Origin of the sequence: Candidatus Nanohalobium constans, assembly GCF_009617975.1 — an archaeon.
GTDB lineage: Archaea > Nanohalarchaeota > Nanosalinia > Nanosalinales > Nanosalinaceae > Nanohalobium > Nanohalobium constans.
In genome coordinates this window covers 273,924-329,907 of the sequence record NZ_CP040089.1, presented here as the reverse complement: position 1 = coordinate 329,907, position 55,984 = coordinate 273,924, and the positions used below count along the sequence as shown (strand labels likewise).

Below are 55,984 nucleotides of genomic sequence, written 5' to 3'. Positions count from 1 at the left end.
AAGCCTGAGACAGACCAAACCCCGAAAACATCAGAAAAACCAACACAAAAAAACACAATCTCCGACTCATCCAAACCACAATTAGTAACGACACAATAAAAAATGAACAGACACCCAGGAAAACCTAGCTTCCGATTTATAATAAATTAATCAAACAATAACAAAACATGAAGCCCGAAATAAAGAAAAAAGATACATACTTCTTCGACCTAGACAAGACCATCTGGAACTGGGACAAAACAATAATCGGAGCAGAAGACCTTATCGACACACTCAGAGAAAAAGATAAAAAGATTAGATTCCACACCGATAACAACATACTCTCAAGAAAAGGCTACGCCCAGAAACTCTCCTCGATGAATATCCCTGTCGAAAAAGACGACATAATTACCTCAGGATATGTAGCAGCCCAGGTACTGGCAGATGAAAATGTTAAACAGGTTTACGCAATAGGCGAAAAAGGATTAATCGACGAACTAGAAGAGGAAGACATAGAAATCTCACAGAACGCAGATATAGTAGTAGCAGGACTTGACAGACAGTTCAACTACGAAAAACTCAGAAAAGCCATGAAAATACTTCAAGAAGACGGAGAACTCTACATCTGTAGCACAGAAAAAGTATTCAGAAAGACTAACAGCAAGCAACCACACCAAGAACCATTCAACAAAGCACTCCGAACCTACGCAGACAATGTAAGACTGGTCGGCAAGCCTAGCGAAGAGTTCAGAGACGAATTCAGAAACTACTTCACCTATGTTCCAACCGGTTCACTATTCATCGGCGACAGACTAGCAGACATCAAAACAGGCAACGAACTAGGCATGAAAACCGGAGCAGTCATGAGCGGCGACATCACAAGGCAAAAAATAGCCAAAGCAGAAGAAAAAAAGCAGCCAGACTTCGGCCTATCAAATCTGAACAGACTCAAAAGAAAACTAATTTAGAGAAAAACTTCTTTTATCCTGCCGATCCGAACACTATCTGAAATTTAAAAGATTCTCAACCAGAAAATTGGACAGGTGAACTCGAAAATTACATCAGCTAACTCCAACAGAAAGGTTACGGTTACCTCAGCACTCCCATATGTACAAGGAATGCCACACCTAGGAAACATGGCAGGAAGCGTACTACCAGCAGAACTATACCACAGATTCCTAGATATTAAAGGAGTACGAAACGAGTTCATCTGCGGCGGAGACGTACACGGAACACCGCTCGAACTAGAAGCACTGGAAAGAGGAGTCAATCCAAGAAATATTAAAGATGAACAGACCAGAAAAGTCAAGGAAGCATACGAAAGCCTGAATGTAGATTTCTCAATCTTCTCAGATACTCACAGCGAACACAATAAGAAACAGACCCACGACATGTTCGAAGAGATATACTGCAAAGGATTGATCAACGAAAAAACACAGAACATGGCCTACTGCCATAACGATGAGAGATTCTTACCAGACAGATACATCGAAGGAGACTGTCCACACTGCGGAGGACTAGCAAGAGGAGACCAATGCGATGAATGTGGAAAACTGATAGAACCGAAAGAAATAGAGAACCCGGAATGCCAGATCTGTGGAAACAATGATATAGAATTCAGAGAGACTGACCACCTATTCCTAGACCTCACCGAATACAAAGAAGACTTGAAAGAATGGATCAAACAGGAGAAACCGGTTCCGGAAAGCATGGAGAAACAGATACTACACGACCTGGAAGAAGCCGAGGACCGGTCCATTACAAGAGACCAAGACTGGGGATTCCAGATACCAGTAGAAAGAGTAAACCAGAGGATCGAAGAAGAAAATCTGAACGTGGAAAAGCTGGATGAAGACAAGTACGAAGACAAGGTTCTTTATGTCTGGTTTGACGCACCGATAGGTTACATAGGATTTACAAGAGAGCTCTTCAACGATTCAGGCGAATGGAGAGACTACTGGAATGAAAAGTCAGAGATCATCCATTCAATCGGCAAGGACAACGCCATCTTCCACGCAGTGATCTTCCCTACAATGCTGCTCGGTGCCTCAAACGAGGAAATGAGCTATGGTTTACCAGATTACGAGTTCATTCAGCAGTACCTGATGTGGAACGACGGAGCATTCTCCACCTCCCGGAATAGAGGAATTTTCATCAACGAAGCTGCGGAGTACTACAGAGCCGACTACTGGAGATTCTACCTAGCCAGAAGACTTCCAACCTCGGAAGACACAAACTTCGACTGGGAAGACTTCGAACATGAAATCAACGGAGTGCTAAACAACACGGTCGGCAACTTCGTCAACAGGACTTTGAGTCTAGCAGAAGACTGGTTCGACAACAAAGTACCAGAACCAGAACTCGAAGAAAAGGATGAAAAAGCACTGGAGAAAACAGAAAACCTGCTAGAAGAATACGATAAAGAATTTGAGGATAAAGAGTTGAAGGAAGCACTAGACACCGCCCTAGAAATCGCCAGGCACGGAGACAAATACCTCAGCAAAGAACAGCCATGGAACCACGAAGAGAGAAGAGAAGAAACAATCTATGTCGCAGTACAAATAATCAACGCCCTAAGCAAAGCAATTTACCCCTTCATACCCGAATCCAGCAAAAGCATCGCAGACCAACTCAACACAGAAATCGATGTAAACGAAGAAAAGAACGAATTAGAGGGTACAGTAGGAGCGCTGGAACCAGGACACGAACTCGGAGAAAGAGAGATCCTATTCGAGAAAATCGACACATCACAACACCAAGAACAACTAGAGGACGAAAACATGGAACAAGAAGACGAGAACTCGGAAGAACAGGTTTTTAACGAGGACACAGTCAGCTTCGACGACTTCATGGACATGGACATCAGAACAGGACAAGTAGAAGAAGTCGAAGAACATCCAAACGCAGACAAACTCTACAAAGTACAGGTAAATGTAGGCAAAGCAACGCTACAGACCTGCGCCGGACTCAAAAACCACTACACCAAAGAAGAACTAAAAGGCAAAAATGTGATCGTCCTAGCCAACCTGGAACCCACCGAGCTGCGTGGAGAGAAAAGTGAGTGCATGATGCTGGCAGCAGAAAACGAAGAAGGAAAAGTCACAATGCTGACAACAGAAGAAGAGATAGATATAGGGAGTGAAGTGAATTAAAACCCTCTTTCTCTCTTACTTGGTGCTCTATTTGCTCCTTGACGAAGTGCTTCAGATGGATCACCGAATGTAGCACCATCCTCAGATGGCTGTAAGATTTCTCCTGTGTTCATAGTACTTCCCTGTTCTAGTGCCTCATTATGAAATCCTGTGTGTGACTCTTGGATATAGACTGCTACTTCCTCTTCATCTCCCATATCTGTCCACTGAATTTCCACTGAATACTGGTGTGTACCATCACTAAGAATATATCTCTCACTTTCCGGGTCCTCTACTATATCATAGTCATTCATAGTCTGGATAATTTTCCCTATATCAGTCCTAGCTACATCTGCCTCAACTGCATCATCAGAATAATTGCCAACCCCACGCAAATCATCAGCTAGATCTGACTTCATTGCAAAGCACCTCCAACAGGTGACTCACCTTCAAGTCTTCGATCAGTAGAGCCCCAAGATTCGGAAGTTTTTTTCTCTGCATTTTCATGAATGTATGACTCCATATCTTCATAATTGCTAGTAACTTCCTCAAGACCAGACTCCGCAACTGTTTTACTTGCTACAATTTCTCCATCCTTCCTAATTCTAGTGTTATCAATCTCTTCACCACCTACTGCATAAGTTACTCTTTCTATAGAATACGAATCCCCATCAATACTATATTCTGAGGATACCGAAGACTTTGGCTTAATATCCTTCACAGCCAATCACCTGGTCTCGATTTCTCTGGTTTTTAACTGGGTTTGAGTGTTAGGAGTTTCTTCCCTTAGCTCCTCAAGGGACTTTTCCGCGATTGAACTGTATTCGTTTTGGCTCATTGAGATCATATGTTATACTTGGGTTGCGACACTTATAAATGTTGTTGTTATGGAGTAACACAATACTTGTTTTGTTGGTTTTTCTATTCATATATAGTTGCCATCTGATAAGGCTTTAAGTACATAAGCAGAAAGCTCTTCATCAGTTTCTGGAAGTCTAGGGTGTCCTGCATCTGACCTATATGCTAATGACACAGTACCATCTTCATTATATGCTATCGAGGGCGTTGATTCGATTTCCTGTACATCATATGCTTCGGAGTTTTCTACATCTACTCCCACTGTTCCCGACCAGAGGTTGGATTCTAAATACAAATCAAGCCTCTTACCCTCTAAAATTGCTTCACCTATCAGTATTCCCTCTTCTCTGTCGGCAGTCAAAATTTCAGCCTCAAGATTCGCCCCCATATTTTACCTACTGACGACAAACAATATTATTGAATTGATTCTTACAAAAGAATCATCAGAAAAATAGTAAACATATGAAACTCAAGTTCTTGGGGACTGGCGGAGGAAGATATGTTACTGGTTATCAGAATAGGCAGACTGGTGGCATAGTGGTTCAAACAGGTGATACTCAGATTCATGTAGATCCCGGTCCCGGTGCCCTGTATCATTGTCATGAGGAGTTGGATAATCCTCTGGATACTGAGGCTGTCTTGGTTTCTCATGCTCATCCCGATCATTCGAATGATGTCGAGCCGTTGATTGGGATGATGACTCAGGCATCGGATAAGCCAGGCGCAGTCTTCGGTTCTGAATCAGTTATCCATGGCTACGGAGAAGTGGAGAAAGCGGTCAGCAACTACCATAAAGACCTCTGCATGGAAGTAAAAGTCCTTGAGGAAGATTCAAAACACGAATTCAAAGATTTGAAGATCGAGAGCCAGGAAATGTTCCACGGCGACCCAAAAACACAGGGATTCACACTGGAGACAGAGGAAAAGAAGATAGGTTTCTGGACAGACACACAGTACTCAGACGAACTCACAGAACTCTACAAAGGATGCGACACACTAGTAATTTACTGCTCACGCCCAAGAAACGAAGGAATCAAAGGACACACCTCACTAGACGAAGTACCGAAAATAGTAGAACAGACAGAAGTAGAAAACATCATAATAACACACTTTGGACAAAAATTCCTCAACTCAGACCTAGAAAAACAGGAAGAATGGCTGAAAGAACAAGTAGATGCCAAGGTAACATTCGCTGAAGACGGTATGCAGTATCCTGGTAACAGGAGCCTAGGCGACTTCTAAGAATACTTCGAAATCCCTTCCTCAGTATCCAAAACCCAAACAGTATTCAAACCAGTATTCAAACATTCCGTTTCTCCAATTTTCTCTCTGCCCTCTGCTTCATGCATATGACCCGCAATACTGTACTCAGGACCAAACTCTTCAACTAGCTCCTTGACAATAACAGAACCATAATGCCTTCCATCAACCGGAGAATCCGGATTATCAATCTCATCAAGCGAAGTTCCCTGAGGCACATTATGAGATAAGAAGACGGTATTATCCTCAGTAAAGACCTCTTTCAAACAATTCTTCTTTTCTTCATACTCTGCCCTGATCTCTTCCATTTCTTCATCAGATCCAGGCTTGTCATCCTCATACTGCGGAACCTCAGGACCCGAACAAGGACCATAACCCACAAAATTCCAGCCATTGACTTCCTCCCTACAAAAATTCAAGTTATAGATGTTTTCAAATTCCTTGAGCATCTCGGGATAACCTTTTCCGTCCAGAAACTCCCAGTCAGAGTTCTCACCTGTCCAGTCCCAATTACCAGGAACGACAAAAATCGGAACACCTAGAGAATCTAACTTGGAAAGAATTTCTTTCCCCTTCTTAATAGAGCTTCTTACGACCTCTTCAGCCCTCTCTTCACCAAATACTTCATACCATTCTTCCTCACTTCCTCGAGCCTCAAACATCGCAGAACGCATCTCATCCGTTCCCCCGCAGATATCACCTACAGCCAGAACCAGGTCAAAATCAGCTTTTTCAGGGAGTTCAGGCATCTCGCCATGACAATCTCCGATAATTAATGCTTTCATGCTTCTACGCTCTACTTACGAAGCTAATAAAAGAATCGGCTGAGAAATCAGAACTGATTACTATGACCCTATCAACTACAGGTGACCGTTTTGTACGGCACAAGACGAACTCGAAGCCAGATGGCTTCTGCGACCTTGAATCTCAATGAGATTCAGGATTATCAAAATCTTCTAAACAGTCCCAACTCTAGCTTAAATCTCTGTTCGGCTGGTTTTCGCTGCCTGAAAAATGGATTTAAAGCTACTCGAGAAGCTGTTTCTATGAGGTTTAAACAATAATGGAAGGCGAATACAGTCCGGAAGCAGTTGAAGAGAAATGGCAGGAAAAATGGGTTGAAAACCAGACATACAAGTACAGCGGAAGCAGCGACAACGAAGAAGTATTCTCAATAGACACGCCACCACCAACTGTATCCGGAAGCCTTCACATGGGGCATCTTTACGGTCAGACACTGCAGGACTTCCAGGCAAGGTTCCAGAGAATGCGTGGAAAGAAAGTCTTCCAGCCATTCGGCTACGACGACAACGGAATCGCCTCAGAAAGACTTACAGAATCAGAACTAGGAATAAGACATCAGGATTTCACAAGGCGAGAGTTCCAAGAAAAATGTCGGGAAGTCTGCCAGGAATACGAAGAGAAGTTCACGAACAACATGCAGAGCCTTGGAATCAGCCATGACTGGACAAATACATACAAGACAATCGAACCAAGAGTCCAGAGAATCTCCCAGCTCTCATTCATAGACCTCTACGAAAAAGACCGAGAATACAGAAAGAAGGCACCGGCAATCTGGTGTCCAGAATGTGAAACTGCGATTTCTCAGGTTGAGACAGAGGACGCAGAGCGAGACTCTCACTTCAACGATATCGAGTTTGAATTAGCAACCGGAAACGGTTCAATCATTATTTCAACAACAAGACCAGAGTTAATCCCTGCTTGTGTCGCGATTTTTGTCCACCCTGAGGACGAGACAAATGATAATTTAGTCGGAGAGAAGGCAGAAGTTCCATTGTTTGGACACGAAGTACCGATTATTGAAGATGAACGGGTTGACATGGAGAAAGGCTCAGGCGTAGTAATGTGTTGTACATTCGGAGATCAGACCGACATCGAATGGTATCAGGCACACGACCTCGACCTGAAAGTCGCCATCGATGAATCCGGTACGATGACAGAGCTTGCTGGAAAGTATGAGGGGATGAGCACTCATGAAGCTCGTGAAGCAATCGTTGAGGACCTAGATGATGAAGGTCTTCTCTTGGATCGTGAGGCAATTACTCATGATGTCCAGGTTCATGAGCGATGTGATGAAGATATCGAGTTCCGGGTCACCGAGCAGTGGTACATCAAGCTGCTTGACAGGAAAGAAAAGTACCTGGATGCCGGAGAACAGATGGACTGGTTCCCTGAGAAGATGCATACTCGTTATGAGCATTGGATCGAAGGACTGGAGTGGGACTGGTGCATCAGCAGACAGAGAGACAGTGGAATCCCCTTCCCAGTCTGGTACTGCAAAGACTGTGGAGAGGAGATAGTTGCAGAAAAAGAGAATCTCCCAGTTGATCCAATAGAAGACGAACCACCAGTACATGAATGTCCGGAATGTGGTGGAGAAGAGTTCAGAGCTGAGGAAGATGTCTTTGACACCTGGGCAACATCCAGCTTGACTCCATTAATCAACGCTCACTGGGACTGGGACGAACAGGATGAAGAGTTCGAAATGGGAAGGGAAGAACTTTACCCATTCAACCTGCGTCCAGAAGGCCACGACATCATCAGTTTCTGGCTGTTCCACACAGTCGTCAAGTGCTACGAACATACAGGAGAGGTTCCATTCCAGTCAACGATGAACCACGGACATGTCCTTGACGAACACAGGGAGAAAATGTCCAAGTCGAAAGGAAATGTCGTCGCACCAGCAGAAGTCCTCGAAGAGTTCCCAGTCGATGCAGCACGGTACTGGGCAGCAGGCTCAAAGGTCGGCAACGACTTCCCATTCAAAGAGAAAGAACTGGAGTCTGGAGAGAAGCTGATGCGGAAGATCTGGAACGCATCGAAACTAGTCGATCAGCTGACAGAAGAAAACCCAAAGAAGCCAGAAAACCTTGAGGAAATCGACGCCTGGATGCTAGCAGAACAGGACGAACTAATCGAAGACCTGACAGAGCAAATGGAGAACTACGAATTCTCCAAAGCACGAGACGAACTCAGAAGCTTCTTCTGGGACACATTCTGCGGAGACTACCTAGAAATCACCAAACAGAGACTCGACGCAGAAGAAAGCCAATCAGCCCAGTACACACTACGGACAGCACATAGGAAGTTCATAAAGCTGTTTGCACCGCTCCTAAGCCACATCACAGAAGAAATCTGGAACGAAATGTACTCAGGCAACAGCATCCACACATCAAGCTGGCCAGAAACTTCGGGCGAAGATGCAGATCTGGAAGCAGGAGAAAACGCAATGCAGGTTATTTCTGCACTGCGTAAGTACAAGTCCAGCAACCAGATGAGTCTCAACGAAGAAATAGAACATGTCCAGATCTTCGGAAACATCTCAGGCATGGACGAGGCAATCAAGGAAGTAATGCATGTCCAAGAGCTTGAGAATCTAGAGGAGGAGCCTGAGACCGAGAAGAAAGTAGTTGAGATCTCCCTTGACTACTCCAAAGCTGGACCAAAGTACGGCGACAAAGTGGGAGAAATAGAAGAAGCACTGGAGAACGAGGAATGGATGCTGGATGGAGCAAGGCTGGAAGTAGCTGGAGAACACCTGAAAGCAGAAGAATTCGAGGTCAGAGAAGAAGTGACCTACACGGGAGAAGGAGAGATGCTGGAGACTGATGGCTGTATAATCATCATCCAGTAAACTCTACTTTCTTTCTCCATCTTATTTCGTGCATGAATAAAAAGAGTTTACTAACAACTGTTTTTCTATGACAGATGATGAAAATCAGGTAGGAATGAATAAGTACCAGTTGAAGAAGCTGTTGAAAGAGCTTGAGGATATTAGGGGTAGAAATACTGAACTTGTTTCGCTTTATATTCCTGCTGGATACGACATGTCGAAGATCTCAGAGTTCATTACTTCCGAGCAGTCTGAAGCTGAGAACATTAAGTCGAAGCATACAAGGACCAATGTTCAGGATGCTCTTGGTAAGATAGGTAGAAAGGTTTCAGAGGAGCACGAACCACCGGAAAACGGCGTCGCCTTCTTCGCAGGAAATGTCTCGGAAACAGAAGGACGCCCAGACATCAAGATCTGGGAAGTAGTCCCACCACAGCCAATCGAGTCCAGACACTACAGATGTGACAAAGAATTCGTACTAGAGCCGTTACAGGAAATGATTGTAGACGACCGTGTCTACGGATTGATTGTAGCCGATAAGAACAATGCTGCAATTGGTTACCTTCAGGGCAGCTCAATTAAAACAGTTTACACCCTGGAATCGAATGTTCCGGGAAAAACAAAAGCAGGAGGGCAGTCTGCCCAGAGATTCAGCCGTCTTAGAGACGAAATGCTGAAGACTTTCCTTGATGAGATAGCGGAGAAGTCAAAGAACGCCTTCATGAAGAAAGCTCGTGAAGACAAGTTGTTGGGCTTAATCATAGGAGGTCCAGGATTTGTAAAAGATAAGCTTGTCGATGATGATCATCTTCACCAGGAGCTTCAGGATAAGATCGTGGCAACCAAAAGCCTGGATGTATCAGGAGAAGCAGGGCTCTCCAGACTTGTAGACAAGGCAGAGGAATCAATAGAAGATTCTCAAGTGGTCAAGGAGAGAAACCTGGTCAACGAGTTCTTCGACAACCTGAACAAGGAGAACGGAAAATCCGAGTACGGCTTGGAACAAGTAGAAGAAGCGCTGAAAATGGGTGCTGTGGAAACAGTACTGATCTCAGAAGATGTGAACATCTACAGAGCCAAATATAACTGTCCACAAGGTCACGAGAAAGAAGTATTTGAGGAGAAGCCGGAAATAGCTGATTCTATCGAATGTGATGAGTGCAGTGAGGCGATGCAGCTGGAAGACATCGGAGATATTATCGATGTCTTCGGTGAGAAAGCTGAGGAGATGAGTTCTGAACTGGAGATCATTTCCACTGATCATGAGGAAGGGAAACGCCTGATGAATCTTGGTGGCATAGCAGCGATCATGCGCTACAGGATAAGGTAAAGTTGTTTAAGACCCTATCACAAAAAATGTTGATATGACTGGAGTTCTCAACAGAATAGATTTTGAAGACAACAGTTATACTGTGAAGCAGAAAGCTGTCAGAAACGCTTACAAAGTATATGATTCTGCAGGCAAAGAAGTTCTTAGAACAAAGCAGAAAATGTTCAAAATGAAGGAGGAGTTTCCATTTACTGATCCTGAGGGAAATGAAGTCTTCACTGTTAAAGCAGAGCAGATAATGGATATCGCCGGAGACTACGCCCTCACAGATTCGGAGACCAGGGAGGAAGTGGCTGTGCTTAAGAAGAACTTCAGCTTTCTTGTGCATTCCTGGGAGGTACAGGACCGGAACGGGATGGAGATAGCGACCATTCAAAGCAGAGGAAAGCTTATAGGAATACTAAGAGGACTAAACGAACTGTTCGACATGCTACCACACAAATACACTATAGAAGACCCGCAGGACAACCAGATCGGAACCATAAAACAGAGCTTCACCTTGATCAAGGACAGATATGAGATAGATCTCAACGAAGGAGTAGAAAACAAAGAGGCTATCCTCGCCGCAGCAATAACAATCGATGCACTGGAAGGAAACTAGATCTCAACAACCCCTGCCTTATAGTCAAGAACCAAAACAGCTGCAAAACCTGCCAACGCAGCAGAGGCAAACTCAGGCATAACTGAAACCCAGGTAGCATCAGTATTAGCCAAAACCTTCCCTATTTCAACTATCGGCGCCCTGAGAGCACCTGCAACCAGGCTAACGAGAAAAACCAGAGCCATCTCCCTGTAGTTCTCCAAAGCCCATTTAACCACGTGTGAAACCGTCAGAACTCCAACAACCGCCCCAGAGGAAAATGTAATAACCGGGACCGACGATTCAATTAAAGAATTGCCCGACAGCAGCGAATCGAAAAACTTTGACAAAGCCCCTACCATATACTCATACTGACCTAGAATAATCAGAAGTAGAGAGCCCGAAATACCTGGCAAAACCATTGCACAAATCGCCACCACACCAGCCACAAAAATTACCGGAAGCCCATGACCCATAGAAGTACTTGCATAGCCTGAAGCCATGAAAGAAAGAATAAAACCAGTAACAGCCGCAAGCACAGACTGAAGCTCTGAAACCTCTATCTTCTGGTAAAGCGCAATAACCGAAGCAGCTATCAACCCAAAGAAAAATCCATAAGTCAACACCGCATAGTTAGACAGCAAATAATGTACTAACTGTAAAACAGTGAGAATCGCGGTAAGTATCCCTGCTCCAAGCACCATCAAGAACCTTCCATCAGCCTCCTCAAACTTCTGAACAATTACAGAGAAATCCAAAGTTCTAAACCCATCCAGAACCTCAATTATATCTTCGAACCCTACAGAAGTTATCGCATGAATAAATCTCTCGTATATCCCGGTAATAAGTGCTATTGTACCTCCTGAGACACCAGGCACTGCATCTGCCGCTCCCATCGCCATGCCTTTCAGAAATATGTAGAGCCATTCCAAACAGTTCTCGGAGCTCATTTAATCTATTCTGGGAAGAACAGGTTAAAAAGAGAACTGCTTCAAACCATCGACAATGCCTTGGACAAATTCTCTTAATGAGTTAGCCCAGCTCTCCTCAAACAAGTCCTGATTCCGGAACCCTGAATCCAGAGCATTCAAACCTTTCTCCGTGTAATTCGGAGTCTCCAACTCCTCAATGCTTATCTCCTCTCCCTGCTGCTCAGGAACTTTAGAGGCGGAAAGCACAGAATAATCATAGTTATTAACCCTGTCAAGACATTGATCAAACCTCTCCCTATCATCAAACCTGCAAGGAGTTAAATCAAGATGATTACCATAGTGAGTCCACTTTTCGTTGTTCGAGGTTAATGGCTCCTCTGTTTCAATCTCTCTGTAAAGATCATTCACAGAGTTATTGTTTGAGACATAGTTTCGGACAATGAGTTCGGAGTATGCATACCCAAAACTTCTGACATCGGCTTCTACTTCCGAAGGATTCCATTTCTGCATAAAGGAACGATTCTCCTGGTAATAGTTCCATAAAACATTTCTATTACCGGATGAAGGTTTTTCTATCCTGTAACGAGAGCCATTCCTTTCAGTAAAGTAGACAGTGTCGTCTCCGAAAACTGAGCGAGTCTTCTCAGGTCCAACCAGTTTTTTCCTAACCATTGACTGAGCGTAACCTGCTATCCCTTCATCCAGCCAGGAACTAGAGGTCCTGTCAAAATCCAATGCCTCATCGTTGAATGCATGGACAGTTTCCTCAGCCAAGACCGGCTGAAAATCCTCACCAAGAGCCTTCCTCAAGGTAATGACGCCTCCCGTGTACTCTCCCTGACTCCATGGAGCGACCTCATCTTCGTACCTCTCATCAGGTAGAACAGCTACCGGGATCCTGTCATAGCTCTGTCTCAATCCAGTAGTACCGACAGCCACACGGTAGGCAAGCGAACCATTGTCCTCACCGCCTCCGAAAAACGAGTAGAATCGGGAATCATCCCCCTCACCAAAGTTTAACTTGATACTGCCTGCGCCTTCACCCTCAAAAACCGCAGAATTACTTCCATGAGACCTTGTGAAACCTTCAGAAATCCTGGTCGACTGAAGGTTGTCTACTTCTGCTCTGCCCTGAGTTTCTTCACCTGGAAAGCCAGAAAGCGAAATCTCTCTTGTATAAAGCCCAGGCGCAAGCTCCTCCGCAGATAACTCCACCTCAGTGTTTATCTGTATCTTCTCAGTTGTCCTCCTTGGACCTGTATTAGTCTCAATTCTTATACTGTCTCCTGTACGAGTGTAATCCTCTATCTCACCCTGCGTATCATTTATCCGCAGGATCTCTGCGTTTTCAGGTACTGTCCACTGGAGTGTCCAGCTGTTAACAGGACAGTCAGTTGATCCTTCATCGCAGCTAAGAAGCGCTGTAGTATTTTTATAGACAGATGATTCATCTGATTCAATCTGATAATTGACCTGTGCTGAAACCACTCCAGCTAAAAACAATAGGGCGAAAACCACCAGAAATTTTTTCATACTCTTTTTGGTTCGGGAATGAATAAAAATCTGTGAGCCGGAAAGATTTCCATGGCTATTCTACCCGACAAAGAAATCAAGAGAATTGTCAACGAAAACAACGCAGCCTATGTTGAAGAAGGACCGGAGATAGACGAAGAACTGCAGATCGGACCCTCAAGCATGGACCTGAGACTGGGATACGAATTCGGAGTACTCAACACAAGGAAAGTCGAAATGGTAGACACCAAAGACATGAAAAAATACTCAAACTACATGAAAAAAGAAAAACACAGCGCAGAAGAAGGAGTAATCGTCCACCCCGGAGAATTCATCCTCGGAAGCACACTGGAAACAGTAAACTGTCCCTCAAACCTGGTCGCACGGGTAGAAGGGCGCAGCAGCTATGGCAGACTCGGAATCATAGTCCACGCAACGGCCGGCTACATAGACCCCGGGTTCGAAGGAGACATAACGCTGGAAATCCAGAACCTAGGTAACGCACCGGTAAAACTTTATCCAGAGGAAAGAGTCTGCCAATTAGTGTTTGAAACAATGACAGACGAAGCAGAGAATCCTTACGGCGAGAAAAAAGATACAAAATACATGGGACAGACAGGAGCAACAGGATCACGACTAGACAGGGAGAAAAGACAATGATAGAAATAGAGAAAATAGAAAAAGACCCGGTAAAGGACAACGCAGTCGAAATCGTCGAAAGAAAAGGAATAGGACACCCAGACTCAATATGCGATGGAGTAGCAGAGTCAATCTCTCAGGCACTCTGCCAGGAATACATCAACCGATTCGGAAAAATCCTGCACCACAACACTGACGAAGTACAATTAGTAGCAGGAGACTCCAGCCCAGAGATAGGCGGCGGAGAAATCAATGAAAAAATCTATCTGCTGCTGACAGGTCGCGCCACCAAAGAATTCAAAGGAGAAAAAATACCGGTAGACGAAATAGCAGTAGAAACAGCCAAGAAATACATTGAAGAGAACTTCAAAGAGTTGAGTCCCAAAAACTTCAAGATAGAAAGCAAGATTGGAGAGACTTCTACTGATCTGGAACAAGTCTACGAAGAGCTTTCCTCAAACGATACAAGTTTCGGAGTAGGTCACGCACCGCTCTCAGAAATGGAGAAAACCGTATTAAACATAGCCAACAAACTGCCTGAAGAAGTAGAAGAAGTTGGAGAAGATGTCAAAGTAATGGGAGCCAGAAGAAAAAATGAAAAACAGATCACAGTAGCTGCAGCAGTCATCAGCAATAGAATAAACAGCCTAGAAGAGTATAAACAAGTGATTAGCAGGATCGGAGAGTTTGCTGAAGAGGAATCAGAGTTTGAAGAGGTCGAAGTAAATGTCAATACTGCCGACAACTACGAAGAAGACTCAATCTACATCACAGAGACCGGTACATCAGCGGAAATGGGAGACGACGGATCTGTCGGACGAGGAAACCGCGTTAACGGCTTGATAACACCCAACCGTTCAATGAGCATGGAAGCAGCCTCAGGAAAAAACCCTGTTACCCATGTAGGTAAAATATACAACTTGAAGGCTAAATCAATCTCTGAAAAGATAAGTGACGCGACAGACAGCTTCACACAGGTTAAACTGCTGGCTCAGATAGGTAGCTCCATTAAAAAACCGCAGATAGCCCATATCGAGACCACAGCAGAAAACAAGGAAAAAATAAGAAGCATAGTTGAGGGAGAACTGGAGAATATGGAAGAGATACGTGATAAGGCTGTTGAGGGCAGCCTGACAACCTTCTAGGTGTCTCCCATGAAACCAGTTGACTGTCACTGCCACCTCGAGTTCGATAAGTTTGACAAAGATCGGAACGAAGTAGTCGAAAGAGCCAGGGAAGACCTGGAGTTCGTAGTTTCCGTCGGCTGCAACCTTGAGAGAAACAGGAAAACCTTGGAAATCTCGGAGAAATACGGAGAATTCATAGTACCTAACCTCGGGCTTCATCCTACCTTTACAGACGACTTTGACAAGCTAGAGACAATTAAAGATCAGATACGAGATAATAATCCTGCTGCAGTAGGCGAAGTTGGACTCGATCACCACCATGTTACGGATGAGGAGATGCGTGAAAAGCAGCGAGAAGTGTTCAGAGAGATGCTTGAACTGGCCGAGGAATTGGAGAAGCCGGTTAATGTACATAGTCGGGAAGCTGAGCAGGAAACTATAGATATACTGTCTGAGTACGATCTTCCCGGAGTTTTGATTCATTGTTTTAATGGAACTCCAGAACAGGCATTGGAGGCAGCTGAAAAAGGGTTCAAAATTGGTGTGACAACCCAGGTGCTTTACTCTTCAAGAGTTCAGAACATAGTGAATGCTGTAGAGATTGAGGATATTGTTCTGGAGACAGATTCTCCTTTCCTATATAGAGGAGAGCGAAATGAGCCTGTTAATATTTTAGAGAGTGCGGAGAAGATTGCTGAGATCAAAAAAGTTTCAGAGGAGGAAGTTGTCGATGCTACATCCGTTAATGCAGACAAGTTATTTGGAAGTGAATAGGTCCATAAATGTTCCTCATAAATTATTTGATGTAGAGGTTTGGAATTTTTCATGGTTTTAAAGAGATTCAAAGACAAGGTTAACAGCGAGCCAAATGTCGCAGTTTTTGTCGACGGACCTAACGTTGTCAGAAAAGAGTTTGACCTAGACTTAGACGCTTTAAGAGAGACTATAGAAGACGTAGGAAATATAAAAGTCGGTAAGGTCTTCCTTAACCAGTACGCTTCAGATGGTTTGATTGAAGCTATTGTTTCACAAGGTTTTGAAGCTGAACTTGGTTTAGGAGGAGAGAAAGCTAAGGAAAGCGATGTAGATGTTTACATGGCTGTCAGCGCTATGGAATCAGTCTTCAAAAATGAAATTGATACAGTAGTACTGGTTACACGAGACACAGATTTCCTGCCGGTGATTCAAAAGGCTAAGGAACATGGAAAGGATACAGTGATTATCGGCATGGAGCCTGGTTTTTCGACAGCTCTTAAAAACGCAGCAGATAAGGTCGTGACACTGGACTGAAAATGGCTCGAATAAGCTTTTACGATCCCATGGCCCTGATAGATATCTTATCAGGGCTTTTGGTTCTTTTTACTCAGACACCGATTCCAGACGGCATAACGGAGATTCACGCTGGTTTTCTACTGTTTAAGGGCGTTGCAACGATGCTACCAGGAAATTTCTTGCCAACACCGGTTTTCTACCTAGGCGGGTTCGCAGACCTGATATCAGCAGCAATTCTCTTCACAGGGCAGCCCCCGTTATTAGTTCAGTATAACAAGTATATCGCCGGTTTTCTACTTCTAAAAGGAGTTTGGTCATCTTTCGGTCTGTTGAAACTAACTTAGATACTGTTCAGAGTCTGATTCAGTCTCTTGAGAAGATCTATTATCTGTTCGTTCTGTCTCTTTATTTCTTCTAGTTCTGACTGCTGATCTGAAACTGCTTGCGGATTTGCTGGATCCATACCAGCGTTCTGCATTTTCTTCTTAGTATTGTTGCTTAGTTGCGGTGAGTTGCTTCCTGGCTCCGGTCTTCCGCTTTGAGGGTTAGGTGTCTGTCTATTTGAGCCCTGTGCACCATTATTCCCTCTTCTGTTGTTCTGAGAAGTATTTTGTCCTTGGTTATGTAGATTGTTTGTTTGTCTGCCGCTTTGCGGAGGTTGTTGGTTTCTATGTCCTTTAGGTGATTGTCCCTGATTCAGGTCTTGGGGAGGATTCTGAGAGTTGTTTTGACCTGGGTTTGACATTCTCTGGTCTTTCTGTCCTAGAGGAGTATCATCGTTCGGTGAGTTCTGTGGTCCTGGAGGATTACTGTTGAGAGCGTTGTCTGAGCCTATTCCGGACTCTGAGTCCATTGAGCTTCCTAATGAGTCGTCTAAGCCGCTGTCGAAGCTGCTTGAGTTTTCGTGTCCTCCTCCCATTTTTTCCTTGATGTCGTCGATCACTCCCATTATACTACGAAGTTGGCGACGCCCGTGTTTAAGTTTAAGTGTTATCTAGAGCCGACCCTTTCTTTTACGGTAACCTACCTCACCCAAGAAAACAATTAAAGCAAGTAAAAGCAGGTAAGGCATAAGCGAAATCTCTTTAACGACTTTTCTAGAGGTCTGATCTACCTCTGATGATATTTCTTCAATATTGTTTTGACTGTAGATCATTCCGCCCGTTTCCTGTGCTATATTCTCCAGCTTGTCCATGTCTTGACCTACTTCGTCTACCTCAGGGTTGTAGTTGTAGGCGTATGTCTCACCCTCCCATTTGTGTACTCCAGGTTCTGTGACGTTTATCTTTGATGTGTAGAGATCTTCACTTCTTTTGGTCAGTCCTTTTATCTGGTACGATGCTTTTGCCTCTGGTTTTTCTGGTTTTGCTGAGTCCTCAACACTTTTCCATTGGTCTCTCTTTCTTTGAGGTTTGCCCACAGTCCAGGAAGCTGTTTTTGATACTAGTGTTGGATCTGTGTCAGATATTCTGCCTAGGTTTTGGTTTCCAGCTGAGAATGCTGCTACTCTGCCTAGTCCGTAGCGCCAGGCTGATAGTACTTCTTGTCCTTCTGAGCTTGCCACCAGTTTTTTGCCTGTTCGTTTGGCGTCTACTTTTTCGAAGTCTGTTGCGTCTCCGTTGAGCTCTAATCCACGAGTTATGAAGTGGTTAGGGTTTACGACAGCTATAGGCGTATACTGTGTTTCTCCTCCGCCACTGCCGAATCTAAAGTTAAGTCTTCCGGCTTCTCTGTTTTCAAGGTAGTATCCGTCGGTTGTTTCTGCGATGTCTTGTAGAAGAGGCTTGTTTGGCTCTTCTCCCATTCCTATCGTTATTAGTTTGCCTTCCAGGCTTTCTGCTTGTCTCCTGGTTTTTCCATCTATATCTTGGCGGTTGTATGTTCCTATGTTTCCATCGCTTAGCATTACTACTGTATCGTTTTTCTCTGTAAGTTCTGAGGCTCCTTTTATTCCTAGGTCGTGGAATGAAGGTCCCTGTGGTTTTATCCTGCTTATTTTCTCTTTGATTGATTCTCTGTTGTATGCTAGTGTTTTAGGTTCGGATACTAGGTATGAGTCGCCGCTGTAGGCTACAACACCGACCTTGTTGTTCTTTTTTAGGCTGTCTACGAGAGAGTAAGCTATTTGAATTGATTCTTTTGATATTCCTCCTGATGAGGATCTGTCTATGCAGAATTCTTCGGTACCTCTGACGCATTCTCCTCCTGTTGCCTCCGAGATATCGATTAAGATTATTACTTTGGCTCCTGAATTGCCATCGTCGTTTTCAGATTGTTTTAAAGGCAGGTATGAAGGTATTTTGTCTTTAAGGCTTCCTGTGTACATTAAACCGTTTCCTTGTGCTAGATATGTTTGAAGGTTGTTGTTTTCTACCGGTTTTTTGGCTATAATGGAGTAGTACTTGTCTAGTTCTTCAGGAAGTTGGTCTCTGTTTTCAATGTCGTAGAACTGGTTTAGGTTGTCTTCGAGAGATCCTGGGCTGCCTATGGAAAGTATTTCTGGTTTTTCCCTTACTTTAACGGTTTTGTAGTACTGGTTATTTCTCTGTATGGAGTCCTTTCCTTCTATCTCTGCTTTTATGATATGTTCTCCTTCAGAGCTGAATTTTCTGGTAAATGTGTAGGATTTATTTGTTGGTCCATTGTAGATTTTTTCTCCGTCTAGTGTGATGTTGATGGTTACAGGTTCTTCCCGTGCGGAGCTTGTTTTAACTGTGAAACGGTTTTCTGCTTCCGGCACTGTCGTTGAAGGTCCTTGAATAGTTATAGCTGATTCTTTCTTACCATTTAAGCGGTGTATGGAGATTGAGGCGTTTTTCCTGTTCGCTGCTTTTACTAGGTCTGAGGAAGGTTCTGTTGTTTGACCGTCGGTTACGAGGAGGTTCTGTGAGTCTTGTTCTATGGACTGTGCTGCCTGTGAAAATATGTTAGAGCTGTTTGCTCGTATGAAAACTGTTTTTTCGCCGCCTATATCTAGTTCGGGATTTTCTACCGCATTCATGGATGAGGTGTTGTCGACAAGTATGTTGATTTTTTCCTGTGTATTTGATGAGGCTTCCTGTGTTATTGTTGGAGATGATACAGCGAGTAAAAGCAGGGATACTATTAGTGCTCGGCTTAAACCTATTTTTCTGGAGTAGCCTTGTTTTTTAAGTATTATGTGAAGTGAGTAGAGGATGAGCGGTGTGAGAAGTAGGAATTCCGGGTTTTGAAGCATTTATATTGCACCTCCTTTTGATAGGTAGAGTAGTTCAAGTGTTGCGATTACTGCTAGAAGTGAGCCAAGGTATTTTCCTGCAGGGTCTGTGCCAGGGTTTGAGTCGATACCTGGTCTCTCTGCGATCTGGTTTATTTGAGGTTGTGATTCTGTTGGGTTAAGTAGGTTGGCTGCGAATGTTTTCTGACCGTTGTAGTATCCTGTTTCCTGTACCTTGTGTCGCTTTGGTTTTTCCTGCCCCTGGTGCGAGACAGGTGTTCCAAAGTTTACTTGGCTTTCTGTCTTGATGTTCAGTTCTGGAGCGGTGCTTCTATCTGACATGTTCAGTAAAGTGTTCTTCCAGAAGATAGGGTAGGTGATCTGTTGACCAAAGACTTCGTCCTCGACATTGTAGAGCAACACCTTTCCATCTTTAGACATTACCAATGCTTCTTCAGGTTGTGAGAGCGACCTCCCTTCAATGTCGTAGCCGGTTACAGCAGAGGTGAATCCGCTGGTTATTGATGAGGTTTGGAGTTGGACCTGCCGAGTAGAACTTCTTGAACTGTTAACTACCGGGGCAAAACCAGGTAGTTCAGATCTTTCCTCTAAGATAACTGCTGAACCTTGGTCAAGCTGGTTTTCCAGATTTTTCAGGCGTTGCTGACCCAGTTCAAACCCATCTTCTACAAAGTAGATTTGGGCGCCGTCAAACGAATCTCCAGCAGAGTACTCCGTTTGGTTAATTAGGTTCATAGCCTCTCGGAAGTACCTGCTTTCTTCGCCCAATCTTTTTACGCGGATGCCCTCTCTATCAGGGATTGAGACATACAGTTTGTTGTCTATCGCAAGCTCATCCGAAGGCAGTATAAGCTCGTGCCGCCCCGGTTCTAAATCAAGCTCTACTGTCTGCGTTGAAAGAGCCGGAAGATCAACCTGCTTAACCTGTTGACTGTCTTCTCTTCTTATTTCAACAGTTCTATCCCTGTTCAGAAAGTTTTGAACAGTAATATGTGCCTTTCCATTCTTAAAGCTGAGATCGGTAAATCCGTGAGAGTTTTCATGATCTAGATCCATGGTTTTAACCGCTTTAGATTCAGATATATCGCTTAAACTGCTCTCCAGGCTCCCAGTTTCTGTATGCGCCATGTCGGAAGCTAAAACCATTTTTCCATTATAATTTGATGCTATCTGCACTGCAGATATTAGATCTGTTGAAGATGCCGTATTCCCTTGGCTTCTGATAGCTTTTCTTGCTGCTTCAGGAGAAGCGTCTCTAACCAATACTCTAGGTTCTGATCCTGCTGCAATCACAGTATTTTGACTGCCAAGGTGTTTGAAGGCGAAGTCTTTAGCCTCTTGAGTGTTGTCGTTCATGCTTGCTGAAGTATCAAGGATTATAACTGATTCTCCATCTGTTTCAAGACCTTGAATTAAAGGATTGGCGATAGCTACAGCAGCCAGAACGACGAAAAGTATGTGCAGTATTAGAAGTTTGTTTCTCTTAAGCTTCTGCAGAGCGTTTCTTATGCGACCTTTCTGCTTTTCCTCGGAGAAGAATGTCATTGAAGGCATTACCTCCCTCTCTGGTTTCGGTCTAACCAGGTAGAAAATGATTAAAGGAATCAAACCTAGCAAGGCAGCTAAGCCTACAGGATGCAGAAAGTTTTGCTGAAGAATCTCCGGAATCATCACTAAACAACAATGAGGACTCAGAGGTTTTTAGTTTGATTCCTCTATTCTATCCAAAACTTGTTGATGCATCTGCTGCAGCCTCTCCTTCTTATCCTCCATCTTGATTACATCCGTCGAACCTTGAAGTAGCAGATTATGGCTGAAGGGGGAAGGAATATCAGTCTCACCCATTTCATAAGAAATACTTCCATCCCTCAACCCTTCTATCACATCCTCGGCATGATTGACATCCATAGCATCCTCCATAATCTCACGATAAGTCTCCTTAACCATCGGAAAACTCTCATCATACTTATTCCTAATAGCAGATAACAGGAAGTGACCCTTCATCTGCTGTTGCCCAACCGTCTTGGAGTTACCCTGATAGTTTCTCAGAATCATAAGGCTTCTACCAGCTACATGTCTAAACCTTCTCTTCATAAGTTCAGTCTTCTTTACAGCCTCCTTCAACTCCTTCTCAGGATCACAGTTCATAACCTGCTCCATCAAACGATCTAGGTCAACAGGACGACGAGGAGTAATCAAGATAAAACCATTATCATCGATAACCATCCCAATGTTTGACCCGTACTTCTGCTGCAGTAGATGAGCCATGATACGGGCCAATGCGTCGTGGACTCTTCTGCCGTAAATCGTCTGGAAAATCAGATTCTGTCTATTGTCATCATCGATATACTTCTCAACCTTGATATCTTCATGAGTTGATACCTCACCGGAGAAACGGTACTGCTCAGCAATATAGCCGTAGATGGCTTCAGCTGTTTTCTCATCCAAGTAATAATTATGCATAATCCACTGGATAATATCATCGTCTTCAGCACCCATCTCCAACTGTTTCTTAACCTGAGAACGGAACTCGCCGATCCTGGTACCAAGATCATAGGAAAGAGGAAGTCTCTCAGAGTACCAGGAAGGAACAGTCGGAGAAGCATTAGGTTTAGGATCAACAAACACTTTCATTCCCTTGGCGTAGCTGAACTGGTAGGTTTTACCTCCAAGCGTGAATATATCTCCCTTTGTGAGTCTGTCAAGGAATTCTTCGTCTAACTGACCGACATAGTTTCCTCCCTGCCGAGTCTTCACATCGTAACCTGTTTCATCAGGTATGGTGCCGATGTTTGTCATGTAGATGACTCGTGTCATCTTTCCACTACGACCGAATCGTGAATCCTCATGATCGATCCAAATCTTTCTGTACACATTCTGATCCTCTAACTCTTCGTATTCTCCACCGAGGTACTTCATCACAGCGTCGAAATCTTCACGAGAAAGATTCCTGTAATTATAGCTCTTTCTGATAGTATTGAACGCGTGCTCGATGTTCCAACGCTTGTTACACGCCATTCCAACCATATGCTGGGCAAGTACATCCAGACAGTTTGTAGGCATCTGAATTCTATCCAGTTCATCTTCCTTGGCGCACTTTGTCAGGACAGAGCACTCCATCGCGTCGTCCCTATCCGTTACAATCATCTTTCCTTTAGCCTTTTCCCCAATCTGGTGTCCAGACCTTCCTATCCTCTGAATCCCTTTCGCCACACCTTTAGGAGACCCCAGTTGTAGTACTAAGTCTACTGCTCCAATGTCAACACCGAGTTCAAGGGAAGTTGAGGTTACTCCTACGCGCATCTCTCCCTTCTTCAGCTTCTCTTCAACTTCCAATCTTACTCCACGGCTCATTGAGGAGTGGTGAGCACCGATATTCTCATCATAGAAATCCGGGAACCTGTTCTTCAGATTGTTAACTATTCTCTCTGTCGCGCTTCTAGTATTAGTGAATATTATCGTGGACTCGTGTTCCTGCACATAATTATGGATTTGATCGTACATCGCCTCCTGAACTTCATCTGCAGGAGTATGAATCAAGTCTCGAACAGGTGAAACAGTCTCCAAATCGATTTCCTTGGAAGCAGCCACATCCACAATTGTGCAGCCTCTAGTCTCGAAATCCTCGCTGTCCTTCTCTTCAGCAGCTTCTATATCCTCATACTCTCCCTCCTCCATCGTTATTTCTTCATCGACATCATAGCCTACAAGTGATTTAGCTATTTCTTTGATCGGGGCTTGAGTGGCTGAGAGACCTATACGAGTTGGGTTAGTGTTTGCCATCTCCTCCAGTCTTTCTATTCCTAGATTGAGGTGTACACCTCTTTTGTTTTCTGCTAAACTGTGGATTTCATCAGTTATGACATATTCTACATTTTTCAGTGCTTCTCCAAACTTTGGAGAGTTTAGTATTATTCCTAGGCTTTCTGGAGTGGTGATCAATATGTGTGGCGGGTTTTCCCGCATATTGGCTTTTTCTGCATCTGTTGTATCTCCTGTCCTGACCGCACTTCTTACCTCCGGCACATCGTAGTCTCCTTCTTCTGCCTTCTGCTTTATTCCTTCCAGCGGTTCCTTCAGGTTTCTCTGAATATCGTTGTTTAGAGCTCTGAGCGGCGAAACATAGAGGACATATACTTGGTCTTCCAGTTCGTCTTCCCGTCCTTTTCTGTATAGTTCGTTAATTGTTGAGAGAAATGCGGAGAGGGTTTTTCCTGACCCTGTTGGAGCACATATCAGAGAGTTCTCTTGATTGTGTATGAGATCGAATGAGTATTTTTGTGGCGGGCTGAGTGAGGGGAACTGTTCGTTGAACCAGTCTTTGACATAGGGTTCGAAGTCGTCCGGCAGCGTTTTTGAGGCTTGATCTTCTTCTGCGAATTTTATCTCTGGCATGTTACCTTAGGTAATCTGTGAACTTTAAGTTAGTGACCTACTCTCCGAATTTCAGGAATATTTTGCTGAAAATACCTGTTAGAATCCCTATTAAGGGTTGTAGGCTGTATGTAAGCCCTGTTATTAGCGGTATTATTATGAAGAACTTTTGACCTCCGAACATGTCTTTGAATATTGGTTTGATCCGGTTTGAGAGATCTACTTGTTTCTGGTTGAACTGTTTCTGGGTTTGTTGGTAGATTATTTCTGGTACTTCGGTCCTTGCTTCTTCTAGGGATTCTGCTGTCTCTCTTTGGGGATTGGTTTTGTTGTAGACTTTTTGGATTGTTAGTTCTGTGGCTGCTTTTGCCGTACGGTTTATTGATTGTAGCTGTGTGTTTTTCTGGTTTTCTAGCATGCCTGTTCGTTCTATGGTTTCTTCCGTGATTTTTGATATTTCCGTGGCTGCTGAGTCAACTTTATCCTGTTTAAACTCTGGGTTTGCTGCTCCATACGCAAAAATTGATGTCCCTATTATAAGCCCTGTTATAAGCAGCGGTATTGATGTTGAACCGTAGAAGTCTTTGAACTGGTCGCCTCCGGAGAGCATTGAGACAAGAATGTTCCCTATACTGTAAGGTATGATCAGTAAGGCTGTTATACCGCCAACTACCCCAAATATAGGTGTTATTAATGTGGTTAGCGTGGCTTTGTTGAAGCTTTCTCTGGAAATGTAGGCTGTGTATCCGTAGAGCACAGGCAGGAACAACAGTGTTAGAAGTGTTGAAGGAGTTGAGAAATCTATTAGGTAACTTGCTGATATGCCTAGAACAGCCAGAGATAGCTGTACCCCGTACTCGATATAGTCAGTCTCTAATCCCACAGATACAAAAATGTAGACCGGATTGATTTAAATTCCAGCTACCTCAGAGATTAAAGACTCGGCATGCCCCTCATCCCTAGCCTCGACAATCACCCTGCCAGACCGAAAAAAAGTGATTTCACGCCCCTCATAGCCTATACGGACAAGATAATCGTTCTCAGCTAGTTTTTCCCCAGCTTTTACTGCTTGAGCAATGTTTTCATCCGAAATATTCTTTTCAAATTGATACTTGCCTCGTCCACACAGCTTAGATACCCGGGCAGTTTGATCTAGATGAGGAAAAACTTCTGACTCACATACTTCACACCCAGAATCTTCAACTTTCAAGAAACGGTTTTTATCCACAAGTTCAAGCCTTTCATCAACAGAAGAACCGGTAAGCATTTTAACCGCCTTATAAACTGATTTAGCAGCAGCTACCCGAGCTACCTCCCTCATGACCCCATCTGTCTCACATGTAGCTACTTTCTGAGGTTTCTGCACCATACAGTTGAAGCATTTGTCGATTATAGGCATCGAGTAAGCTTTCTCAGCTATAGCCGCAGTATAAATCCAAGGTATTCCTTGTTTTTTGCTGTAATCATTTATCACCTGCCGAGTCTCAAGATTATCCGTTCCATCCAGTATGATGTCTGCTTCCTCAATCAGATCAGTGTTATCTGGCTTAAAGCTTTCAGAATATGCCTCCACCCCAGTAAACTGTTTCAGATAATCTTCGGCTGCTTTGGCCTTAGGCAAAGCTTTTTCACACTGCTCCGGAGTGTAAAGGCTCGATGAGTAGGCATCTTTTTCCTCCAAATAGTCTCTATCGATTATTATAAGATTGACGCCGTGTCGAGCCAGGTTTTCTGCTATAGCTGACCCAGTCGCTCCAAGTCCTATTATTGCTGCTGTGGAGTTTTCCAGTCTTTCCTGGTCTTCTTCTGAGTGGTTTTGAAGCGTGGTGAATCGGGAGTACATCTGGTTGGGTTTTAGTGGGAAGTTGATTTAAGAAGCAGTGGAAAAACTTGAGACATGACAATCTCTATTCTGGAGAGCCAGCTTGCAAACCTCGGAATCGAAATCCAGATGACAACCCTTCTAACCGGTGCACTAGTTCTGATAGGCGGATGGTTCGCAAACAAGATATCCAACAAACTAGTTGAGCAGGGAATAAACCGTAGAGGAGGCGACAAACACGCAATAATAGCTGCCCAAAAAGTCACAGCCTACATAATCTACCCACTAACATTTGTAGTATTCCTCGGTGTCTTCGGGCTTCCAGCAGCCTCTATTGGCGGAGCAGTTGGCCTAATAGGATTAGGTCTTTCATTCGCATTGAAAGATATGATCGCCAACTTTATCTCCGGCATCCTGATACTTATCGGACAACCATTCAAGGTAGGAGACCAAATCAAGGTCTCGGGAGAAGAAGGGACAGTCCAAGACATCAAAATAAGAGCTACAGACATCAAAACATACGACGGCAGAAAAGTAATCGTACCCAACTCCCAGCTCTACAATGGAACAGTCATCAACAACACAGCATACGACCAGAGACGGTTTGAAGTAATAGTCGGAGTAGGATACGACGACGATATCGACTCAGCAACAGAGCTAGCAATGGAAAGCCTAGAAGAAGCCGAAATGGTGGAAGAAACACCAGAACCACAAGTACTGGTCAACGAACTAGGAGGATCCTCAGTCAACTTGAAACTTCGTGGATGGACCAAGCCATCCAAAGCCAACATGGTTAAAGCAGCCTCCGAAGTAACACAAGGCGTCAAAGAGAAGTACGACGAAAACGAGATCGACATCCCATACCCAATCAGAACCGTCTACATGAACAACGAAGACGAGTGATACATGTCTTTCTTTCAACTTCTTCTTTTTCCATAGAAAAGATTTATCAATATTGGTACACATACACAGAACATGGGTTCCAGGACTATATCCGTAAAAGATGAAGCATATTCCAGACTGAAGGCTCTGAAAGATGACAATAAGAGCTTCTCAGATGTGATACTGGAGCTTACAGAAGACAAGAACCAGAAGTTCGAGAACATTGTAGGAAAAGGAATAGAAACAAGTTTTGAAGAACTGAAAGAAGAAAGAGAAAGAAGTGAAGAAGACGATGACAGAGAAACATTACTTCGCGGACACTAGCTTCCTGATAGACCTCTTCAAAGGCGAAGAAAAAGCAGTAGAAATAATGGAAAAAGCCAGCTCCATAACTACTGGAAGCACAGTACTCTATGAGTTATCTAAAATTTCTGATTTCAACAGAAAAGAACTTGAGCAGAATAAGATCTTTGATTTAACCTCAGAAGACGGGGAAGTGGCTGCAGAAATGTACAGAAAACTCTCCAGAAAAGGAGAGAAAATCGGAGAAATAGACTACCTGATTGCAGCGCAAGCTAAAAACGCGGGTAGAAAACTGGTTACACGAGACACAGACTTCCAAAAACTCGAAATAGACACCATTAACTACAAACTATGACAGAATCAGAAAATCAAGATTTATCCGACTTCTCCAGCTCCTACCCAGAAATAGGAGAAGTAAAAGAACAGTTAATGAAGGAAAGAGAAGAATTCAAGATGAGAGACTACAAAATTGATGCAGAATAAGGGCTTACCTTTTCTTCACCAAGTTTTTCTTAAGCCTGTCCAACTGATCAAAGCATATGCCAACAGAAATAGATTCCGAGAAGATGGAAGAAGTTCAAAACTCTGAAGAATACTGGGTCATCGACTTCTGGGCAGAATGGTGCGGACCATGCAAAAAACTAGCACCAGTATACGAGGAAGTCTCCGAAGAAATAGAAGAAGTAAACTTCGGAAAAGTTGACATGGAAGAACACGACGACCTCGGCACACAGTTAGGTGTCAGAGCACTACCCACACTACTCATAATGAAAAATGGGGAAGAAATAGCAAGGAAAAGCGGAGCAATGCCAAAACAAAAACTGGAAAGTTGGATCCAAGAGAATACTAGATAAGCAAATATTTACCCAGTCATTTTTTTCTCTCTACCATTTCTCTACCAACACCCTCACACAAAAGCAACCACCAAAACAAACAGAAAGAACAAAACCAGGGCAAAAAATAACTAATCTTCTCTAACCATATGAAATATCTACTCGGCGTTTGTCACTATGATACATCTCCAATTGTGTTGGACCCATTATCAGTTGGTGTTGTTGAATTACGGAGACCATCTGCCATCCCGCCATTTGTATTACTTTGGAATGTTACATCAACATTATAACAATTGTAAATACCAACATAGTCGGCATCCACAGTTACTGATTGAGATGTTGACCCATAAATGTTTTCGACTCTTGATGCAACTCCATTGATCGTTATAGTCCCTCCTGATAGAGAGACTGCCTCTAATATTGACCCTATACCAGAAAGCGTCCAATCGGCACTAATGGTAGTACCAGCCCCCCCCATTCCCCCCGTTCCAATGAGAGAGACCCTCACTGATATTGACCTAACCTCACTGTATTCAGCATTTTCAAGGTAGATTACATCACCATCAGATGCATTTGATAGAGCAGCATCGAGACGCGAATCAGGATCAGCCCCATCAAACCCTTCAGCTAAATGCCGTTCAGCACCTATTTCCTCTGCACTGACCGAACCAGCATTCGTAATATCGTTCCCCCCAGCGTCGAGATTGGCATTCTTCAATTCCAACGTTCCAGGTGCACTGGATGACGTGGTGTATTGGAGGGCAATGAAGCCACCGTTATTATCATCAACCTCAAGTTTAGATCCGAACACTCTAAAGAATGTATCTTCTCCCTCAGCGAAGCGAATCCCTGTTGAACCCTCTTCGCTGTTAATATCAGTGCCATAATTGTGGAGATCCAACCGTGCAGTACCAGAACCATCCTCGATACTCTGTCCCGTGGCGAGGCGGAGGTTGGCAGGGGTATCAGAGAAGTCAATTCTTGAGCCTCGTAGGTAGAGTGGAATGTAGTTGTTGTTATTTCTATCGTATGCTGTTACACGTCCATCGTTATTTTGTGTGTATGTTAATTCTAGACCTGCTCCTGATGATGGTGTTCCGTTGTCTTGTGCTACTATTCCGGCGTTCGGTGTTTTCAGCACGCCAGCACTTGTGTCGGTGTCATATTTGACGGCTGTAAAGTCTCCTTCGTTGTCTTGGATTCTTACTGGTTCGTTGCTTCTTGCGTAGATTGCTTGTCCAAAGTTTCCTACTGCTCTAAATGCAAATTTACCATCGTCGTTGTATATATGAGTGCCAAATCCTGCGCTTGGGTCAATTGCTATTCTTTCTGTGCCGTTTCCGTCTTCAATGAACTGTCCTTTGTTGAGGCGGAGGTTTCCGATCGGAATCTCAACGCTGCCGTTTCCTAGGAGGTTTATGGCTTTGGTTCCGTTGTTGTCTTCAATTGACTGTCCTGTGTCAATTTGTAGGGCTGCGTTTTTGACTTTGACTTTTCCGCTAGGGTCGACATCGAAGTATTCTGTTCCGTCTGATGTTACATCGAAGCCGTGACCGCTTTTGACTTTGTATGCTGATGCGGAGGGTAGTAGTGAGGCCGCTCCTAGGCCGATTGCTCCTGCTCCCAGTTTCTTTAAGAATGAGCGTCTTGAAACTTCTTCTGAACTGTTTTCTGTTTTTTCTTTGGACTCTTCTGATTGTTTCAGGTTTTTTACTGTTTTTTGTACTTCTTTTTGGACTTTTTTCTCTATTATTTGCTGTAGTTTGTCTGCTTTTTCTTGGTCGTCTACTATTTCTTGGATTTCGTCTGTCATAGTATCAGTTTTTTAGCATTGGTTGCCTGTGCATATCCGGTTTTGGGTGTTTGTGGTGATGTTTTGGTCTGTCATGTTGATGTTGCCGCCTACTTGGTGTGTCTTATTGTTTCCTATGTATTGGTCGTTGGTTTTGGAGTAGCTTTGTACATAGCTTTGTGTTGCTGCGTCCTGTGGATTGCTTGGGTCTTTCAGATTTGTAATCCTGGAGTTTGTGGCGTTGATTTGCCCTGTTTCTTGGAGTTTAAGTATTGTTCCTGCTCCATCCTGATTGAAGTTTATGCTGTTTGATTTGAATTGTATGCTGTTGTTTATGTTGTTGTTTCCGGTTATTTCTCCGATGTTGTTGATGGAGTTTCCTTTCATGTCGAGGTTTCCGTCTATGCTGTCTCCATTTCTTTGAAGGTACGCGTTGTTGGCGTATCCAAGTGTTACTGAGTCGTTGCTGGTTTTTGGCTGTGCCAGGTTTCTTATACGGTTTTGATCCATATCGATGCTCTGATTGGCTGTGTTTTCTTCTTCGAGCACTTGAGATAGTGATTGTGGTGTTGATGTTACCTGAGTATCGACATAGTTTTTGGTTGCTGGATCTGTCCCGGATGCTGGAGTTGGCAAGTTTAGTATTCTGTTGTTTTGCATGTCGAGGTTGCCGTCTATGCTGTCTCCGTTTCTTTGAAGGTATTTTTCGTTAGCGTATCCAAGGTTTAGCGCGTGTGAGTCTGCCCCAGGGTTTTGAAGGTTTGTTATTTGATTGTTATGCATGTTGAATTGGCTGTAGACATCTATAGGCGTGCTGGATCGGAATTCCATATCTGCAGTAGCAGTGTATACGCATATTATCAGTGCTAAAATCATTATTGCTTTTTTCATTAGCATGTTCCTCCTACACAAAGATTTTGTATTGGTTTAACTTCCGTGACATTAAGTGTTCCATTTAGTGTATTGTTTTGGCTGCTTACATATCCTAGGTCACTGGTCTGAGTTGAGCTGCATAGATCGCCGTAGCAGTTAGCATTTAATGCGTCTGTGTTGAGTGGTCCTTGCATTGAGTCGCCGGAGATATTCAGGTATTGTTCTGAGCCTGTTAATTCTCCTCCTTCAGTGGTCCCGCAGTCGTCTCCGAAGCACATTGTATTGTTTCCTGTCGGCAGAACAGTTTCGCGTGTCTCAATCTCTTCTATAGTGTCTCCAGCAACAAACAGCTTTTCTACTATTATCTGAGGAAGAGTGAATTTGCCTCTGACCGTGAATTTTTGCTCAAGGTTTGGTAAGTTCTGTGTACTGTATGCTAAGGTCATGTCGTATTCTTGGCATTCTCCAGAAGGTTTAACCGAGGTTACTTCGTATTTTTTCTCTTCTCCGACCGGTATTTGCGTGTTTTTTGCTGATTCTTGGCGTCCTTCGAGTTTTACCGAGCGGATTTCAATCAGAGATGACTCAGAATTACGTAAGATAACTGAAAGAGTGTTGCCTTCTTCAAGACCTGATTCTGAGGCAGTTAAAGAGCTGGCGGGTCCTGCTTGAACACTTACCTGGCAGCCTGGCGAGACCGTAGTAAAAACTGCCGATCCCGCTACAGTTAGGACTAGAACCATCCATCCGTAGGTTGTTAAGTACTCTACTGCTGACTGTCCTTTTGAAGACCCCACGGTTACAGTGTGGACTGCCTTAGAATTTAAGTTTTCAGACTATATGAACTCTGTCCAGTCTACACCGCCATAATCACTTTCTTCCCTACTAAGACTGTTTAAAATTTCTTTAATAGTCGATTCAACTGTCTTCCCTGTCGTATCTACTTCAATAACAGTTTCCTGGTTCTGAACTGCTTCAGATAATACAATATCTAGTTTTTCAGCTTCAACATTTTCCTCAATTTTTCTATCCGAGTAATCTCTGCTGGAAAGCCTTTCCTCAAGCATATCGGGTCGGCATCTCAGAACAACACAGGCATCTGACGGGAAGTGATGTGATAGATGACCTTCAATCACAACATCCTCAGGGAACTCCTCAGATTCAAGCGAGTCAACCATCTGACCGATTCTTACCTCTCGCTCACCGGCTTTCTCCTCACCTATATCATTCTCCTCAAAATACCGGGTGAGATGAACTACATCATATCCTCGTTCAGCAAGTTTATCTGAGACAGTTGTTTTCCCTGTTCCAGGCGTCCCCGTAAGCGTTATCTTCACAAATACATTTTGGAGTCGGAGGGCATAAAAGCTTGAAACCAGACTGATTTTTCATGATAGATGTCTGGAACCTAAAACGAGTTTTCTCGTTCCAGAGACCATCAGCTGAGGTGAATCTCAGATGATAGATGTCTGGACGGAAAAACATAGACCGGATACACTGAGCGAAGTTGTCGGACAGGAAAACATTGTAGACAGACTTGAAGCATTCGTGGAAAACGACGAAGTACCACACATGCTGTTCGCAGGCCCAGCGGGAACGGGAAAAACAACATCAGCAATCGCACTCGCCAAAGACTTGTATGGTGATGAATGGAAGCAGAACTTTATGGAGACCAATGCTTCCGATGAGAGAGGTATCGATGTTGTAAGAGAAAAGATCAAGAACTTCGCTCGGACCAAAAGTATCGGAGCTGATTACAAGATAATCTTCCTTGACGAGGCCGATGCTCTTACTTCAGATGCTCAGCAAGCCTTGAGAAGAACTATGGAGCAGTTTTCGGATAACTGCAGATTTATTCTATCCTGTAACTATTCTTCAAAGATTATTGATCCTATTCAGTCCAGATGCGCAGTATTCAGATTCAATCGTTTGGAAGAGAGCGATGTCAAAAACTATATTACAAGGCTTGGTGAAGATGAAGACTTCAAAATCTCCGAAGAAGCCGTTGAAGCAGTTATGCGGGTCGCAGAAGGCGACCTCAGGAGAGTCACAAACATTCTGCAGACTGCTTCGATCAACAATGATGAGATCGAGGAAGATGATATTTACGGTATCGCAGCCAGTCTAAGGCCGGACGAAATCAGAGAAATCCTGGACGACTCTCTCAGCGGCAACTTCATGGACGCCAGAGACACACTAGCCGACCTTATGATTGACAGAGGACTGGATGGACAGGATGTGATAGACTCCGTTCACCGAGAGATTTTCGACCTCGACATCTCAGAAAGAGCCAAACTAGAAATAATCGAAAACCTGGGCGAGTTCGAATTCAGAATCAGCGAAGGCGGAAGTGCAGACATCCAGATAGAAGCTTTCCTCGCCAAAATGGCAGACCTGGAACATAATTAAAATGAAACTTCAAAACCTGAAAGCCGCCGAAGCGTGGCTTATTGCGTGATTGACGAAACTCCTTCTGGAGTTTCTGGGAACGCAGAAAATCAAAGATTTTCGAGTTGAGTATAACACCATGTGGGTACAGAAATATAGGCCGGAAACGCTGGATGAGTACAGAGGAGCATCCAGTGAGAAAAAAGAACTTCAGGAATGGATAGAAGACTGGGAACAGGGAGATAAACCTGTACTGCTTCATGGACAGGCAGGAACCGGTAAGACCTCTCTTGTTGAAGCTCTTGCGAACGATGTAGGTTATGAACTCGTTGAGACGAATGCTTCCGATGTAAGAACCAAGAAAAAATTAAAGGAAGAGTTGAAAGAGGCTACTCTTCAGCAATCTTTCTACGGCGGCAAAAAACTGATACTGATCGACGAAGTTGACGGCATGTCTGGCAACTCGGATAGAGGTGGCGTCAAGGAAATTGGAAACATAGTAGATAATTCACGCTTCCCGGTAATCATGACAGCAAACGATGCGTATGATCAAAGTATCCGATCTTTGAGGAACCGAGCAAAGGAAATTAAACTGGATTCCGTACATACTAACAGTATTGCTGCTCATCTCCGTGAAATACTAGACAACGAAGGTATTGATTATGAGGATGGTGCTCCGAAGAGGATTGCCAGGAGTGCTGGCGGACAGATGCGGTCAGCGATTAACGACTTACAAGCATTGGCGCTTGGAAGGGAGAAGTTGACTGTTGAGGATGTTAAGCAGCAGGCTTCTCGTGACGATCGGCAGGATATCTTTGATGCTTTGAAAATCGTGTTTAAGACTTCTACTGCGTCAACTGCTAATCAGGCTACGCAGAATTTGGATGAGGATGCGGATACTTTTTTGCAGTGGATCAGGGAGAATGCTCCTCGAGAGTATCAGAGGAGTGAGGATTTGGCTCGTGCTTATTATTGGATTTCGGAGGCAGATCTGTTCAATGGCAGGATTAGGAAGAGGATGAACTGGAAGTTGATGAAGTATGTTTTCCAGTTTTCTACAGTTGGTGTAGCGTTGGCGAAGGATGAGAAGTACAGTGGTTGGACGAAGTATCAATATCCGTCGAAGATTCAGAGGATGGGAAGTTCGAGAGCTGCTAGGAACAAGCTTGACAGTATTTCTTCAAAGATGGGTGAGAAGCTGCATATGTCGCAGAGGGATGTGAAGTCTTCTCTTCCTATGTTTGGTGATTTCCTTGATCATTATGATGGTCTTCAGGGTCAGTTGGAGCTGGAGGATGAGGAAGTTGAGTTTATCCATGGCTTCTAGTTGATGCATTCTGTTTCTATTCTGCGGTCTGTGGACCGCATTTTTACTTTGATGCATGGACCTGAGTGGTTGAATACCGGTTCTGTCTCGTAGTTGTCGATGTATCCCAGTAGTTTTCTGAAGTTTCTTTCCTCTTTAGTTGTTATTACGCCATCGGCTGTTATTTTCTCTATTTCCGTCTCTATTTTGTTTGTATGAAGCGAGGTTTCTTCTACATTGTGTCTCTGTAGCTGGATCTGTGATATGGTTGCTGCTAGGCTTATGGTGATGAGGCTTGCTATTATTACGGATATGATCATGAACTGTCCTTTATTCACTGACCCCACCTGAAGTTTATTTCGTATGGAAGATATGTTTCCTCTTTGATGCTTGAGTAGGTTTTCGTAGATGTTTCGCCCGGAGTTTTCTGCCCTGTGAAACTTGTTTGGCTGCCTCTAAGCCAGTAAATAGTAGATACAATCGCCTTCAAGCTTTCAGCGTCATAATTCTGTCTGTATGAGGTTAAGGCTATTTTTCCTCCGGAGGGCAGGTTTTTGAGAGATCTTCTCCTAGGAATGACTTCGACTTTTTCATCTCCTCGGTATTCGAAACTTACGCAGCCTCCTTCTTGGTCGCAGCCTATATTCGGATCAGGGTCGTATACTGTAATGTTCAGGTTGTAGACTCTGTTATCTATAGTGATTTGATCACCGTTCAGGAACGGACCTTCATTCTCATCTAAGTAGTCTCCATCACGATCTAGGTCAACCTTTACCGCTCTGACGTTATTGTTGTTGCAGTAACTATCGGATGTACCTAGTTCCGCGTTCAACACGTTGTAATCAAAATCCGGGAAGTCGAAGACTGCCTCTGTCAATGCCTCTGGTTTATTGTCTAGGCATTTGCTGTCAGGCTTTCCTTCTACCTCCTCTGGAGTTACAGAGTTCATGTTCTGTTTTTCCCTGTTCCACTCGCTGAAGTCGTAGAGCTTAGAGGATTTAACCAGTGCCTTTCCAGATTCCAGTGTTCTCTCAGTGTCAGATATGACCTTGGTTGAAGGAGCCATCTCCAGATTGTCTTCTTCTCCCTCCAAGCCCAGGAAACTGGTTTGTGCTTCTTGAGCGGACGTACTTGAATCAAAACCTGATTCTGCCGAGTCTCCATCATAGGAACCCTGATATGAGACATCAACGTATTCAAACCCGGTATCATCTAGGAAGTCACCGTTTTCAAAACTGCTGCTTGACAGATTAGCTAAAATTAGAGCTGATCCCTGTTTCAGGAAGTTTTCAAACTTTTCCCTCTTATCGGTATCAGTGTCGATCTCTTGAACTGCTTCCTCTCTTCTTATGACTGCAGTATCATAGCTTCTTCTGTCGAGACGGGTAAAGTTAACAGTATCAACAGAAGTAAACGTCTTAACACTGTTAACATCACGATCGAACATGTCCCTAAATCTGACTGGCTGTGTAGCATTGTAGATCCTTAACTTGTCAGATTCAATTGATTTAATATCATAGTAGTTGTTATCCCATTTGAAAATCTCTTCAATGTTGAAAGGTCCCTCGCTGTTAGAGAACTGGCATTTTGTACCGTTGTCGACCCATACCGAGTCGTAGTCCTGTTCAGAGTTACCTCCGCTTATCTGAGGATCTAGATCACCTATGTAGAGACGGTTGTTCTCTAATCCTCCTTCAGATCTTAGAACAGGTTGATCTGACCTGGATTTTATCTCTTCTAAATCCCCTTCACATTTATCGCTTGATTCAACTTCATCCAGGTTTTGATTGTACCTGTCTGAGTTAACTACGTGGAAAGCTACGCGGTTATCGTTTATTGGAAGGTTGGAGACCAATCCTGATACCTCTACGTCTCTCTCTGTTATAGTTGAGAAAGCTGTCTGGATAGATCCTGTCTCGCCGTTTCTTAAAGCATGGTTTATGTATCCTGCTTCTTGAAGAGTGTATGTTAAGTCGTTGGCAGATACCTGGCTTCTGAAGCTGTTCCAGTCCTGTCCTTGAGGTACGTTGACAGCGCCAAAGATGAATATGAAAACTGTTGCAATCGCTACAATTGCCTCGATCGAATATCCTAGTCCTTTTTTCTTTACCATGATAATACCTCAATTCTTATTGGCTCAGAATCTGTTAAAGGCTCTTCAAGGACAGCGTAGCGGTTGAGTTTGGTTACACTTTGATCTACGTTTTCTGATGATGGTCCGAAGGATTTAAGCTCATTTGAGAGTACTACTGCGGCTCCAGGCTTTCTTTCCCGGTTTTGGAACCGCTGAAGTTCAAATTCTGTACCTGCTAAACTGTATGTGTCTCCTGTTCCTAGTGTCAACTCAGAGTCAAAGTCCTTGTCTGTGGAGATTCTTGTAGTGTTGTAAACTCCGTCATGGGCTGTTACCAGGAACCAGTAGGTCTGTGCTTGTATTGTGAAGTTTCCGTAGTGCACCCTGTTTTCAGCTTGGGAGTAAAGTGGGTCCGGATTTCCTGTGGTGCCGGGCTCGTCTATACCGTTTTCAGGTTCTGTTCTGGTGAATGAGTTTGATGTTTCAACTATTGGCTGCCAGATGAATGTGAAGTGGTACTGGTTGTCAGCTCCTGTAACTTTTTTGAACTGGCTGTAGTTGAAGCTTGAATCGCCGGTGGTTTGCAGTGCATCGATTTTCTCTTTTTCTAGAACGAGGTAGTCTTTAGCCAGTCCAAACTCCGAGGTATGGGATATATTGTCTTCCCACTCTGTACCCCCCGTTCCATTAGTATGGTATCCTGGTTTGCTCAGTATTTTTTCTGTAAGCGAGTATATCTCCATGTTTCTGGCGGATTGTTCGACGCTTGACTCAAACTCAGGTATTTTACCGGAGTTGGCTGACAGGGCGGCTACCAATGCCAGTATTACTATGAACATTCCTCCGAGGAATTCGATTGTGGACTGTCCCTTAGTTGAAGGCATTTTCTACACCCCCATAGGTCTTAGGACCAGCATGAATACTATGAACGCTATTGGCATCATTATGATTGCGTGTTTTACTCCTGCTGAAGGGCTTCCCTCGCTTATCTGTCCTGATACTGCTGCGGTACACATTCCTTGAACCATGAGCATGGTGAAAAGCAGCGATTTGTAGTATGCCATCTTTCCGTAAGCGTACTTGGTGGCGTAGCTGCTACCAAGATCTGTGATATTAGTGGGTATGAATCCGAATATCTTGGCTGTTGAGCAGAAAGGTCTGGCGGCTAGAATATCTTTTCCGCAGAAGTTTGTCGGTCCTGCCGACCCTCCGTCACCACCCAAGACTTCTCCTATTCCCTGAAGTGCCCCAGCTTCCTGACTTCCAAGTCCGAGAAGCTGTGAAAGCATGACATAGATTCCTATTGTAATCCCTATAAACAGGAAGTAGATAATATACATTATGAAGAGCTGTTGCTTAAGCTGGGATCTCTTGCTCTGTAGTACTTCTTTTAGGTCGGAAGCATTTTCTGCTACGGACTCGATTGTGTCTGTGATGTTTCCTCCGCTCTGAAAGCTCTGGATAATGATGGAGAGAGATTCCTGGATTACAGGGCTTGCTTTCATTCTTTTTGAGAATCTTTCCATTACTTCTGGGAAAGGTATTCCCCATGTGAGGTCTGTATGTACTTTTTCGACCTCGGAGTTCAGTCTTCCGTAGTCGGTGTCCTTAGCTGATTCGAAGGCTTTCAGTATCGTCATACCTCCCCTCTTTGATTCTGCTAGGTCGTTCAGGAATGATGGGAACTGGTTCTCCATTTCTCTGACCGCCCGGTTTTTCAGGAAGCTTAGGACGCCGTACGGAAGGAGACCAGCTATCATTCCAAGTATTAGTAGGGCTCCTCCAACCCTTACAGAGCCTAGGAAGTATATCATCATCCCTGTGATCGTTATTCCTCCGCCTATGCCTAGGGATCCGTAGATTACCTTCTGCTCTATCGAGTAGCCTGGTTCGTACTCGTCGTCTGTGAAGAAGTCCATTATCTTATACCTCCTGGTGACATGCCATCAACCAGTATTATGAACATTGCCGAAATCATAGGGATTCCAAAGAATACTGCTACAACCTGTATATTAACCAAGAGACTGGGCGATATACTGGAGGAGAAAGAGCTTATTACAGCCGTCATGGAAGTGAAAATAATCGAACCTACGATTATAACAGTTATATACATTTCAACAAGCAATGAAAGCTGCTCCGAGAATTCCTCAACTCTTCTACGGTAGTCTTCCATCAAGCGCTCAGATCTCTGTTGTAAAAACTGCTTCAAAGATCCTCCAGTAGTTATAACATGGTTTATTCCCCATACAAGCTCTTTGAAATCCTCGCTCGGTGTTCTGTTTGCTGCTCTCTCCATTGCTTCACCTGCATCCATTCCAAATGTTTCTATGTCTCTTGAAATTTTCTCCGCCTCTTTGGATACTTCACCGTATTCATCTACTTCTGCCAGGTTCTTGAAGATCTCAGGAAGTGAAGTTCCTGTACCTGCCAAGGTTGAAAGATACATTGTGGCGAAAGGTAAGGTATCCCTGATTTTAGATGCTCTGCTCTTCATCATTATACCCGGATAGAGATAAAACGCTGCAGCAGAAAAAGAGCCCAGTATCATTGTTAAAACAAACGCAAACACCAGTCCGGGTAGTCCCATGGACAAGGTAAAAATTAATCCAAAGAACAGGAGGGAGCCTACCGCAACCGCGGCTGATGTGAAAAACATCATGCTTACATACTCTGGCAAGGTTATCTCTATGTTAGCCTTGGATAACTGTCTTCTTAAGCCTTCAAAGTTGTCTATATACTTTAAGGCTATGCTACCTACTGCTTCGTAGCAGAAATCAGAGTAATCTTCAAGCATCCTTGACTTCTAATTCGTCATCTTGAGAATTAAATGTTTGCCCAACATCCTCCATCACTGATTTAGGATCACTGTAATATCTCGAGATGATATCTCCAACCTCACGGTAATGCTTGATCTGCTCCTCCTGCATGTAGTTCAAAACATGCTGCTTGTTCCTAAGATCTCTTTTAATCTTCGAATAATCGATACCAGACTGATCAGCAATATCCTTAAGCAGGACAGACTTGTTCTCAGTCCTGTACTGATCATTCTGCGGATCCCAGCCAAACACCTTGTTAGAATCAATACCTCTCCTCTTATCGTAACCAAGAACCTCATAAAGCCCGGTGATACGACGGATATAACTTCCATCCCTTCTAATCCTCTTAATAAGCATTATACAGTCCAGAGTCTCAATAAGGCTTCCGGAAAGATTAATAGGATCTGTTGTGAGGCGATCCATAAGCATCTCAAGGCTGTCAGCGTGGATAGTTGAGAGCCCTGTGTGACCTGTAGCCATCTGCTGGAACAGGATATAGGCTTCCTCACCACGAACCTCACCAACAATAATGTATTCTGGACGCTGACGCAGAGACTCCTTCAATAGATTGTCCATAGATACTTCCCCACCAGACTCAGCACTGCTTCCGAAACCTGAACGGGCAACCTCCGGCACCCAGTGATCATGAGGAAGACGCAGCTCCGGTGTATCCTCAATCGAGACAATCTTCTTCTCAGGACGGATAAAAAGCGAAAGAGCATTCAACTGAGAGGTCTTTCCTGCTCCTGTTGTTCCACATACAAGCGTAGATTTTCCATGTTCTACCAAAGTCCAAAGATAAGACAGCATCTGAGCGTTCTCCGTCTCATAGTCCATCATGTGGATCGGAGTCAATGGATCTTCTGTGAAACGTCTTATAGTAAAGTTTGAACCTTTTCTAGCAATATCTGTTGCGAGCGTTGCCTGTACACGAGAACCGTCGGGTAACGAACCGTCGAGAAGCGGGCTTGAGACGGATATGCTTCTACCACACCTCTGTGCCAGTTTCATAACGAAGCTGTCCAGTTCGTCTTGGCTGTGCCATTCGATATTTGTTTTAACTGATCCGTACTGCGGGTTTCTGTGGTATGCGTATACAGGAATGTCTACTCCGTCGCAGGAGATATCTTCAACCTCTGTATCGTTCATCAATGGTTGAAGTTTTCCTAGTCCAGCAAAGTCTCTTTTAGTGTAGTACCTGACAACTTCTCTCTGCTCATCTGTAAGTGATATATCGTATTTGTCTACTATCATGTCTATTTTCTCTGTCAGGTATTCGTCGGCTTCACCGCCCTCTAACTGGTTGAAGTCGATGTCAAATGATCTCTCCATTATGTCGGTTATGTGTTCAATCTTTTGATCCAGTTCCGGTGTTCTTTCAGGTTCGACGACTTCGTAGACGAGCTCTCCTTCTCTTTCATTCCAGTGGATATGTGCCCAGGCATACACCATCTCACCTTCATCAGGGTCAGCAGGCACCAATGGATAAGTGATATCGACATCGGTTAAATCTTCATCGTCCGTTGTCTCTTCAACATACTCCTCCTTGAACTCTCCAGGCGATGGGAGTTCGATTCCTTCACCCTCATCAACATCGCTCTCCTCTTCCTTCTTCTCAAATGCCTCAGGATGCTTAACCTTCCTGAGATTTCCAATTATATTTAACAAGTTAGCATTAGGCATTTTCAGGACGACCTCAGTTTAATATTGTTTCCTCTCTTGAAAATAGTTGCCTCTCCACCTCGAATACTTCCCGACAAATCATAATCCTTAAACCCTGTCAGCGGCGTAGAGTAAGTTTCTCCTCCCGACTCAACCAGTATTCTATCGCCTTCCAGTCTTAAAACATACTGATTTCCTGCCAATCTTTCAGGAAACTTTTCATCATAGTAAAAACTGCTGTTAGGCGAGGTTCCTGTCTGGGAAACCGTGTTTAAACCCGTTTTTAGATCTGATGAAATTATTTCTGCTTGATCAGGCTCAACTGAGTCTAGGGCGCCCGCCCTGTAGTTATTGAACAGAGCTATTATTCCTATGGCTGCTACAAGCCCAAGGCCAAATGTAAAGACGGTTTCAACAGCAAGGTTCTGTCCTTTAATTGTGAATCACCTCAGATCGACCTCCACTACAGTTCTTCTCCTTACCAGTTCATCGCCGCTTGACAAGGTGAAGCTGTCGTCACCTGAGTCCACTTCTTCGCCTTTATTCGTTAATTCAACCGTTACATCGCCAGATGCCTCATCAGCTCCCGAAACCTGTAAATCCACCAGTCTTAACTCGGAGCCAGAAACAGTATCAGTCCTGAGGTTTCTGAACTCAACCCTGTACCTGATAAGAGAGTTACCTCCTTTCCGTGCCTTCACTGCGAGAACACCTGAGGAATCCTCACCTCTTAACGCGTATTTACCTGCGCCGAAGGAAAGACCCTGTCGGCTGCTACCTTCAAGAAGACTCCAAGACCCTTTAGGATAATTTGAGGAGTCTGAGAAAGTTATGATATCAATATAGTTTTCTTCCGAGTTCACCTCAACCCGTCCATTATTTAAAGAGAAATCAACTTCACTGCTGCTCTGACTTCCTTCATTAGAGACAGATCTAATCGTTTCCAAGAGCTGCTCGGAGCTTGACTCCACTGATTGAAGCTCGGACTGACTTTGCCTCTTCTCAATCAGGGGAACACCCCATACATAAGCCGAAGCAATTCCTCCTACAATGACGCCAGTGATTAGAACAGCAGTTACAGCCTGTGTTTGACCCTTCATGTAAAACCAATTCAAATATCTGAGAATATAAAACAAGAGGGAAAAAAGAAAGAAGAGAAAAGATGGGGGCTCGAGCAACCTACCTATCTAACAGGTCTGACTGCTAGATGTGGAAGGCGAACACTCGTAAGTCCAAGACTTGTCTCCACCTTTGACATTGACAACAACTGAAATACTCTCAGTTGCACCAGGGAACTTGACATTGGTGTCACAGGTAACTGTCTCTCCTGTCGTCACCAGATGATCTTCTTCAGCAATAGCCTCTTCATTGAAACATTCTATCTGAGGCGTTGAGGATGCTCCAGATGGGAAATCACTGCTTGCTACATCAAGCGAGTTGAAGCTTCCTGTTTCTACCTGCTGGAAAAGCACACCTGACTCTCCATCTTCTGGGATGAAAGTCATTTCAAGCATCTCTGTCTGGTTGATCTCTACTGAGTCCTGCTTGTTTGTCCATGTCAACTGCATGGAGTCATTGTTGTCTGAGTTCTCACTGATTGAGACTAGAGAGACTTCGGTGTTTTTAGCGTCTGTGCTGAACTGCGTGTCTCCCTGGTCTGCTATGTTTTGGAACTGTGTGTATACTACTCCTACTGCGCCTACGGTGACGAGTAGTAGTAGCACGATCGCGATTACGGGCGTTATACCCTTGCTCTGTTTAAACATAATATACCTCTTACGTATTATTTGTATAAACCTGATTTAAATAGGTTCTAGCTAAGTGCTTCAGCTCTCACAGGCACCGTTTTCGTTGAAGCAGATATAGGTTGTTGATGTTTCATAAGGACCTGCAAACTCGACTTCAACACTCTCTCCTTCAACCGGGAATTTTTCAGTAGTGTTAAGCGTCAATGTAGCGGACGGATCGAGTATCACCGTGCTCTGAGACTCGTATGGGCTTCCTGATACAAAGCTCCAGTCTTCCGGCACCCCCTCAAGATACATGTTTAGCGAAGTACCGCCATCCTCTACGATTTCTATGGATGAAGAGCCTGTATTCCTCAGGTCAACAAGCAGATAATCACTTTGATTATAGCCGTAATCTACACTGATCTTCGTAGACTCTTCCCTATCCTCCTGCCCAATCCAGTCCTCAACATTACCCTGGATATCAGTTAAAGTTCCTTGAAGAACTATGGCAGCAGAGGAAACAGAAGCAATAGCTATACCAACAAGTAATACAGTAGCCACAACAGGTGAAACGCCTTTACTCTTCATTTTTTCCTGTCTTGTTAAATCTTTCTCTCAGCCTATCCATTCGATCTGAATTATCGGAACCAAGATCTAAATCATTGCCTTGCTGACGTGAACGGTTTTTACCTATAGAATCACGACCCTGATCGCCCATTGACTGCTGAGGACTTGACTGACCGCCATCCATGCCCTGAGACTGTGACCGAGATTGTCTCTGAGACTGAGATTGCGGCTGAGGCTGCGAACTAGACTGAACCTGTTGACCTCCAACATTCTGATCACGAGACCGGGAAACCAAGCCATCCTTGTTCTGAGAAGCATAACTCTTCCTCAAACTATCATTAATATCGTTTAAATGCTCGACTACTTCCTGATTCGATTGCTTCATATCCTGAGCAACATCATCCATCTTAGATCCAATAGCCTCAGCGATACGACCTTCCATATCACCAACCATCTCACCTTCCATATCCATCTCAGAAGCCTCGGTCAAGAGATCCATGAAATTATTCATATTATCAACGACCTCATCCATCTTATGAGTCAGGTCTTCAACCGAGTTTTTGAGCTCGTGAGTTGACTCAGTCATGTCATTGACGATTTTCTGATTCGACTTCATGATATCCAAAACATCACGAACCAGTTCATCATCAGCACCACCGGAACCACCGCCTTGCTGATTCTGCTCCTGCAGCTCATCAACTCTTCTCTCAAGTTTCCTCAAAGGGCCAACCGGAACAACCTCATAATCATCACCGGCACCCTGCTTACCACCAAGCTCAACCTCATCATCAGACATAATTTTCTCAAAACCTCGTTATACCCAAAAATTCCCGCTCCCGGTATAAATAAGGCATGGTCAATCCAACCAGATTATTATAACTTAAGAACTTAAAGAGCAGCCCTAAAATCAGTTACTATGTCTTGGAAACAACTCTTTTCTGGCACCAGCCATGAAGCATTTAGAGCTCTGGAAGCCGATGGAACAATAAAAGCCAGAACCAAAGATGCAGAAGCACAAACACGCTACTTATGGTTCAGCGGAGATTTTTCAGATGCAGCAGAATATGCAGGAACAAATCCAAGAGGAGTAACTGGCGAAACTAAAATCGTACTAGACATCTCAGTCCCAGAAGACGAAATAGAAGACACATGGGCAGAAAAGACAGGATATAGTGATACAACCCTCACCAGAGACTTTCAACACCCTGAATATTTCAGAGCCGATTCTTATTCCGCCAGTTGGGTGGAAGGATACTGGAAGATAGATGAATTACCTATGGGAATACCCAGAAAAGAAGACTTCCAATATGTAACTTTAGAAAAATAGCAGGAAAGAAAGAAGGAATTACATCATTCCTCCCATGCCACCTGGCATTCCACCACCTGGTCCACCTGGAGGGCCTCCTGCAGGCGGGCCGCCGGCTCCGTCATCGTCGCCCATTCCAGAGGCGCTGATGACATCGTCGATTCTGAGGATCATCTCTGCGGCTTCACTAGCTGATGAGACTGCCTGTGTCTTTGTCTGCTGTGGCTCGACAACCCCTTCATCGAATAGTTTCTCGGATTTGCCTGAGGTGACATTGATACCACTCCAGGTTTCTCCGTCGTCGTGCTTATTTCTGAGGTCGACTAGTGTGTCGATTGGGTCAAATCCTGCATTTTCTGCCAGAGTTCTTGGGATGATTTCCAGTGCATCTGCAAAGGCGTTGATCGCCAGCTGTTCTCGTCCTCCTACGCTGTCTGCGTAGTCACGGAGTTCTTGTGCTAGTTCTACTTCTGTGGCTCCTCCACCTCCGACTACTCTGCCGTTTCTCAGTGCTGAGGAGACTCCGCCGATTGCGTCCTCCATTGCTCTTTCTATTTCGTCTACTACGTGTTCTGTTCCTCCTCTGATGAGGATGGAGACTGATTTGGCTTCTGGGCAGTCTTGTACGAAGGTCATGGAGTCGCCGCCTACTTTTCTCTGTTCGACTGTTCCTGCGTTTCCTAGGTCGCTGCTTTCTATTTCGTTGATGCTTGTTACGATGTTTGCATCAGTGGCTTTGGCTAGTTTGTCCATATCGCCGCTGCTTACTCTTCTTACTGCGTAGATTCCTTTCTTAGCAAGGAAGTGTTGTGCCATGTCGTCGATGCCTTTCTGGCAGAGGACTACATTTGCTCCTGCTTGGTCAATGGATTCTACCATTTCCTTGAGTTGTTCTTCTTCCTGTTCGACGAAGTTCTTCATCTGTCCTGGGTCGGAGATGTTGATTTCTGCATCTGTCTCTGTTTCTCTTACTTCGATCGGTGAGTCGAGTAGTGCAATTTTTGCTTCGTCTACTTTTTCCGGCATTCCGCCGTGAACTTTCTCTTTGTTCAGGATTACGCCGTTTACTAGTTCTGTGTCTTCTACGGATGCTCCTTCGTTTTTCTCTAGTTTGATCATGTCTCTGTCGACGACGAACTTGTTTTCTCTTTCTTCTGCTACGCCTTTGACTGCTTGAACTGCGATGTCGGCCAGGTAGTCTCTTGCTGTTTCTGCACTTTTTCCTGTCATTGCTGTCATTGCTACTCTCTGTAGTACTTCGTCGTCTGAGAGGTCTACTTCTTCTGCGATGTCGTCTAGTACTTCGTTGCTTTTTTCTCGTGCTAGTCTGTATCCTTTGGTGATGACAGTTGGGTGGATCTCCTGATCGAGAAGATCTTCGGATTGTTTCAAAAGTTCTCCTGCTAGAACTACTGCTGTTGTGGTTCCGTCGCCTACTTCTTCTTCCTGTGTTTCTGCGACCTCAACCATCATTTTAGCTGCTGGATGATCGAGATCCATTTCATCTAGTATTGTTACACCGTCATTTGTGACTACGAGGTCTCCTACGCTGTTTACCATCATCTTGTCCATTCCTTTCGGTCCAAGAGTGGTTCTTACTGCTTTTGCCACGCTTTTGCATGCGTTGATATTGTTTTCTTGTGCGTCTTCGCCAGTTTGCCGTTCCGCGTCTTCAGACATTATGAAGACCGGTTGTCCACCTAGTCCTGCCATAGAATTATTTTTCACCTGTTTTTGTTGATGTATGTAAAAATATTAAAAACCATTTGGAGCTTTGTGGTTTTTTGAGATAGTTACCTGAGTTTCTGTGTTAAGAAAAAGGGAAAAAGAGGAAGTGTGTTTTTTTGTTCAGGCTTTGATTATGTCTGTGGTTGCCAAACAGGTTCTGTGGCAGTAGCCTTCTATGGCTTCAACATGACTTTCGCCAGAATGAACACGACTTCCGCAGATTACGCAAAGCCCTAGCCGAGCATCGTTCAAAGATATACTCCCCTCCTACTTCAGTATTGCTGAGGTCCACGGTATAAAGAAATGTGTGGAGGAAAGCATGTTCATAACATCGGTACTACCTTTGAGTCACTGATGTCCGTAATAGAAAACATTCTCCTCATCACACCTGACAAATCCAAAACGCTCAAACTGGTACAGCTCATCCACTTTATAGTTAGATGGCTCAATTCTACCTTCAATAACACTTCCATCAGGCATGTAGACCTCCGATGTATCAGCGTTTTCTGGAGCCCAGTGAATGATATCGCCATCCTTTTCTAGAGCGACTTTATGGTCTCCTTCAACAAACTCTCCTTTACCATCTTCTACTCGGATATTGCACAGTCCTTTCAAACGGATAAACCCGTCTTCTAGGTCATCTTCTTCAACTAAAACAGTGATCTTTCCGTTCTCTCTTTCGAGCTCGAAGGTTCTCTCTCCCATCTCCTCTTCCGGATGCCTTGGAATACCCACTTCAACATCTTCCGGAATTCCTTCAACTTCTAATTCGACAGGATCTCGAACCAGGAACCTTCTCTCAGTACTGGCATCAATTACTCGCGTATTTTCCTTCTCCAAGCTCTCTACTGAGGCCTCAACATCGTTCTCAGTTACTCCCATATCCACAAAGAAGTTCCTAATCGCTTCAGGCTGGAAACCTCTCCGTCTGAGAGCTCGAAGGGTTGGTGCTCTTGGATCATCCCAGCCATCAAGCCCTCCATTCTCTACCATCTCTCCTAGCTTGGATCCGCTGACAGGTGCATCAAAGCCGGAGATCTGAACCTGACCCCAGTGATTGACTCTAGGATACTCCCAACCAAAGTATTCATAGATGAACTTCTGTCTTTCTGCAGAGGCTCGAAGCTCCTTACCCCGAAAAATATGGGTTGTTCCCATCTCATGATCTTCAATCGCACCCTGGAAGTCAAGCATCGGCCAGACACGATACTCATCGCCTGTAACCGGGTGATCTGCGTCTTCAATTATCCTAAATGCCACAAAATCTCTGATAGCAGGATTTTTATGCTGCATATCAGTTTTAATCTTGAGAACAGCATCACCTTCACCTAGACCGCCATTACGCATTTCTTCCCAGAGATCCATGTTTTCCTCAGCGCTCTGATCTCTGTGAGGACATGATTCTCCTTCTTTCCTGTATTTCTGGCCTTCTTCCTGGCTGCACTGACAAACATAGGCCTTCCCCATTTCGATTAATTCTTCAGCGTATTCGATGTATGTGTCGAAGTTTTCCGAGCATTTCCTGACCTCGTCAATCTCATAGCCGAGCCATTCAAAGTCTTCTTGCTGCATCTGGTACGCGTCGTATTCTTCTGTTTTTAGCGGTCTCTTGGTCTGTGGATCTGTATCGTCGAACCTGAGGATCAGTTTTCCATCGTATTTCTCCTTTAGTTCGCCATTGATAACCATTCCACGGGCGTGACCGATATGGGGTGGTGCATTAGGGTTCGGTGCGAACCTGAGAACTACCTCTCCGTCTTCTGCGCCTTCTAGATCTGGTACTGGGTCGTGTTCCTCTTCTTCCTGTTCCTTGAATTCGTAGCTTTCCAGTTCGTCTTCCTGTTCTTCTAGTGATAGCTCGTTGACTTCTTGGCAGACCTGCTGTGCTTTTTGCTGTACTTCGCCTTTGTTTTCGAATTCTTCTTCTGCGAATATTTTTCCGATTACTGCGCCAGGGTTGCATTCTCCGCCGTGTTCTACAGCATTTCTAAGTGCGTATTTTCGAGCTACCTCTTCGATTTCCATACTCTGAACTGCGGAGAAAAACTGTTTAAATTAAATGGAACAGAGACTAACCTTAGAATATGATTCTGCCAATCCCTCTGCCGATAGGTTTCAAGGAAGCAGTTTTACTGTCTCTAGCATTCTACACGATCTATTTCATAAAGAGAAGAAAAGTCTAATTCGACTTCAAAGTCCACTTCTTCTCGGCATCAGAGTTGTTGATGACCCTTAAATCGCCGTTTTCCAGTCTTAAGCGAGTTTTTCTCAGACCGACATCTTCGATAACTCCTTCATTTCCATCGACTTCTACTCTGTCTCCTGAGTTAAAGTCCGGGTCTTGAGCAAGGTATGCTCCTGCTACTGTGTCAGATATCACATTTTTCAGGGCGAAAGCTACTCCTAGTGCTACAAAACCTGAGGCTGTTCCCATGGAGGTCGCGATACCTGAGAAACCTAAGATGCTAAGCGAGATTAGAATCGCCCAGAACCACATGAAAAACTTGCAGGCATCAGCTATTAGTTCAACTACTACAGGCTCGGAGTACTTGCGGCTGGCAATACTTCTGAGGATGTCTGAGGCAAATCTGATGCCTAAAGCTGCGAAACCCAAGAATAAAGCCGTTTTGGTTAGTTTGATTCCTAAATCAAATACTAGAAACCTTATTGCTTGATCTAGGACCATGATTTATTTCCTTTTCTCGAAGCGTTTTATGAGTTTGGTTATCCTGTGCTAAAACCCTTTCTTCTGCCTATTCTAAATTTCTGTCGGAGTGCAAGAACCAGAAATAATTCAATATGGATAAAGTATTTGTTCACAGTTCTAGGTTTACCAGATCTAAGTTTCTGTCACCGCTAAAACACCTCAGTAACCTGGATTTTCTTCTCTGCACTTCCTAACTGCTTCCATGGTTGCTCTGCTATCCGCCTCTACGGTAGCTGAAATTGCGAGTATGAAGAATGATATGATGAGTGGCCAGCGGAATCCTGCGAGAATCATGAGTGTAAAAGCTATAAATACGAATGCGAGGGCAAAATATCTGTTTGAATGAGAGCTTTCGGAAGTGAATGCCGGTGAAAAACCTAAGCCGATCAAGAAGCCGAGGAAGTTTCTTGCCAGAGAAGACTCAACATAGAAGATAGCGACTACCGACAAAGTACCGATCACAAAGCCCACGTTGAACGGAGTAAACGATATTTCTCTTCCCAAGATTTCCATTATACCTTACCCATATTGAGATATCGGGGATCAGAAATTTAAACGCGGTTACCGAATGGAAACTTATGAGAAATAATAGTTTTATCTTGGTTTTAGGTCTTTTAACGCTTGTAGTTGTTTCCAGCGGTTGTATCGATGCAGAGGCTTCTTTGAGTATGGAGGAAGTTGGCGGAACTGATTTGGGAGAGAAGGCCTCCGTGGATATTGTCAATATGCACATTGATTTTGAGAGAGTTATCCAGGAGGGTACTTCTCTGACAACTGAGAACCCTCCAAGAGACGTACTGGAAAACGGTATTCCTGTACTCTACAACGGAAGCCTTTACTCTTTGAACAGAACCGAAGCAGGAAAGAAGGAAGGAATACTGGTGAAGTATAAGGCAGAAAAGGTCGGAAAATCTCAGGGCGATGAAGTTAATCTTATTACAGACGAGGCAGATATGGTCGATATGATACTTGATCAGGCTGGCACTGGAAGCAACATAAGCATAATGACCTACAATCAGTTCTACAGCCCTGAAGATAAAAATGAATCAGTTCTCATAGATAGGAACGATACTACTTTTTCACGAGAAAATACAACAGTTAGAGTAACCAAGGAGTTGGAGGAAAACTCTTCTGAAAAGCTCTACAATTATACAAGTAAGAAAGTGGCTTCAAATCTTTCGGAATACTCCTCTCAGTTAAGAGAAAAATACCTGTTTGAATTAGATGCCTCAAACCTGTCTGAAGAATTTATACAGAAGGCTATAGAAGAGACTTACTACGGTGATGAGACTGAGGAGTTAAACAGGGTGTTAGAGGCCTTGAAAGAAGGCCAGCCGGTTGAAGAAGATGGCTACAGCAGGACATGGATTGTTGATTACAGAGGCAATACTTTCTGGGTAGAAGCCAGAGCACCATCTCTAGAGCAACAAAGTGAAAATGATGCACAGAAAGGTGAGTGATATGGAATTGAGAAATATTTTGAAGGAAAGAAACATTGAATTGTGGGGTATCTTTGGTCTTGTACTGGTCACAGTCATAAATCAGGCGGCTCAGACACCTATCATATACCTCTTCACAACTATTACTCTACTAGCCACAGTTGTCGCTTCAAAGAAGTTCAAGAGCCAGTTTGGAGTCAGGCTAGCGTTCAAGAGAAGTGAGGGCTGGAACTTGTGGTCCGGAGCTTTCGCAGGAATCCTCGCTTTCGTGATGAGCCTGTACATACAGACGGTCGAAAAAGGGTTTCCAAAAGCCTTGGCAGAGATAGTAGCAATAACGGTATTCGTAACATTGATGAGCACGCTTTTCTACGGCTCGATACTTCAGGATATCCAGAACGGAGAAATTGAGGTAGAAACTGAATAATTTCAGAATAAATAAGAAAAAAGGAAGAGATTGTTTCACTCTTTGTGATTGAAGTCTGCGTCTACTCTTACCTGCATGCTTCCGTTAGCTGCTGAGCCGAAGTAAGAATAGCTCTCTAATCTTTTCGCGTCCCTGTCGATGACTGCGTAGGTCTTTGACTGATTGAATTGAGAGACCTCTTCTCCATCCTCCATCGATGACCCCTCATCCTCGTTCACTGCATGATTCTTGAAGATGTTCTCATAGTTCTGTGCTAGATCAGCGTTGTCTGCTTCGATCTCTAAGGCGATTCCGGACTGATTTTCTCCCGTAGCTCCCAGTACTTCTACATCGCTGTATCCGATCTGTTTGAAAGCTTCGATTGAAACACCAAGTTCTTCATCACTGATTGCATCAACTGTCTCTGAACTCTGGTTTCCCTCAGAATTTACAGTGATTGTAGAGCTGTTTCCACTGGTCTTAATTGTTTTTTGAGCCCAATCAGACTTATTCTCTCCATCAATTGCTCCTAAACCAATCCTGGTAACTGAAGTGGTTTCAGACATGTTTTGCTGGAAAACTCCTTCAGAAGTCAGGTTTAATCTGAATGAAGTCACTGGCGTGTTGAAAAGTAACTGCGTCTTTGAACTCATATCGTAATCTTCCGACGTGCTGGAGAATGTCTCGTTAAGTAATGACTCTCCCGAAATATTTGTGTCAATAGATGTATATTCGCCGTTAAAATCCTGGTCTAGATTTGCTGAACTGTTTGAAATACATCCTGAAGCAACGATTGTTAATGCTATCAGGGTTAAAAGGCTTAAGTTTTGTTTGTCGTATTTCATGGCTAACATTACCTGGTTGATGTTCCTTGTTTTATAAAATAAATAACAGGAATAATTCTAGATTGGAGCAGTTGACTGATTTTTTATATTAAATATACAAAGCCTAAATCATGAGCCACATAGATGGTAAATATTTGTTGCCGGTCGCGTCTCTACTTGAAATCGCAGGGATACTTACCTTGATTACGAACGAAGGAATGTTGATTCCCAAGGTAGACCTTGGTTTCAGTGTCCCAGCTCTGGTTCCTGCAGATGTCCAGGGAATGCTGCTGCTTATTGCAGGAGGCTTGACGATGCTGTTTGCAGTAAAGAACATGAAGGAGTGACCGACTATGAAAAATAAATTAAAGAACGTATTTGTTCCCAATATGCTGCGTGGTCACGCAGTTCTTCTTTCATCTTTTATCACTGGCAACATCTACTTTTTGATCGCTGTCTCAGGTTTCTCCGCAGCTCTAGGTCTCGTAGCTGGAATAATTACAGCCCCGATAGGAGTTTTAGCAGGCGCTGCCACATTGTATGTGATCAGAAAAGCTTCAAACATGGAGCTCAGTATCCTGGAAAAGGAGGCAAAACGCCACGACATTGAACTAAATATGATTCCATCGATTGAGGGTGGCGATTTGCTGGAGACAAGCAAGGAACTGTACCTAGATACTAAGTCCTGGAAAGCACTCTTGATCTCACTGGCAAAATTCCCTGTAGGAATGGCGTCCCTAATTCTAATCACGACCTATATCTCACTCAGCACAGCACTCGTACTCTCACCACTGCTGTACAGGACCATCGACTTCCAAGTCTACGGAACCACATTGACAACACCACCAGAACTTACAGCAGCAGTTATCGCAGGACTGACAATCTACATAGTAGGAGTCAACATTACAGAGAAAGCCTCAAAGCTCTACCTGAAACTGAACTCCATGATCTAATATCGTAGAAAAAGTAATCCAGCTCCGATCAAAATAGCGACTAAAGAGAAAAAACCGTTCCTTTACCTTCCTCACCAAAAACCCCTTGAGGCAACACAGTCAGAAACTAGAGGTTAACGGCAACAATAACATACATGCAAATCGACAACTCAGAGGAACGCATCAGAAACATACATCAGGATCTACTCGAAGTATACGGAGAACAAGACTGGCACGACGACAAAGACGGAGTCAGACAGCTACTCGTTACAATACTATCACAGAATGTAGCGGACGAAAACACGGCACGAGCAGCAGAAAACCTGTTCAAGGACTTCAAAAACTATGAGGAAATAGAAAACGCATCAGTAGACGAACTAGCCGATTCAATCAATCCCGCAGGACTACCACAAACCAAAGCACAGAGAATCCAGAGAACCCTGAAAGCGCTAAGAGAACATGGAGACAAAGAGGATTACTCAGTGGAGTTCCTCGGCGATATGGAAGATTCAGATGCTCAGGACTGGCTTGAAGAGATTAAAGGCATCGGGCCGAAAACAGCATCAGTACTACTCAACTTCCACTTCGACGCAGATGTAATGCCGGTCGATACACATGTAGAAAGAATCGCCAAAAGATTCCGTTTGATTCCTTTCTCAGCATCAAACGGAAAAGCCCATGAACTACTGAACGAGGCAGTGCCACATGATATCAAGAACAGCTTCCACATGCTGATAATCGAACATGGGAAAAACAACTGCTCCGCCAGAAACCCGACATGCGAAGAAACAAAGCTGAAGAGGTACTGTTCGAGATACGAACTGGTGGAAAACGGCGACTTAACACCTGAAGAATATCCTCCGGAGGAGATGGAATAATGGATCTGGAAGACGCGATGGAGAACTGGTCATCAGTCAAGAAGTTCACAGATGAAGAAGTAGAGAGGGAGAAACTGGAGAAGATCTTCGAACTGACTACGAAGGCACCGACCGCGTTCAACCTCCAACCCTACAGGTTCATCGTCCTGGACTCCGAGGAAGCAATGGAGAAAGCCACAAGCTCCGTGATACCGGTGAACGGCTGGATCAGGTACGCCGACAAGATAGTAGTCCTGGTCGGAGACGAAGAGATAGATGTGAACGCCGACCAGGTCCTGGAGCACAAACTGGAGGAAGGCAGGATCGACGAGGAGAAAGCAGAGAATCTGCGTAAAATGTACTTCGACTACAAGAACAGGGACAGCGAGTTCATGACAGGCTGGCTCACCAGAAACACCGTCATACCTGCCACATTCTTCATGCTCGCATGCAAAACACACGGAATCGGCAGCTGCCCAGTAAGAGGCTTCGACCAAGACAAACTATCCGAGAAACTAGATCTGAAGGAAACTGAAAGGCCTATCCTTATCTTCCCGATCGGATACCCGAAAGAAGAAGACAGAAACTGGAGGAGGCCTGGTGGAGAAATATTTGAAATACGATAATCTTCTGTATTCTCGTCTCTAGCTTAAATAAAAAACAGTTTGCATGTACTGTAAGAATATGCCGCTTTCGGAATGGAGTTATTTGAAAATAGCCATTGTCTTATTTCTAGTCTTTGGAGTGGGCGGCGCGCAGTTCTTCAATACATACGCTGAAGGCTATATATCTCCAGGAAGTGAGTTTACTTGGCAGAAGGACGATCCTAATGAATATGGGAAAGTAGAATGCAAAATTATCGTCCAAGAAAATATCGTGAAATATGGCTGTACTGAAGGCGATCCCGAGTTTGGATCACAGGTTCAGGAATGGAGTACAATTGATCCGTCCGAGGAAGGAGATTATTGGGCCAGAGATGTGAGGATTACAGTACACCATGATCAGAATAAGGGTTTCTATGGAAAGATTGAGCGGAGAAGTCTAGGATGGGATTTAGAATTCAACACCGAGATTCTACAAGATTTTGTATCTTTCTTCATAAAATGACTAAGATGACAGGTTACTCCTGAAATTCTCAGCATTTTCCAGATGCTCTTCTACTGTTTCTTCGTTCATCCTGTTGAGTGTTGAGGTCATGAAGCTCATTCTGTGGATATCCGAAATCTTCTCTTCATGCTTGGATATGAAGTTCCAGTAGAGGCCGTCCCAGTGGTTTTCCCATTTTCCGCCGGTGTAGTGGCTCATTTTGTTGATGTAGTTTGAGGATGAGATGTAGGGTTTGGTCATCATGTTTTCGTAGGCGTACTGGCTCATGCCGTAGATGTTCGGCACCATCACCCAGTCATACGAGTCGATAAACATCTCCATGAACCAGTCGTAGACCTCGTCAGGATCTACCTCCAGCAACAGCATCACATTACCCAGCACCATCAACCGCTCGATGTGATGACAGTAAGCATCATCCAAAGCGTGCTGAATCGAATCATCTACAGGTGGAAGGCCCGTCTCGCCGGTGTAAAACTCTTCAGGCAGTTCGTTGTCTGCATCCCAGAAGTTCACTTCACTCATCTCAGGTTCCAGTTCGTACATTGCCCGGATGAACTCCCGCCAACCGATGATCTGCCGCAAGAATCCTTCCAGAGAATTCATCGGATAATCATGTTTCTCATGCGACTCAAGAGTCTTCTCCACGACCTCTTCTGAAGTGATTAAACCGATGTTTATTGAGGATGAAAGCAGTGAGTGGAAGCCGAACTTGAGGTCGGAGTCGATTGCGTCCTGATAATCACCGAAATTCTCCAGTCTATTTTCAAGAAAGTCTTCCAGGTTCTCCAGCGCCTGTTCACGTGTTACTGGCCAGAAGAAGTCCTCAATTTTCCCGGGATTGTCCGGGAAGTTATCTTGAATGTACTCTTTGGCCTCTTCTACATGCTGGGATGAAAACTGTGGTATCTCTGGTTTGTCGATGTCTTCTGGCATTTTCTCCCTGTTTTCCGGATCGAAGCTCCATTTTCCGCCTTCAGGTTTGCCGTCTTCGTCGACGAGTACATTATGTTTCTTCCGCATCTGTTTGTAGTAGTTTAGCTGGAAGTATTCGTGGCTCTCAAAGTATTCTCCGTTGAACTCCATCGAAGCCATGAAACCCGGAGTTTCCTCAAAAATTAGTTCTGCATCATGTTTTTCTGCCAGTGCCTCAATCTGGTTCCGGACTTTGTGGTCTACCGGGTCGTACATCCGGATCCGGTCTTCTTTTTTGAATATCTTAGCTAAGTCCTGATCGTATCCTATATACTCTCCATCTAATTCTTCATTATAGACCTTCATAGAGGCTCTATGTAGTACTAGTTTCTTCCTGTGGAACTTGAAGTCTGTGAAGTAGCGTGAGTGTTCCACCAAGTACTTTTTGTCTTCTTCCACTGGTTCGGGGAAGAGCTGGTTTGGGAGAATGATAGAAGCCATGTTACGGGTTTGTCAGGAAAATTTTTACTCTTGATGGATTTATGGCTCCAGTTCTTCGTCTATGTCGATTCCATCTGCTTTCATCGTATTCTCCGCAAGTTGTGTGTATCCAGGGTAGAAGCCTTCTCCAATTTCTTCTCCGTTTTCCTGTAACGACTGAGTAACTCTTTCCGTGTATCCTTCTACCACACCTGTAACCCTTGCATCGTCGATAAATCTGCCGTAGAGAGGATGATCGTTCAAGTCCCTCAGTCTATCAACCTTGTTAAGTTGTTTTCTTAAATCATCTGAAACGCCATATACCTCGTCCATCGTATCTCCCCAGAGCTGGTCTTCGTCGAACTGGATGTAATGCTGTGATTCATGTAGATT

62 protein-coding genes (2 of these 62 only partly in view) are annotated in these 55,984 nt (G+C 44.1%); 26 read left to right on the top strand and 36 right to left on the bottom strand.

The window, feature by feature from the left end; translation table 11 throughout:
* On the bottom strand, positions 1-31 hold the 5' portion of the coding sequence (locus LC1Nh_RS01960) for a vWA domain-containing protein (protein ID WP_217907071.1). 2,312 nt of this gene lie to the left of the window's left edge; the window shows 31 of its 2,343 coding nt (coding positions 1-31); it begins with the start codon at positions 29-31; its stop codon lies off the left edge, out of view.
* A gap of 136 nt (positions 32-167) precedes the next feature.
* On the opposite strand from LC1Nh_RS01960, the gene LC1Nh_RS01955 reads away from it, so the two are divergent.
* The gene (locus LC1Nh_RS01955) at positions 168-947 is read left to right on the top strand and encodes an HAD-IIA family hydrolase (RefSeq protein WP_153550027.1); all 780 of its coding nucleotides are present in this window, start codon (positions 168-170) and stop codon (positions 945-947) included.
* Positions 948-1,022: 75 nt separating this feature from the next.
* Positions 1,023-3,131 carry a methionine--tRNA ligase gene (gene metG, locus LC1Nh_RS01950; RefSeq protein WP_217907070.1) on the top strand — a complete coding sequence of 703 codons (2,109 nt, stop codon included), beginning with the start codon at positions 1,023-1,025 and terminating at the stop codon, positions 3,129-3,131.
* On the opposite strand, the gene LC1Nh_RS01945 is transcribed toward metG, so the two are convergent.
* The 3 genes from LC1Nh_RS01945 to LC1Nh_RS01935 all read right to left on the bottom strand — a co-directional run bounded on the left by LC1Nh_RS01945 (position 3,128) and on the right by LC1Nh_RS01935 (position 4,356).
* Positions 3,128-3,529 carry a hypothetical protein gene (locus LC1Nh_RS01945; protein WP_153550025.1) on the bottom strand — a complete coding sequence of 134 codons (402 nt, stop codon included), beginning with the start codon at positions 3,527-3,529 and terminating at the stop codon, positions 3,128-3,130. The genes metG and LC1Nh_RS01945 overlap by 4 nt on opposite strands.
* Positions 3,526-3,831, bottom strand: coding sequence for a hypothetical protein (locus LC1Nh_RS01940; RefSeq protein ID WP_153550024.1), 306 nt, complete (start codon positions 3,829-3,831; stop codon positions 3,526-3,528). Before LC1Nh_RS01940 ends, LC1Nh_RS01945 begins: the two co-directional genes overlap by 4 nt.
* Positions 3,832-4,035: 204 nt before the next feature.
* Positions 4,036-4,356, bottom strand: coding sequence for a hypothetical protein (locus LC1Nh_RS01935; protein WP_153550023.1), 321 nt, complete (start codon positions 4,354-4,356; stop codon positions 4,036-4,038).
* 74 nt (positions 4,357-4,430) lie between these two features.
* On the opposite strand from LC1Nh_RS01935, the gene LC1Nh_RS01930 reads away from it, so the two are divergent.
* Entirely contained in the window at positions 4,431-5,210 is a 780-nt protein-coding gene (locus tag LC1Nh_RS01930) for an MBL fold metallo-hydrolase (RefSeq protein WP_153550022.1), read from the top strand.
* On the opposite strand, the gene LC1Nh_RS01925 is transcribed toward LC1Nh_RS01930, so the two are convergent.
* Complete coding sequence (locus LC1Nh_RS01925) at positions 5,207-6,013, bottom strand: metallophosphoesterase family protein (protein ID WP_153550021.1); 807 nt, start codon at positions 6,011-6,013, stop codon at positions 5,207-5,209. The two genes, LC1Nh_RS01930 and LC1Nh_RS01925, sit on opposite strands and share 4 nt — an antisense overlap.
* A 278-nt stretch (positions 6,014-6,291) precedes the next feature.
* Here LC1Nh_RS01925 and LC1Nh_RS01920 point away from each other — a divergent pair, with 278 nt between their 5' ends.
* The 3 genes from LC1Nh_RS01920 to LC1Nh_RS01910 all read left to right on the top strand — a co-directional run bounded on the left by LC1Nh_RS01920 (position 6,292) and on the right by LC1Nh_RS01910 (position 10,793).
* The gene (locus tag LC1Nh_RS01920; RefSeq protein ID WP_153550020.1) at positions 6,292-8,883 is read left to right on the top strand and encodes a valine--tRNA ligase; all 2,592 of its coding nucleotides are present in this window, start codon (positions 6,292-6,294) and stop codon (positions 8,881-8,883) included.
* Between the two features lie 67 nt (positions 8,884-8,950).
* The gene (gene prf1 / locus LC1Nh_RS01915) at positions 8,951-10,192 is read left to right on the top strand and encodes a peptide chain release factor aRF-1 (protein WP_153550019.1); all 1,242 of its coding nucleotides are present in this window, start codon (positions 8,951-8,953) and stop codon (positions 10,190-10,192) included.
* 34 nt (positions 10,193-10,226) lie between these two features.
* Entirely contained in the window at positions 10,227-10,793 is a 567-nt protein-coding gene (locus tag LC1Nh_RS01910; protein WP_153550018.1) for an LURP-one-related/scramblase family protein, read from the top strand.
* Here LC1Nh_RS01910 and LC1Nh_RS01905 read toward each other — a convergent pair.
* A complete protein-coding gene (locus tag LC1Nh_RS01905; RefSeq protein WP_153550017.1) occupies positions 10,790-11,722 on the bottom strand; it encodes a DUF368 domain-containing protein in 933 nt (310 codons plus the stop codon). The two genes, LC1Nh_RS01910 and LC1Nh_RS01905, sit on opposite strands and share 4 nt — an antisense overlap.
* Before the next feature lie 24 nt (positions 11,723-11,746).
* Positions 11,747-13,237, bottom strand: coding sequence for a hypothetical protein (locus LC1Nh_RS01900; RefSeq protein WP_153550016.1), 1,491 nt, complete (start codon positions 13,235-13,237; stop codon positions 11,747-11,749).
* 51 nt (positions 13,238-13,288) lie between these two features.
* On the opposite strand from LC1Nh_RS01900, the gene dcd reads away from it, so the two are divergent.
* The 5 genes from dcd to LC1Nh_RS01875 are packed head-to-tail and all read left to right on the top strand — an operon-like array spanning position 13,289 to position 16,598.
* Entirely contained in the window at positions 13,289-13,876 is a 588-nt protein-coding gene (dcd, locus tag LC1Nh_RS01895; protein ID WP_153550015.1) for a dCTP deaminase, read from the top strand.
* Positions 13,873-15,000: a methionine adenosyltransferase gene (locus tag LC1Nh_RS01890; protein WP_153550014.1), complete on the top strand. Its 1,128-nt coding sequence runs from the start codon at positions 13,873-13,875 to the stop codon at positions 14,998-15,000. Before dcd ends, LC1Nh_RS01890 begins: the two co-directional genes overlap by 4 nt.
* 9 nt (positions 15,001-15,009) lie before the next feature.
* Positions 15,010-15,756, top strand: coding sequence for a TatD family hydrolase (locus LC1Nh_RS01885; RefSeq protein WP_153550013.1), 747 nt, complete (start codon positions 15,010-15,012; stop codon positions 15,754-15,756).
* 51 nt (positions 15,757-15,807) lie between these two features.
* On the top strand, positions 15,808-16,272 hold the full coding sequence (locus LC1Nh_RS01880; protein ID WP_153550012.1) for a TIGR00288 family NYN domain-containing protein: 465 nt from the start codon (positions 15,808-15,810) through the stop codon (positions 16,270-16,272).
* A 29-nt stretch (positions 16,273-16,301) separates the two neighbouring features.
* Positions 16,302-16,598 (top strand): hypothetical protein, encoded by a 297-nt coding sequence (locus tag LC1Nh_RS01875; RefSeq protein ID WP_153550011.1) that lies wholly within the window; start codon positions 16,302-16,304, stop codon positions 16,596-16,598.
* Here LC1Nh_RS01875 and LC1Nh_RS01870 read toward each other — a convergent pair.
* The 6 genes from LC1Nh_RS01870 to LC1Nh_RS01845 are packed head-to-tail and all read right to left on the bottom strand — an operon-like array spanning position 16,595 to position 25,688.
* The gene (locus LC1Nh_RS01870; protein ID WP_153550010.1) at positions 16,595-17,203 is read right to left on the bottom strand and encodes a hypothetical protein; all 609 of its coding nucleotides are present in this window, start codon (positions 17,201-17,203) and stop codon (positions 16,595-16,597) included. The two genes, LC1Nh_RS01875 and LC1Nh_RS01870, sit on opposite strands and share 4 nt — an antisense overlap.
* 45 nt (positions 17,204-17,248) lie before the next feature.
* Entirely contained in the window at positions 17,249-19,471 is a 2,223-nt protein-coding gene (locus LC1Nh_RS01865) for a VWA domain-containing protein (RefSeq protein WP_153550009.1), read from the bottom strand.
* Positions 19,472-21,142, bottom strand: a complete 1,671-nt coding sequence (locus tag LC1Nh_RS01860; RefSeq protein ID WP_153550008.1) for a vWA domain-containing protein — start codon at positions 21,140-21,142, stop codon at positions 19,472-19,474.
* A gap of 30 nt (positions 21,143-21,172) precedes the next feature.
* On the bottom strand, positions 21,173-23,866 hold the full coding sequence (locus LC1Nh_RS01855; protein WP_153550007.1) for an ATP-dependent helicase: 2,694 nt from the start codon (positions 23,864-23,866) through the stop codon (positions 21,173-21,175).
* A 37-nt stretch (positions 23,867-23,903) separates the two neighbouring features.
* On the bottom strand, positions 23,904-24,728 hold the full coding sequence (locus tag LC1Nh_RS01850) for a hypothetical protein (protein ID WP_153550006.1): 825 nt from the start codon (positions 24,726-24,728) through the stop codon (positions 23,904-23,906).
* Between the two features lie 27 nt (positions 24,729-24,755).
* Positions 24,756-25,688 (bottom strand): ThiF family adenylyltransferase, encoded by a 933-nt coding sequence (locus LC1Nh_RS01845; RefSeq protein ID WP_153550005.1) that lies wholly within the window; start codon positions 25,686-25,688, stop codon positions 24,756-24,758.
* Positions 25,689-25,742: 54 nt separating this feature from the next.
* Between LC1Nh_RS01845 and LC1Nh_RS01840 the strand changes: the two genes are divergently transcribed.
* From LC1Nh_RS01840 to trxA, 5 genes are all read left to right on the top strand, one after another.
* Positions 25,743-26,570 carry a mechanosensitive ion channel family protein gene (locus LC1Nh_RS01840; protein WP_153550004.1) on the top strand — a complete coding sequence of 276 codons (828 nt, stop codon included), beginning with the start codon at positions 25,743-25,745 and terminating at the stop codon, positions 26,568-26,570.
* A gap of 72 nt (positions 26,571-26,642) precedes the next feature.
* A complete protein-coding gene (locus LC1Nh_RS01835) occupies positions 26,643-26,873 on the top strand; it encodes an antitoxin VapB family protein (RefSeq protein ID WP_153550003.1) in 231 nt (76 codons plus the stop codon).
* The gene (locus tag LC1Nh_RS01830; protein WP_153550002.1) at positions 26,842-27,207 is read left to right on the top strand and encodes a type II toxin-antitoxin system VapC family toxin; all 366 of its coding nucleotides are present in this window, start codon (positions 26,842-26,844) and stop codon (positions 27,205-27,207) included. Before LC1Nh_RS01835 ends, LC1Nh_RS01830 begins: the two co-directional genes overlap by 32 nt.
* Positions 27,204-27,335 (top strand): hypothetical protein, encoded by a 132-nt coding sequence (locus tag LC1Nh_RS06155; protein ID WP_256727647.1) that lies wholly within the window; start codon positions 27,204-27,206, stop codon positions 27,333-27,335. Before LC1Nh_RS01830 ends, LC1Nh_RS06155 begins: the two co-directional genes overlap by 4 nt.
* A 56-nt stretch (positions 27,336-27,391) precedes the next feature.
* Positions 27,392-27,706, top strand: coding sequence for a thioredoxin (gene trxA / locus LC1Nh_RS01825; protein ID WP_153550001.1), 315 nt, complete (start codon positions 27,392-27,394; stop codon positions 27,704-27,706).
* Between the two features lie 154 nt (positions 27,707-27,860).
* Here the strand turns inward: trxA and LC1Nh_RS01820 are convergent, their stop codons facing one another.
* The 4 genes from LC1Nh_RS01820 to LC1Nh_RS01805 are packed head-to-tail and all read right to left on the bottom strand — an operon-like array spanning position 27,861 to position 31,687.
* Positions 27,861-29,498: a twin-arginine translocation signal domain-containing protein gene (locus LC1Nh_RS01820; RefSeq protein WP_153550000.1), complete on the bottom strand. Its 1,638-nt coding sequence runs from the start codon at positions 29,496-29,498 to the stop codon at positions 27,861-27,863.
* 12 nt (positions 29,499-29,510) lie between these two features.
* Positions 29,511-30,368, bottom strand: a complete 858-nt coding sequence (locus tag LC1Nh_RS01815) for a hypothetical protein (RefSeq protein WP_153549999.1) — start codon at positions 30,366-30,368, stop codon at positions 29,511-29,513.
* Positions 30,368-31,147: a hypothetical protein gene (locus LC1Nh_RS01810; RefSeq protein WP_153549998.1), complete on the bottom strand. Its 780-nt coding sequence runs from the start codon at positions 31,145-31,147 to the stop codon at positions 30,368-30,370. The genes LC1Nh_RS01815 and LC1Nh_RS01810 overlap by 1 nt, the downstream gene beginning before the upstream one ends.
* 39 nt (positions 31,148-31,186) lie before the next feature.
* Positions 31,187-31,687, bottom strand: a complete 501-nt coding sequence (locus LC1Nh_RS01805) for an adenylate kinase family protein (protein ID WP_217907069.1) — start codon at positions 31,685-31,687, stop codon at positions 31,187-31,189.
* A gap of 121 nt (positions 31,688-31,808) precedes the next feature.
* On the opposite strand from LC1Nh_RS01805, the gene LC1Nh_RS01800 reads away from it, so the two are divergent.
* On the top strand, positions 31,809-32,759 hold the full coding sequence (locus LC1Nh_RS01800; protein WP_153549996.1) for a replication factor C small subunit: 951 nt from the start codon (positions 31,809-31,811) through the stop codon (positions 32,757-32,759).
* Positions 32,760-32,877: 118 nt separating this feature from the next.
* On the top strand, positions 32,878-34,065 hold the full coding sequence (locus LC1Nh_RS01795; RefSeq protein WP_153549995.1) for a replication factor C large subunit: 1,188 nt from the start codon (positions 32,878-32,880) through the stop codon (positions 34,063-34,065).
* Here the strand turns inward: LC1Nh_RS01795 and LC1Nh_RS01790 are convergent.
* The 11 genes from LC1Nh_RS01790 to LC1Nh_RS01740 form a co-directional block, all read right to left on the bottom strand.
* The gene (locus tag LC1Nh_RS01790; RefSeq protein WP_153549994.1) at positions 34,062-34,382 is read right to left on the bottom strand and encodes a hypothetical protein; all 321 of its coding nucleotides are present in this window, start codon (positions 34,380-34,382) and stop codon (positions 34,062-34,064) included. The two genes, LC1Nh_RS01795 and LC1Nh_RS01790, sit on opposite strands and share 4 nt — an antisense overlap.
* Positions 34,379-36,157, bottom strand: coding sequence for a hypothetical protein (locus LC1Nh_RS01785; protein ID WP_153549993.1), 1,779 nt, complete (start codon positions 36,155-36,157; stop codon positions 34,379-34,381). The genes LC1Nh_RS01790 and LC1Nh_RS01785 overlap by 4 nt, the downstream gene beginning before the upstream one ends.
* Positions 36,151-37,002: a hypothetical protein gene (locus tag LC1Nh_RS01780; RefSeq protein ID WP_153549992.1), complete on the bottom strand. Its 852-nt coding sequence runs from the start codon at positions 37,000-37,002 to the stop codon at positions 36,151-36,153. The genes LC1Nh_RS01785 and LC1Nh_RS01780 overlap by 7 nt, the downstream gene beginning before the upstream one ends.
* A 3-nt stretch (positions 37,003-37,005) precedes the next feature.
* Positions 37,006-38,037, bottom strand: coding sequence for a type II secretion system F family protein (locus LC1Nh_RS01775; protein ID WP_153549991.1), 1,032 nt, complete (start codon positions 38,035-38,037; stop codon positions 37,006-37,008).
* A complete protein-coding gene (locus LC1Nh_RS01770; RefSeq protein WP_153549990.1) occupies positions 38,037-38,912 on the bottom strand; it encodes a type II secretion system F family protein in 876 nt (291 codons plus the stop codon). The genes LC1Nh_RS01775 and LC1Nh_RS01770 overlap by 1 nt, the downstream gene beginning before the upstream one ends.
* Positions 38,905-40,617: a type II/IV secretion system ATPase subunit gene (locus LC1Nh_RS01765; protein WP_153549989.1), complete on the bottom strand. Its 1,713-nt coding sequence runs from the start codon at positions 40,615-40,617 to the stop codon at positions 38,905-38,907. The genes LC1Nh_RS01770 and LC1Nh_RS01765 overlap by 8 nt, the downstream gene beginning before the upstream one ends.
* A 2-nt stretch (positions 40,618-40,619) precedes the next feature.
* Positions 40,620-40,799, bottom strand: coding sequence for a hypothetical protein (locus LC1Nh_RS01760; protein WP_153549988.1), 180 nt, complete (start codon positions 40,797-40,799; stop codon positions 40,620-40,622).
* A 240-nt stretch (positions 40,800-41,039) separates the two neighbouring features.
* Positions 41,040-41,696, bottom strand: a complete 657-nt coding sequence (locus LC1Nh_RS01755; protein WP_153549987.1) for a hypothetical protein — start codon at positions 41,694-41,696, stop codon at positions 41,040-41,042.
* 87 nt (positions 41,697-41,783) lie between these two features.
* Positions 41,784-42,362, bottom strand: coding sequence for a hypothetical protein (locus tag LC1Nh_RS01750; protein ID WP_153549986.1), 579 nt, complete (start codon positions 42,360-42,362; stop codon positions 41,784-41,786).
* A 60-nt stretch (positions 42,363-42,422) separates the two neighbouring features.
* Positions 42,423-42,887 (bottom strand): hypothetical protein, encoded by a 465-nt coding sequence (locus tag LC1Nh_RS01745; protein ID WP_217907068.1) that lies wholly within the window; start codon positions 42,885-42,887, stop codon positions 42,423-42,425.
* Positions 42,888-42,903: 16 nt separating this feature from the next.
* Positions 42,904-43,689: a hypothetical protein gene (locus tag LC1Nh_RS01740; protein WP_153549984.1), complete on the bottom strand. Its 786-nt coding sequence runs from the start codon at positions 43,687-43,689 to the stop codon at positions 42,904-42,906.
* 120 nt (positions 43,690-43,809) lie between these two features.
* Between LC1Nh_RS01740 and LC1Nh_RS01735 the strand changes: the two genes are divergently transcribed.
* Positions 43,810-44,220: a hypothetical protein gene (locus tag LC1Nh_RS01735; RefSeq protein WP_153549983.1), complete on the top strand. Its 411-nt coding sequence runs from the start codon at positions 43,810-43,812 to the stop codon at positions 44,218-44,220.
* An 18-nt stretch (positions 44,221-44,238) separates the two neighbouring features.
* Here LC1Nh_RS01735 and thsA read toward each other — a convergent pair whose 3' ends face one another.
* The 5 genes from thsA to LC1Nh_RS01715 all read right to left on the bottom strand — a co-directional run bounded on the left by thsA (position 44,239) and on the right by LC1Nh_RS01715 (position 49,147).
* Entirely contained in the window at positions 44,239-45,912 is a 1,674-nt protein-coding gene (thsA, locus tag LC1Nh_RS01730) for a thermosome subunit alpha (RefSeq protein ID WP_153549982.1), read from the bottom strand.
* Between the two features lie 135 nt (positions 45,913-46,047).
* A complete protein-coding gene (locus LC1Nh_RS06150; RefSeq protein ID WP_256727646.1) occupies positions 46,048-46,179 on the bottom strand; it encodes a hypothetical protein in 132 nt (43 codons plus the stop codon).
* A gap of 96 nt (positions 46,180-46,275) precedes the next feature.
* Positions 46,276-47,952: a glutamate--tRNA ligase gene (locus LC1Nh_RS01725; protein WP_256727645.1), complete on the bottom strand. Its 1,677-nt coding sequence runs from the start codon at positions 47,950-47,952 to the stop codon at positions 46,276-46,278.
* Positions 47,953-48,106: 154 nt separating this feature from the next.
* Entirely contained in the window at positions 48,107-48,613 is a 507-nt protein-coding gene (locus LC1Nh_RS01720) for a mechanosensitive ion channel family protein (RefSeq protein ID WP_153549981.1), read from the bottom strand.
* A 180-nt stretch (positions 48,614-48,793) separates the two neighbouring features.
* Positions 48,794-49,147: a hypothetical protein gene (locus tag LC1Nh_RS01715; RefSeq protein ID WP_153549980.1), complete on the bottom strand. Its 354-nt coding sequence runs from the start codon at positions 49,145-49,147 to the stop codon at positions 48,794-48,796.
* 65 nt (positions 49,148-49,212) lie between these two features.
* Here LC1Nh_RS01715 and LC1Nh_RS01710 point away from each other — a divergent pair, with 65 nt between their 5' ends.
* Complete coding sequence (locus tag LC1Nh_RS01710; protein ID WP_153549979.1) at positions 49,213-50,094, top strand: hypothetical protein; 882 nt, start codon at positions 49,213-49,215, stop codon at positions 50,092-50,094.
* A gap of 1 nt (position 50,095) precedes the next feature.
* On the top strand, positions 50,096-50,500 hold the full coding sequence (locus LC1Nh_RS01705; protein WP_153549978.1) for a hypothetical protein: 405 nt from the start codon (positions 50,096-50,098) through the stop codon (positions 50,498-50,500).
* A gap of 35 nt (positions 50,501-50,535) precedes the next feature.
* Here the strand turns inward: LC1Nh_RS01705 and LC1Nh_RS01700 are convergent, their stop codons facing one another.
* Positions 50,536-51,324, bottom strand: coding sequence for a hypothetical protein (locus tag LC1Nh_RS01700; RefSeq protein ID WP_153549977.1), 789 nt, complete (start codon positions 51,322-51,324; stop codon positions 50,536-50,538).
* Between the two features lie 110 nt (positions 51,325-51,434).
* On the opposite strand from LC1Nh_RS01700, the gene LC1Nh_RS01695 reads away from it, so the two are divergent.
* The 5 genes from LC1Nh_RS01695 (at position 51,435) to LC1Nh_RS01675 (ending at position 54,199) form a co-directional block, all read left to right on the top strand.
* Complete coding sequence (locus LC1Nh_RS01695) at positions 51,435-51,650, top strand: hypothetical protein (RefSeq protein WP_153549976.1); 216 nt, start codon at positions 51,435-51,437, stop codon at positions 51,648-51,650.
* A 6-nt stretch (positions 51,651-51,656) separates the two neighbouring features.
* Positions 51,657-52,256 (top strand): sensor domain-containing protein, encoded by a 600-nt coding sequence (locus tag LC1Nh_RS01690; RefSeq protein WP_153549975.1) that lies wholly within the window; start codon positions 51,657-51,659, stop codon positions 52,254-52,256.
* A gap of 134 nt (positions 52,257-52,390) precedes the next feature.
* Positions 52,391-53,113 (top strand): endonuclease III domain-containing protein, encoded by a 723-nt coding sequence (locus tag LC1Nh_RS01685; RefSeq protein ID WP_153549974.1) that lies wholly within the window; start codon positions 52,391-52,393, stop codon positions 53,111-53,113.
* Positions 53,113-53,718, top strand: a complete 606-nt coding sequence (locus LC1Nh_RS01680) for a nitroreductase family protein (protein WP_153549973.1) — start codon at positions 53,113-53,115, stop codon at positions 53,716-53,718. The genes LC1Nh_RS01685 and LC1Nh_RS01680 overlap by 1 nt, the downstream gene beginning before the upstream one ends.
* A 58-nt stretch (positions 53,719-53,776) precedes the next feature.
* The gene (locus tag LC1Nh_RS01675; RefSeq protein ID WP_153549972.1) at positions 53,777-54,199 is read left to right on the top strand and encodes a hypothetical protein; all 423 of its coding nucleotides are present in this window, start codon (positions 53,777-53,779) and stop codon (positions 54,197-54,199) included.
* Here LC1Nh_RS01675 and LC1Nh_RS01670 read toward each other — a convergent pair whose 3' ends face one another.
* Both LC1Nh_RS01670 and LC1Nh_RS01665 read right to left on the bottom strand, forming a co-directional pair.
* Positions 54,200-55,612, bottom strand: coding sequence for a cryptochrome/photolyase family protein (locus LC1Nh_RS01670; RefSeq protein ID WP_153549971.1), 1,413 nt, complete (start codon positions 55,610-55,612; stop codon positions 54,200-54,202).
* 39 nt (positions 55,613-55,651) lie between these two features.
* A protein-coding gene (locus tag LC1Nh_RS01665; protein ID WP_153549970.1) for a hypothetical protein crosses the window boundary here: on the bottom strand, positions 55,652-55,984 show its 3' portion. Its footprint extends 291 nt past the window's final position; only the last 333 of its 624 coding nucleotides appear in the window; its start codon lies beyond the right edge, outside the window; the stop codon is at positions 55,652-55,654.

What these genes read in the sequence shown, in the direction of transcription:
- LC1Nh_RS01955 (WP_153550027.1), top strand. Translation starts at nt 168, where the DNA reads ATGAAGCCCGAAATAAAGAAAAAAGATACATACTTCTTCGACCTAGAC.
- LC1Nh_RS01780 (WP_153549992.1), bottom strand. Translation starts at nt 37,002, where the DNA reads ATGCCTTCAACTAAGGGACAGTCCACAATCGAATTCCTCGGAGGAATG.
- LC1Nh_RS01860 (WP_153550008.1), bottom strand. Translation starts at nt 21,142, where the DNA reads ATGATTCCGGAGATTCTTCAGCAAAACTTTCTGCATCCTGTAGGCTTA.
- LC1Nh_RS06155 (WP_256727647.1), top strand. Translation starts at nt 27,204, where the DNA reads ATGACAGAATCAGAAAATCAAGATTTATCCGACTTCTCCAGCTCCTAC.
- LC1Nh_RS01735 (WP_153549983.1), top strand. Translation starts at nt 43,810, where the DNA reads ATGTCTTGGAAACAACTCTTTTCTGGCACCAGCCATGAAGCATTTAGA.
- LC1Nh_RS01755 (WP_153549987.1), bottom strand. Translation starts at nt 41,696, where the DNA reads ATGAAGGGTCAAACACAGGCTGTAACTGCTGTTCTAATCACTGGCGTC.
- LC1Nh_RS01800 (WP_153549996.1), top strand. Translation starts at nt 31,809, where the DNA reads ATGATAGATGTCTGGACGGAAAAACATAGACCGGATACACTGAGCGAA.
- LC1Nh_RS01750 (WP_153549986.1), bottom strand. Translation starts at nt 42,362, where the DNA reads ATGTTTAAACAGAGCAAGGGTATAACGCCCGTAATCGCGATCGTGCTA.
- LC1Nh_RS01700 (WP_153549977.1), bottom strand. Translation starts at nt 51,324, where the DNA reads ATGAAATACGACAAACAAAACTTAAGCCTTTTAACCCTGATAGCATTA.
- LC1Nh_RS01740 (WP_153549984.1), bottom strand. Translation starts at nt 43,689, where the DNA reads ATGTCTGATGATGAGGTTGAGCTTGGTGGTAAGCAGGGTGCCGGTGAT.
- LC1Nh_RS01820 (WP_153550000.1), bottom strand. Translation starts at nt 29,498, where the DNA reads ATGACAGACGAAATCCAAGAAATAGTAGACGACCAAGAAAAAGCAGAC.
- LC1Nh_RS01900 (WP_153550016.1), bottom strand. Translation starts at nt 13,237, where the DNA reads ATGAAAAAATTTCTGGTGGTTTTCGCCCTATTGTTTTTAGCTGGAGTG.
- LC1Nh_RS01855 (WP_153550007.1), bottom strand. Translation starts at nt 23,866, where the DNA reads ATGCCAGAGATAAAATTCGCAGAAGAAGATCAAGCCTCAAAAACGCTG.
- LC1Nh_RS01935 (WP_153550023.1), bottom strand. Translation starts at nt 4,356, where the DNA reads ATGGGGGCGAATCTTGAGGCTGAAATTTTGACTGCCGACAGAGAAGAG.
- LC1Nh_RS01725 (WP_256727645.1), bottom strand. Translation starts at nt 47,952, where the DNA reads ATGGAAATCGAAGAGGTAGCTCGAAAATACGCACTTAGAAATGCTGTA.
- LC1Nh_RS01885 (WP_153550013.1), top strand. Translation starts at nt 15,010, where the DNA reads ATGAAACCAGTTGACTGTCACTGCCACCTCGAGTTCGATAAGTTTGAC.
- LC1Nh_RS01835 (WP_153550003.1), top strand. Translation starts at nt 26,643, where the DNA reads ATGGGTTCCAGGACTATATCCGTAAAAGATGAAGCATATTCCAGACTG.
- trxA (WP_153550001.1), top strand. Translation starts at nt 27,392, where the DNA reads ATGCCAACAGAAATAGATTCCGAGAAGATGGAAGAAGTTCAAAACTCT.
- LC1Nh_RS01845 (WP_153550005.1), bottom strand. Translation starts at nt 25,688, where the DNA reads ATGTACTCCCGATTCACCACGCTTCAAAACCACTCAGAAGAAGACCAG.
- LC1Nh_RS01775 (WP_153549991.1), bottom strand. Translation starts at nt 38,037, where the DNA reads ATGGACTTCTTCACAGACGACGAGTACGAACCAGGCTACTCGATAGAG.
- LC1Nh_RS01840 (WP_153550004.1), top strand. Translation starts at nt 25,743, where the DNA reads ATGACAATCTCTATTCTGGAGAGCCAGCTTGCAAACCTCGGAATCGAA.
- LC1Nh_RS01785 (WP_153549993.1), bottom strand. Translation starts at nt 36,157, where the DNA reads ATGGTAAAGAAAAAAGGACTAGGATATTCGATCGAGGCAATTGTAGCG.
- LC1Nh_RS01880 (WP_153550012.1), top strand. Translation starts at nt 15,808, where the DNA reads ATGGTTTTAAAGAGATTCAAAGACAAGGTTAACAGCGAGCCAAATGTC.
- LC1Nh_RS01670 (WP_153549971.1), bottom strand. Translation starts at nt 55,612, where the DNA reads ATGGCTTCTATCATTCTCCCAAACCAGCTCTTCCCCGAACCAGTGGAA.
- dcd (WP_153550015.1), top strand. Translation starts at nt 13,289, where the DNA reads ATGGCTATTCTACCCGACAAAGAAATCAAGAGAATTGTCAACGAAAAC.
- LC1Nh_RS01715 (WP_153549980.1), bottom strand. Translation starts at nt 49,147, where the DNA reads ATGGAAATCTTGGGAAGAGAAATATCGTTTACTCCGTTCAACGTGGGC.
- LC1Nh_RS01765 (WP_153549989.1), bottom strand. Translation starts at nt 40,617, where the DNA reads ATGCCTAATGCTAACTTGTTAAATATAATTGGAAATCTCAGGAAGGTT.
- LC1Nh_RS01795 (WP_153549995.1), top strand. Translation starts at nt 32,878, where the DNA reads ATGTGGGTACAGAAATATAGGCCGGAAACGCTGGATGAGTACAGAGGA.
- LC1Nh_RS01680 (WP_153549973.1), top strand. Translation starts at nt 53,113, where the DNA reads ATGGATCTGGAAGACGCGATGGAGAACTGGTCATCAGTCAAGAAGTTC.
- LC1Nh_RS01720 (WP_153549981.1), bottom strand. Translation starts at nt 48,613, where the DNA reads ATGGTCCTAGATCAAGCAATAAGGTTTCTAGTATTTGATTTAGGAATC.
- thsA (WP_153549982.1), bottom strand. Translation starts at nt 45,912, where the DNA reads ATGGCAGGACTAGGTGGACAACCGGTCTTCATAATGTCTGAAGACGCG.
- LC1Nh_RS01925 (WP_153550021.1), bottom strand. Translation starts at nt 6,013, where the DNA reads ATGAAAGCATTAATTATCGGAGATTGTCATGGCGAGATGCCTGAACTC.
- LC1Nh_RS01830 (WP_153550002.1), top strand. Translation starts at nt 26,842, where the DNA reads ATGACAGAGAAACATTACTTCGCGGACACTAGCTTCCTGATAGACCTC.
- LC1Nh_RS01770 (WP_153549990.1), bottom strand. Translation starts at nt 38,912, where the DNA reads ATGCTTGAAGATTACTCTGATTTCTGCTACGAAGCAGTAGGTAGCATA.
- LC1Nh_RS01685 (WP_153549974.1), top strand. Translation starts at nt 52,391, where the DNA reads ATGCAAATCGACAACTCAGAGGAACGCATCAGAAACATACATCAGGAT.
- LC1Nh_RS01675 (WP_153549972.1), top strand. Translation starts at nt 53,777, where the DNA reads ATGCCGCTTTCGGAATGGAGTTATTTGAAAATAGCCATTGTCTTATTT.
- LC1Nh_RS01710 (WP_153549979.1), top strand. Translation starts at nt 49,213, where the DNA reads ATGAGAAATAATAGTTTTATCTTGGTTTTAGGTCTTTTAACGCTTGTA.
- LC1Nh_RS01815 (WP_153549999.1), bottom strand. Translation starts at nt 30,368, where the DNA reads ATGAAAAAAGCAATAATGATTTTAGCACTGATAATATGCGTATACACT.
- LC1Nh_RS01865 (WP_153550009.1), bottom strand. Translation starts at nt 19,471, where the DNA reads ATGCTTCAAAACCCGGAATTCCTACTTCTCACACCGCTCATCCTCTAC.
- LC1Nh_RS01875 (WP_153550011.1), top strand. Translation starts at nt 16,302, where the DNA reads ATGGCCCTGATAGATATCTTATCAGGGCTTTTGGTTCTTTTTACTCAG.
- LC1Nh_RS01870 (WP_153550010.1), bottom strand. Translation starts at nt 17,203, where the DNA reads ATGGGAGTGATCGACGACATCAAGGAAAAAATGGGAGGAGGACACGAA.
- LC1Nh_RS01705 (WP_153549978.1), top strand. Translation starts at nt 50,096, where the DNA reads ATGGAATTGAGAAATATTTTGAAGGAAAGAAACATTGAATTGTGGGGT.
- LC1Nh_RS01690 (WP_153549975.1), top strand. Translation starts at nt 51,657, where the DNA reads ATGAAAAATAAATTAAAGAACGTATTTGTTCCCAATATGCTGCGTGGT.
- LC1Nh_RS01945 (WP_153550025.1), bottom strand. Translation starts at nt 3,529, where the DNA reads ATGAAGTCAGATCTAGCTGATGATTTGCGTGGGGTTGGCAATTATTCT.
- LC1Nh_RS01695 (WP_153549976.1), top strand. Translation starts at nt 51,435, where the DNA reads ATGAGCCACATAGATGGTAAATATTTGTTGCCGGTCGCGTCTCTACTT.
- LC1Nh_RS01910 (WP_153550018.1), top strand. Translation starts at nt 10,227, where the DNA reads ATGACTGGAGTTCTCAACAGAATAGATTTTGAAGACAACAGTTATACT.
- LC1Nh_RS01905 (WP_153550017.1), bottom strand. Translation starts at nt 11,722, where the DNA reads ATGAGCTCCGAGAACTGTTTGGAATGGCTCTACATATTTCTGAAAGGC.
- LC1Nh_RS01890 (WP_153550014.1), top strand. Translation starts at nt 13,873, where the DNA reads ATGATAGAAATAGAGAAAATAGAAAAAGACCCGGTAAAGGACAACGCA.
- LC1Nh_RS01930 (WP_153550022.1), top strand. Translation starts at nt 4,431, where the DNA reads ATGAAACTCAAGTTCTTGGGGACTGGCGGAGGAAGATATGTTACTGGT.
- LC1Nh_RS01920 (WP_153550020.1), top strand. Translation starts at nt 6,292, where the DNA reads ATGGAAGGCGAATACAGTCCGGAAGCAGTTGAAGAGAAATGGCAGGAA.
- prf1 (WP_153550019.1), top strand. Translation starts at nt 8,951, where the DNA reads ATGACAGATGATGAAAATCAGGTAGGAATGAATAAGTACCAGTTGAAG.